This window comes from Sphingomonas phyllosphaerae, assembly GCF_029623345.1.
GTDB lineage: Bacteria > Pseudomonadota > Alphaproteobacteria > Sphingomonadales > Sphingomonadaceae > Sphingomonas > Sphingomonas phyllosphaerae_C.
In genome coordinates this window covers 112,270-169,940 of sequence record NZ_JAPYKH010000008.1, presented here as the reverse complement: position 1 = coordinate 169,940, position 57,671 = coordinate 112,270, and the positions used below count along the sequence as shown (strand labels likewise).

45 protein-coding genes and 1 tRNA gene (2 of these 46 only partly in view) are annotated in these 57,671 nt (G+C 69.3%); 19 read left to right on the top strand and 27 right to left on the bottom strand.

Translation table 11 applies throughout. From position 1 onward, the window contains the following. The 3 genes from dcd to QBJ89_RS10420 all read left to right on the top strand — a co-directional run. On the top strand, positions 1–316 hold the 3' portion of the coding sequence (dcd, locus tag QBJ89_RS10430; RefSeq protein WP_183920730.1) for a dCTP deaminase. Its footprint begins 239 nt before the window's first position; only the last 316 of its 555 coding nucleotides appear in the window; the start codon falls outside the window, past its left edge; the stop codon is at positions 314–316. Positions 317–607: 291 nt separating this feature from the next. Then, entirely contained in the window at positions 608–2,260 is a 1,653-nt protein-coding gene (locus QBJ89_RS10425) for a Na+/H+ antiporter (RefSeq protein WP_277980440.1), read from the top strand. A 7-nt stretch (positions 2,261–2,267) separates the two neighbouring features. Continuing rightward, the gene (locus QBJ89_RS10420) at positions 2,268–2,546 is read left to right on the top strand and encodes a UvrB/UvrC motif-containing protein (protein WP_277980439.1); all 279 of its coding nucleotides are present in this window, start codon (positions 2,268–2,270) and stop codon (positions 2,544–2,546) included. 70 nt (positions 2,547–2,616) lie between these two features. Here the strand turns inward: QBJ89_RS10420 and QBJ89_RS10415 are convergent, their stop codons facing one another. Together QBJ89_RS10415 and QBJ89_RS10410 are read right to left on the bottom strand one after the other, a co-directional pair. Continuing rightward, positions 2,617–2,958: a hypothetical protein gene (locus tag QBJ89_RS10415; RefSeq protein WP_277980438.1), complete on the bottom strand. Its 342-nt coding sequence runs from the start codon at positions 2,956–2,958 to the stop codon at positions 2,617–2,619. Positions 2,959–2,968: 10 nt separating this feature from the next. After that, entirely contained in the window at positions 2,969–4,840 is a 1,872-nt protein-coding gene (locus tag QBJ89_RS10410; RefSeq protein WP_277980437.1) for a PQQ-binding-like beta-propeller repeat protein, read from the bottom strand. 204 nt (positions 4,841–5,044) lie between these two features. Between QBJ89_RS10410 and QBJ89_RS10405 the strand changes: the two genes are divergently transcribed. Together QBJ89_RS10405 and QBJ89_RS10400 are read left to right on the top strand one after the other, a co-directional pair. Then, entirely contained in the window at positions 5,045–6,232 is a 1,188-nt protein-coding gene (locus QBJ89_RS10405; RefSeq protein ID WP_277980436.1) for a CaiB/BaiF CoA transferase family protein, read from the top strand. After that, positions 6,229–7,005, top strand: coding sequence for an enoyl-CoA hydratase (locus tag QBJ89_RS10400; RefSeq protein ID WP_277980435.1), 777 nt, complete (start codon positions 6,229–6,231; stop codon positions 7,003–7,005). The genes QBJ89_RS10405 and QBJ89_RS10400 overlap by 4 nt, the downstream gene beginning before the upstream one ends. A gap of 150 nt (positions 7,006–7,155) precedes the next feature. On the opposite strand, the gene QBJ89_RS10395 is transcribed toward QBJ89_RS10400, so the two are convergent. From QBJ89_RS10395 to QBJ89_RS10355, 9 genes are all read right to left on the bottom strand, one after another. Beyond that, positions 7,156–7,593: a c-type cytochrome gene (locus tag QBJ89_RS10395; RefSeq protein ID WP_277980434.1), complete on the bottom strand. Its 438-nt coding sequence runs from the start codon at positions 7,591–7,593 to the stop codon at positions 7,156–7,158. Between the two features lie 11 nt (positions 7,594–7,604). Beyond that, entirely contained in the window at positions 7,605–9,716 is a 2,112-nt protein-coding gene (locus QBJ89_RS10390) for a PQQ-binding-like beta-propeller repeat protein (RefSeq protein ID WP_277980433.1), read from the bottom strand. Beyond that, positions 9,713–11,179, bottom strand: a complete 1,467-nt coding sequence (locus QBJ89_RS10385; protein WP_277980432.1) for an NAD-dependent succinate-semialdehyde dehydrogenase — start codon at positions 11,177–11,179, stop codon at positions 9,713–9,715. The genes QBJ89_RS10390 and QBJ89_RS10385 overlap by 4 nt, the downstream gene beginning before the upstream one ends. Positions 11,180–11,196: 17 nt before the next feature. Beyond that, positions 11,197–12,441 carry an iron-containing alcohol dehydrogenase gene (locus QBJ89_RS10380; RefSeq protein ID WP_277980431.1) on the bottom strand — a complete coding sequence of 415 codons (1,245 nt, stop codon included), beginning with the start codon at positions 12,439–12,441 and terminating at the stop codon, positions 11,197–11,199. 17 nt (positions 12,442–12,458) lie between these two features. After that, a complete protein-coding gene (locus QBJ89_RS10375; protein ID WP_277980430.1) occupies positions 12,459–13,793 on the bottom strand; it encodes an MFS transporter in 1,335 nt (444 codons plus the stop codon). Next, the gene (locus QBJ89_RS10370; protein WP_277980429.1) at positions 13,790–15,190 is read right to left on the bottom strand and encodes an amidohydrolase family protein; all 1,401 of its coding nucleotides are present in this window, start codon (positions 15,188–15,190) and stop codon (positions 13,790–13,792) included. Before QBJ89_RS10370 ends, QBJ89_RS10375 begins: the two co-directional genes overlap by 4 nt. Before the next feature lie 92 nt (positions 15,191–15,282). Beyond that, on the bottom strand, positions 15,283–15,999 hold the full coding sequence (locus tag QBJ89_RS10365) for a GntR family transcriptional regulator (protein WP_277980428.1): 717 nt from the start codon (positions 15,997–15,999) through the stop codon (positions 15,283–15,285). Positions 16,000–16,113: 114 nt separating this feature from the next. After that, a complete protein-coding gene (locus tag QBJ89_RS10360; protein WP_277980450.1) occupies positions 16,114–19,134 on the bottom strand; it encodes a TonB-dependent receptor plug domain-containing protein in 3,021 nt (1,006 codons plus the stop codon). A gap of 457 nt (positions 19,135–19,591) precedes the next feature. Then, the gene (locus QBJ89_RS10355) at positions 19,592–20,782 is read right to left on the bottom strand and encodes an alpha/beta hydrolase-fold protein (protein WP_277980427.1); all 1,191 of its coding nucleotides are present in this window, start codon (positions 20,780–20,782) and stop codon (positions 19,592–19,594) included. A gap of 308 nt (positions 20,783–21,090) precedes the next feature. Between QBJ89_RS10355 and QBJ89_RS10350 the strand changes: the two genes are divergently transcribed. Beyond that, positions 21,091–22,749 carry a glycoside hydrolase family 43 protein gene (locus QBJ89_RS10350; protein WP_277980426.1) on the top strand — a complete coding sequence of 553 codons (1,659 nt, stop codon included), beginning with the start codon at positions 21,091–21,093 and terminating at the stop codon, positions 22,747–22,749. 203 nt (positions 22,750–22,952) lie between these two features. Here QBJ89_RS10350 and QBJ89_RS10345 read toward each other — a convergent pair whose 3' ends face one another. Genes QBJ89_RS10345 through QBJ89_RS10335 form a run of 3 tightly spaced genes read right to left on the bottom strand, consistent with a single transcriptional unit; the run spans position 22,953 to position 26,996 of the window. Beyond that, entirely contained in the window at positions 22,953–25,295 is a 2,343-nt protein-coding gene (locus QBJ89_RS10345) for a glycoside hydrolase family 95 protein (protein ID WP_277980425.1), read from the bottom strand. Positions 25,296–25,311: 16 nt separating this feature from the next. After that, entirely contained in the window at positions 25,312–26,313 is a 1,002-nt protein-coding gene (locus QBJ89_RS10340; RefSeq protein ID WP_431522527.1) for a cupin-like domain-containing protein, read from the bottom strand. Next, entirely contained in the window at positions 26,310–26,996 is a 687-nt protein-coding gene (locus QBJ89_RS10335; protein WP_277980424.1) for a SapC family protein, read from the bottom strand. Before QBJ89_RS10335 ends, QBJ89_RS10340 begins: the two co-directional genes overlap by 4 nt. 276 nt (positions 26,997–27,272) lie before the next feature. On the opposite strand from QBJ89_RS10335, the gene QBJ89_RS10330 reads away from it, so the two are divergent. From QBJ89_RS10330 to QBJ89_RS10315, 4 genes are all read left to right on the top strand, one after another. Next, positions 27,273–30,320, top strand: coding sequence for a TonB-dependent receptor (locus QBJ89_RS10330; RefSeq protein WP_277980423.1), 3,048 nt, complete (start codon positions 27,273–27,275; stop codon positions 30,318–30,320). A gap of 114 nt (positions 30,321–30,434) precedes the next feature. Further along, positions 30,435–30,950 carry a dUTP diphosphatase gene (gene dut / locus QBJ89_RS10325; protein ID WP_277980422.1) on the top strand — a complete coding sequence of 172 codons (516 nt, stop codon included), beginning with the start codon at positions 30,435–30,437 and terminating at the stop codon, positions 30,948–30,950. Between the two features lie 121 nt (positions 30,951–31,071). Continuing rightward, a complete protein-coding gene (locus QBJ89_RS10320; RefSeq protein ID WP_277980421.1) occupies positions 31,072–31,434 on the top strand; it encodes a hypothetical protein in 363 nt (120 codons plus the stop codon). Beyond that, positions 31,431–32,192, top strand: a complete 762-nt coding sequence (locus QBJ89_RS10315) for a HesA/MoeB/ThiF family protein (protein WP_277980448.1) — start codon at positions 31,431–31,433, stop codon at positions 32,190–32,192. Before QBJ89_RS10320 ends, QBJ89_RS10315 begins: the two co-directional genes overlap by 4 nt. 81 nt (positions 32,193–32,273) lie before the next feature. On the opposite strand, the gene galU is transcribed toward QBJ89_RS10315, so the two are convergent. Beyond that, positions 32,274–33,143, bottom strand: coding sequence for a UTP--glucose-1-phosphate uridylyltransferase GalU (galU, locus tag QBJ89_RS10310; protein WP_219747336.1), 870 nt, complete (start codon positions 33,141–33,143; stop codon positions 32,274–32,276). A 202-nt stretch (positions 33,144–33,345) separates the two neighbouring features. On the opposite strand from galU, the gene QBJ89_RS10305 reads away from it, so the two are divergent. After that, complete coding sequence (locus QBJ89_RS10305) at positions 33,346–34,104, top strand: metallophosphoesterase family protein (RefSeq protein ID WP_277980420.1); 759 nt, start codon at positions 33,346–33,348, stop codon at positions 34,102–34,104. 108 nt (positions 34,105–34,212) lie between these two features. Continuing rightward, positions 34,213–34,458 (top strand): hypothetical protein, encoded by a 246-nt coding sequence (locus tag QBJ89_RS10300; protein WP_277980419.1) that lies wholly within the window; start codon positions 34,213–34,215, stop codon positions 34,456–34,458. A 395-nt stretch (positions 34,459–34,853) separates the two neighbouring features. Here the strand turns inward: QBJ89_RS10300 and QBJ89_RS10295 are convergent, their stop codons facing one another. From QBJ89_RS10295 to QBJ89_RS10285, 3 genes are all read right to left on the bottom strand, one after another. Next, positions 34,854–35,429 carry an FKBP-type peptidyl-prolyl cis-trans isomerase gene (locus QBJ89_RS10295; protein ID WP_277980418.1) on the bottom strand — a complete coding sequence of 192 codons (576 nt, stop codon included), beginning with the start codon at positions 35,427–35,429 and terminating at the stop codon, positions 34,854–34,856. A 125-nt stretch (positions 35,430–35,554) separates the two neighbouring features. Continuing rightward, positions 35,555–35,761 (bottom strand): 30S ribosomal protein S21, encoded by a 207-nt coding sequence (gene rpsU / locus QBJ89_RS10290; protein WP_007404630.1) that lies wholly within the window; start codon positions 35,759–35,761, stop codon positions 35,555–35,557. A 105-nt stretch (positions 35,762–35,866) separates the two neighbouring features. Then, on the bottom strand, positions 35,867–36,694 hold the full coding sequence (locus QBJ89_RS10285) for a carbon-nitrogen hydrolase family protein (protein WP_277980417.1): 828 nt from the start codon (positions 36,692–36,694) through the stop codon (positions 35,867–35,869). A gap of 138 nt (positions 36,695–36,832) precedes the next feature. On the opposite strand from QBJ89_RS10285, the gene QBJ89_RS10280 reads away from it, so the two are divergent. The 7 genes from QBJ89_RS10280 to QBJ89_RS10250 all read left to right on the top strand — a co-directional run bounded on the left by QBJ89_RS10280 (position 36,833) and on the right by QBJ89_RS10250 (position 44,128). Next, a complete protein-coding gene (locus QBJ89_RS10280) occupies positions 36,833–37,597 on the top strand; it encodes a response regulator (protein WP_277980447.1) in 765 nt (254 codons plus the stop codon). Between the two features lie 10 nt (positions 37,598–37,607). Next, positions 37,608–38,945: a sensor histidine kinase gene (locus QBJ89_RS10275; protein ID WP_277980416.1), complete on the top strand. Its 1,338-nt coding sequence runs from the start codon at positions 37,608–37,610 to the stop codon at positions 38,943–38,945. A gap of 241 nt (positions 38,946–39,186) precedes the next feature. Further along, positions 39,187–40,092 carry an intradiol ring-cleavage dioxygenase gene (locus QBJ89_RS10270; protein ID WP_277980415.1) on the top strand — a complete coding sequence of 302 codons (906 nt, stop codon included), beginning with the start codon at positions 39,187–39,189 and terminating at the stop codon, positions 40,090–40,092. Between the two features lie 24 nt (positions 40,093–40,116). After that, positions 40,117–41,547: a cysteine--tRNA ligase gene (gene cysS, locus QBJ89_RS10265; protein WP_277980414.1), complete on the top strand. Its 1,431-nt coding sequence runs from the start codon at positions 40,117–40,119 to the stop codon at positions 41,545–41,547. 157 nt (positions 41,548–41,704) lie between these two features. Then, on the top strand, positions 41,705–42,487 hold the full coding sequence (locus tag QBJ89_RS10260; RefSeq protein ID WP_277980413.1) for an SDR family oxidoreductase: 783 nt from the start codon (positions 41,705–41,707) through the stop codon (positions 42,485–42,487). A gap of 80 nt (positions 42,488–42,567) precedes the next feature. Next, the gene (locus tag QBJ89_RS10255) at positions 42,568–43,938 is read left to right on the top strand and encodes a class II 3-deoxy-7-phosphoheptulonate synthase (RefSeq protein ID WP_277980412.1); all 1,371 of its coding nucleotides are present in this window, start codon (positions 42,568–42,570) and stop codon (positions 43,936–43,938) included. A gap of 115 nt (positions 43,939–44,053) precedes the next feature. Beyond that, positions 44,054–44,128 (top strand) — tRNA-Glu (locus tag QBJ89_RS10250). Positions 44,129–44,394: 266 nt separating this feature from the next. Here QBJ89_RS10250 and QBJ89_RS10245 read toward each other — a convergent pair. The 9 genes from QBJ89_RS10245 to QBJ89_RS10205 all read right to left on the bottom strand — a co-directional run. After that, positions 44,395–46,074 (bottom strand): chloride channel protein, encoded by a 1,680-nt coding sequence (locus QBJ89_RS10245; RefSeq protein WP_277980446.1) that lies wholly within the window; start codon positions 46,072–46,074, stop codon positions 44,395–44,397. A 160-nt stretch (positions 46,075–46,234) separates the two neighbouring features. Further along, entirely contained in the window at positions 46,235–47,740 is a 1,506-nt protein-coding gene (locus QBJ89_RS10240; RefSeq protein ID WP_277980411.1) for a tryptophan halogenase family protein, read from the bottom strand. After that, entirely contained in the window at positions 47,737–48,762 is a 1,026-nt protein-coding gene (locus tag QBJ89_RS10235; RefSeq protein ID WP_277980410.1) for a cupin-like domain-containing protein, read from the bottom strand. The genes QBJ89_RS10240 and QBJ89_RS10235 overlap by 4 nt, the downstream gene beginning before the upstream one ends. Further along, positions 48,759–49,478 carry a SapC family protein gene (locus QBJ89_RS10230; protein WP_277980409.1) on the bottom strand — a complete coding sequence of 240 codons (720 nt, stop codon included), beginning with the start codon at positions 49,476–49,478 and terminating at the stop codon, positions 48,759–48,761. Before QBJ89_RS10230 ends, QBJ89_RS10235 begins: the two co-directional genes overlap by 4 nt. A 269-nt stretch (positions 49,479–49,747) precedes the next feature. Beyond that, complete coding sequence (locus QBJ89_RS10225) at positions 49,748–52,945, bottom strand: TonB-dependent receptor (RefSeq protein WP_277980408.1); 3,198 nt, start codon at positions 52,943–52,945, stop codon at positions 49,748–49,750. A gap of 342 nt (positions 52,946–53,287) precedes the next feature. Continuing rightward, positions 53,288–55,507, bottom strand: coding sequence for an aldehyde oxidoreductase molybdenum-binding subunit PaoC (paoC, locus tag QBJ89_RS10220; RefSeq protein ID WP_277980407.1), 2,220 nt, complete (start codon positions 55,505–55,507; stop codon positions 53,288–53,290). A 4-nt stretch (positions 55,508–55,511) separates the two neighbouring features. Continuing rightward, positions 55,512–56,480 carry an FAD binding domain-containing protein gene (locus tag QBJ89_RS10215; RefSeq protein WP_277980406.1) on the bottom strand — a complete coding sequence of 323 codons (969 nt, stop codon included), beginning with the start codon at positions 56,478–56,480 and terminating at the stop codon, positions 55,512–55,514. Next, a complete protein-coding gene (gene paoA, locus QBJ89_RS10210; RefSeq protein ID WP_277980405.1) occupies positions 56,477–57,112 on the bottom strand; it encodes an aldehyde dehydrogenase iron-sulfur subunit PaoA in 636 nt (211 codons plus the stop codon). Before paoA ends, QBJ89_RS10215 begins: the two co-directional genes overlap by 4 nt. Before the next feature lie 142 nt (positions 57,113–57,254). After that, positions 57,255–57,671: the final stretch of an ABC transporter permease gene (locus QBJ89_RS10205; RefSeq protein ID WP_277980404.1), read on the bottom strand. Its footprint extends 2,082 nt past the window's final position; only the last 417 of its 2,499 coding nucleotides appear in the window; the start codon falls outside the window, past its right edge; the stop codon is at positions 57,255–57,257.

Sequence of the window (57,671 nt, the reverse complement as noted above, 5' to 3'; positions counted from 1 at the left end):
TCCTCCCAACAGCTTCGCGCTGGCGCGGACGGTGGAATATTTCCGCGTACCGCGCGACGTGCTGGTGATCTGTCTCGGCAAGTCGACCTACGCGCGCTGCGGCATCATCGTGAACGTCACTCCGCTCGAACCGGGCTGGGAGGGCCACGTCACGCTCGAGTTCTCGAACACCACGCCGCTGCCCGCCAAGATCTACGCCAACGAGGGCGCGTGCCAGTTCCTGTTCCTCCAGGGCAACGAGCCATGCGAGATCAGCTACGCCGACCGCGCGGGCAAATATATGGGACAGCGCGGGGTGACGCTGCCGCGGTTGTGAGCGTGCCGGTGGCGGAGCGTGCCGTGATGTTCTGCGCTGCCGCTCCACCTCCGACCCTGTTCCCCGGCGGAAGCCGGGGCCCAGTTGGGGGACGCTCATGGGTCTCACCACGGCCTTCCCACCTGGGCCCCGGCCTTCGCCGGGGAACAAGTCACGCTCGCGGCGAAGTCTGCCACGCCATCAAGGCGTCGAGGGAGCGCGCGGGCGGGGTGCGTCCCATCTTCTACACCGCGCCCGGAACCCCATCGCCGCGCGCGTCTTAGAAAAGAGCATCTGCGGGAGAAGCTGAAGTTGGACGTCGTCACCTTGTGCCTGTTCCTGCTGCTGGCGGTGGTCGTCAGCGGCACCGTCTCGCGACTTCTGCCTTCCGCTCTCCCCCGCCCGCTGGTCCAGATCGCGCTCGGCGCGCTGATCGGCGCCTTCGCCGGCATCCGGGTGGAGCTCGATCCCGAGCTGTTCTTCCTGCTGCTCGTGCCGCCGCTGCTCTTCCTCGACGGCTGGCGCATCCCCAAGGACGAGCTGCTGCGCGACCGCGGCGCGGTGCTCGGGCTCGCGCTCGGGCTGGTGTTCCTCACCGTGCTGGGGCTGGGCTTCTTCGTCCACTGGCTGATCCCGGCGATGCCGCTGGCGGTCGCCTTCGCACTCGCCGCGGTGGTGTCGCCGACTGACCCGATCGCGGTCGGCGCGATCGCACAGAAGGTGCCGATCCCCAAGCGCATGATGCACATCCTGGAGGGCGAGTCGTTGCTCAACGACGCCTCGGGGCTGGTGTGCCTGCGCTTTGCCATCGCCGCCGCGCTCAGCGGCACCTTCTCGCTGAGCGAGGCGCTCGGCACCTTCGCCTGGATGGCGCTCGCCGGGGTGGCGATCGGCGCCGGCGTCACCTGGCTGGCGATCGGCGGCAAGACGCTGGTCGCGCGCCGCACCGGCGGCGACGACGCGGGCTCGAACATCCTCGTCAGCCTGCTGATCCCGTTCGGCGCGTATCTCGCCGCCGAGCATGTCCACGCCTCCGGCGTGCTCGCCGCCGCCGCCGCGGGCATCGCGATGACCTTCGTCGGCAGCGGCGTCGCGGTGAGCGCGGCGACACGGATCCGGCGCCGCGCTGTCTGGGACATGCTGCAGTTCACGCTCAACGGCGTGATCTTCGTCCTGCTCGGCGAGCAATTGCCCGCGCTGTTCGCCGGCGCCCGCGCCGCGGTCGCGGGCACGGGGCACGCCAACGCCTGGTGGCTGCTCGGCTATGTCGCCGCGATCGTCGCGGTACTCGCGGCGCTGCGCTTCTCCTGGGTGTGGGTGTCCCTCCAGTTCACGCTCTATCGCGCCAAGCAGCGCGGCGACGGTGCGAAGGGGAGTCCGCCGCGGCGCGTGATCGCGGCCATGTCGGTGGCGGGCGCGCGCGGTGCGATCACGCTGGCGGGTGCGCTGACGCTGCCGCTGGCGCTACCGAGCGGCGCCGACTTCCCCGCGCGCGATCTCGTCATCCTGCTCGCCTCGGGCGTGATCCTGGCCTCGCTCGCGATCGCCGCGGGCGGGCTGCCGCTGCTGCTGCGCGGGCTGACCTTCCCCGCCGAGGAAGGCGCTGCGGGCGAGCGCGACCGCGCCCGCGTGGTCACCGCCGAGGCTGCGATCGCTGAGATCGAGCGTGTCCAGCACGCCATGGCGCAGGACCGCGGCGACGCCGATCGCTACACCGACGTGGCGGCGCGGCTGATGGCGCAGTATCGCGACCGCATCGCGCACCTCGACGAGGACAGCGGCGCGCGCGACGAGCGCTCGCAGGACGCCGAGATCGAGCGCGAGCTTCGCCTCGCCGCGGTGCGCGCCGAGCGCCGGGCGCTGTTCGCGCTGGGCCGCCGCCGCGAGATCGGACTGACGTTGGCAGAGCAGCTCGGACGCGAGCTCGATCTCGCCGACGCGCGTCTGACGCGAAAGGGATTGTGATCACGACATGAGCGAGACCCTCGCCGAGCTGCATGCCGCGATGGACGCGGCCGCCGCGGCACTCGACTTCGAGGAGGCGCGCCGGCTGCGCGACCGCATCAACCTCCTGCGCGGCGGTGCGAGCGCGGAAGAGGCCGCCGCCGCCGATCTCAGCGGGCTCGAGCGCCAGCGACCCGGCGCGATGGGGCTGGGCACGAGCCAGCAGCGGGTCACGCCGCCGCCGGACTGGACGCCCCCGCCCCGGCCCGATCCGATGACGCGCGGCCGCGGCATGCGTCGCCGCTGAGCAAGGATCGATCAGGTGAAGCATGTGGCGTCAGCCGCCAGCGCCGCCTGTTCCCGATGACGTTCCCGCGTCAATGCCCCGTCGCGCCGGCTTTCTTGTCCGTCGCCAGGTTGGCGACGAGATAGTCGCTCATCACCTTCTGCTCCTCGGGCGAGAGCTCGGCGCCGCGGTCGATCATCGACTGAACCAGCGCCGGCCACTCGGCGGCGGTCTTGTGCGCGGTAAACACCTGGTTGGTGGTGTGGCAGAAGCCGCAGCGCTCGTTGATCAGGTCCAGCCCCGGACCCGGCGCGGGCGCGGCGGTCGGCGTGGCGGGCTGCTGCGCGGCCAGCGCCACCGCGCCGAGCAGCGCGGTACCGGCGAAGGCGGCGCAGCCGGCGGCGAGGCGGACGATCGGGTCGATACGCGTCATGGCAGGCACCTCAGCGGACGGCGAAGGCGACCACCTGGTCGCTGGTCGCGGGTTGGAAGGCGAAACCGCCGGTCGCCACCGCGGCGAGCATCTGACGGCCGTCGGCGGCGCGATAGGTCATCGGCGTACCATAATTGGAGGCGGGCAGCGGCGCCGACCACAACAGCGCGCCGCTCTTCGTCTCGAAGGCGCGGATCGTCGCGTCGCGCGTCGCGCCGATGAAGGTCAGCCCGCTCGCGGTGGTGATCGGCCCGCCCGCGCTGACCACGCCGTTCGCGGCGAAGGCAGGATCGTCGTTCTTGCCCAGCACCTTGCGCCACGCCACCGCGCCGGTGTCGACGTTCACCGCAACCAGCTCACCCCACGGCCCCTTCTGGCACGGATTGCCGGTCTCGGAATTCTGGAAGTAGGCGTAGCCCGCCTTCATCCCCCAGCTGCCGTCGGGCTGCTTCGCGAGCTGCTGCGGGCTGGCGAGATTGTTGACGTTGATCACGTACAATCCGCTCCTCGGATCGAACGCGCCCCCGCCCCAATCGACTCCGCCGAGACTGCCGGGGAAGAAGTTTACCGCGCTGTCGGCACGTAGCGGCTGGAACGGTCGGCTGGGCGCGATGGTCAGGTCCGCGACCAGCTTCTCGCAGGCCGCGCGGTGCGCGGGCGGACCGTCGATCAGGTCGGAAGCGGCGTAGCTGGTGCGCGCCAGCGGCGGAGGCGTGACCGGCATCGGCTGGGTCGGCCAGGGCTGCTCGCCGGGCACGTCGGTGTCGGTCGGCACCGGCACCTCGCGCACGTCGTACAGCGGCTTGCCGGTGACGCGATCGAGGATGAACATCGTCGCGGTCTTGTTCATCACCGCGATCGCCGGGATCGTGCGACCGCCGCGGCGCACCTCGATCAGGGTCGCCGTGGGCAGGTCGACGTCCCAGATGTCATGGTGGACCGTCTGGAAGTGCCAGAGATACTTGCCCGTCGCCGCCTCTACCGCGACGATCGAGTTGCCGTAGAGATTCTGTCCCTTGCGATCGCCGCCCCAGCGATCGAACGTCGGGGCGCCGATGGGCAGGTAGGCGATGCCGCGCTTGTCGTCGACGAGCACGAAGGTCCAGACGTTCACGCCCGAGCGCTTCTGCCAGCTGTCGCCCTCCCAGGTGCCGAAGTTCGGCTCGCCCGGCTGCGGGATCGTGTGGAAGGTCCACAGCAGCTTGCCGGTGCGCGCGTCCCAGCCGCGCACGTCGCCGGCGGCGCCCTTCACGGGCATCTCCTGCACGCGCGAGCCGGTGATGATGATGTCGCGGTAGATGGCGGGCGGGCTGCTCATGCCGAGCGGTGCGCGCGTGCCGTTCATCACCTCAGGTGTCTTCATGTCGACCGCACCGGCGTTACCGAAGCCGGCCGCGGGCTGGCCGGTCGCCGCGTCGAGCGCGATCAGCTTGCCGCTGCGCGTGCCGAAGACGATCCGCGCACCCGTTCCCTTGCCACCCGGCCAATAGGCGACGCCGCGGGTCGAGGCCTGGTCGTTGCCGGGCAGCTGGAACACCCAGCGCTCTGCCCCGGTCGCGGCGTCGAGCGCGACCACGCGCTTGTACGGGGTGGCGAGGTACATCACCCCCTTGACCACCAGCGGTGTCGCCTCCGAGGCGGAGAAGCCGGTGCGGAACTTGGCGGGGACGCTGTCGGGCATCGGGATCGCCTCGCCGGCCGTGCCGGCGGGTCGCATGTGATAGCTCCAGACCTGCCGCAGCTTGGTGACGTTCGCCGGATTGATCTCGGTCAGTGGCGAGTAGCGCGCGTGGCTCTCGTCGCGGCCATAGCCCTGCCAGTCGCCCTTCGCCTGCGCGGCGGACGGTGATGGCGCGAGTACGACCGCGGCGGTCACCATCATGCCTGCGTGCGCGACGCGCCACCTCTGTTGCCTGGTCCTGCTCGCCACGCGTCACTCTCCTGCCGGCAACGTTGCGTTTCACCCGCGGTGGCCGCAACGTTGTCCTGTCATTTCAACGGTGCTAGCAAGCCGCACGATCCTATACAATATGATCCGTGACATAGGCTGCTTTACGGCCTGCGTGCGACACGAGAGGAGACAGACATGCCGGACCTGCCGCTGAAGGGCATGAGAGTGCTCGATATCTCGCAGGTGATGGCGGGGCCGTTCTGCTGCATGCTGCTGGGCGACATGGGCGCCGACGTGATCAAGATCGAGCCGCCACGCACCGGCGATTCGACCCGCCACTCGATGGGCTTCCGGCTCAAGGGCGAGGACAGTCCGGGCTTCCTCGCGCTGAACCGCAACAAGCGCAGCATCACGCTCGACCTCAAGGACGACGCCGATCGCGCGGTGCTCTACGCCTTGGTGCAGACCGCCGACATCGTGGTGGAGAACGCACGCCCCGGCGTCGCGAAGCGGCTCGGCATCGATTATGATACGCTCGCCGCGCTCAACCCGCGCCTGATCTACGCCAGCATCTCGGGCTTCGGCCAGACCGGGCCATGGGCGCAGCGCCCCGGCTTCGACCTGATCGCCCAGGCGATGTCGGGCGTGCTCAGCTCCAACGGTTTTCCCGGCATGGAGCCGGCCAAGAATTCGATCGCGGTGGCGGACCTCGGCGCCGGGCTGTTCTCGGTCTACGGCATCCTTAGCGCGGTGATCGGGCGGCAGGCGTCGGGCCAGGGACAATATATCGACGCGTCGCTGCTTGAGGCCGCGATGGGTCTGTCGATCTGGGAGACGACCGAATATTGGGGCACCGGCCGCGCGCCCACGCCGATCGGCTCGGCCAACCGCATGTCCGCCCCCTACCAGGCGGTGCGCGCGTCGGACGATTGGTTCGTGATCGGAGCGGCGAACCAGGGCCTGTGGCTCAAGCTGCTGCAGGTGATCGGCCGCCCCGAGCTGCAGGACGACGAGCGCTACGCCACCAACGCCGCGCGCGTGGCGAACCGCGAAGTGCTGATCGACGACCTCGCGCCGACCTTCGTGACTCGCACCAGCCAGGAGTGGATCGACGCGCTGCTCGCCGCCGGCGTTCCCGCCGCGCCGATCCTGGACTATGGCGAGGCGGTGGCGAGTGAACAGGCGATCGCGCGCGACATGGTGATGCAGGTGCCGCACCCGGTCGAGGGCGAGTTCCGCGCGCTCGGCTTCCCCGTGAAGATGCGCGGCACGCCACAGGAGGTGCGCCTGCCCCCGCCCCTGCTGAACGAGCATGACACTGAGATCCGCCGCGAACTGGCCGAGCGCGGGCTGCTGCCCGCCGCGACTGAGGCGGTGGCGTGAGCGGCGTCGTCGTCACGCGCGACGGTGCCGCGCTGCACATCCGCTTCGACAACCCGGCCGCGCACAATGCGCTGACCGGGGCGATGTGGCTCGCGCTGCGCGACGCCGCGCGCGCGGTCGCCGCCGATCCGGGCGTGCGCGTGGTCACGTTCCGCGGCACCGGCGGGAAGGCGTTCATCTCGGGCACCGACATCACCAAATTCGCCGATTATGCCGAGGGCGTGCAGGGCGTCGCCTATGAGCGCGAAATCGACGAGTGTATGGGCGCGATCGACGCCATTCCTTGCGCGACGATCGCGGTCGTTGAAGGCTGGGCCGTCGGCGGCGGACTCAACGTCAGTTCGGCGTGCGACTTCCGCGTCGCAACTCCGGACGCGCGTTTCGGCTCACCGATCGGGCGCACGATCGGCAACTGCCTCTCCGCGGCGAGCGTGGCGCGGATCGGCGCCGCGGTGGGCGTGGGGGTGGCGCGGCGGATGGTGCTGCTCGGCGAGATCGTCGGCGCGGAGGAGCTGCACGCGAGCGGCTTCCTGCTCAAGGTGGTGGAGCGCGAGGCGCTCGACGCCGAGGTGGCGGCACTGTGCGCGCGCGCCGCGGAGAACGCGCCGCTGACGACTCGCGCGACCAAGGAGACGCTGCGGCGGATGACCTTCGACGGCCTGCCCGACATCGAGCCGCTGATCGCGAAGGTATACGGCAGCGCCGATTTCCGGCGCGGCGTGGCGGACTTCCTGGCCAAGACCAAGCGCGTGCCGGAGTGGTCGGGGGAGTGAGGTCGACCTGAGATCCTCCCGGCTGGCGAAGAGGGGGACCGTTACGCAGCGATGGGGGAGGTGTCCCGCCACGAGCGAGTCGCGCGCGAAGAGCCCCCTCCACCAGCCTTCGGCTGGTCCCCGTCCCCGTGCCGGGGAGGATCTAGCCCCCTACCCCATCGGCTTGGGCGCGATCATGATACCGGCCGCCATCGGCTGGCTCGGCGGCAGCGGCAGCTTGCCCGCGGGGAAGCCGTTGACCTCGAAGATATAGGCCTGGATGTCGGCGACGGTCTTCCCGGGCAGGCTGCCGGGCGCGCTCAGCGGCATCGTCGTCTTGATCCGCGAGAACAGATCGCCCGCCGAGGTGCCGTTCCAGTTGTTGAGAAAGCCGCCCCCGACCAAGGCGGGCGCGACGTCGATGCCGGCGAGCGTGTCGCCGTGGCAGGCGGCGCAATTCTCGGCATAGGCCACCTTGCCCCGCGCCGCCTGCTCGGCGGTGTAGACGCCGTTCCACACGTCCCGCTGCCCGCCTTGCGCGCGCACCACCACCGCGCTGCCGAGCGTCAGTGCCGCCGCGCCGAGCGCCCAGAGGCCATATCGCGTCATCCGCTCCATCATCACGCTACTCCCGGTAGTCGGTAGGCAACCAGCTCCGCGCTGGCGTTGCCGCCGCCCGTGGCGACGACGATATACTGGCGACCCTTGAGACGATAGGTCATCGGCGAGCCGCTCTGCGGCGCGGTCATGTATACCGCGCCTTTCTCCTCGCCGGTGGCCTTGTCATAGGCGCGCAGCATCGCGCCGCGGATGCCATATTCGTTGGTGTAGAAACCCGCCTCGCCGCAGATCACCAGCGTCTTGGTCACCAGCGGGCCGAGATTGCCGGCGCGGCCAGTGCGCGGGATCTTGAGCCCCTTGAGCGCGGGATGATTGCGCACGTTGTCGGGCGTCTCGCCGTGCGCGACCTGCCAGGCGAGATCGCCCTTGCTGAGATCGATCGCGGTGATCCGGCCGTAGGGCGGCTTGAGCAACGGCAGGCCGTCGACGGCGAGAAAGCCGGGCGGCGGCCCCTTGGACGCGCCGGCGGGCTTGCCGCCAGCGGGAGCTCCTGCGGGCGGCGCCTCCAGGTTGCGCATCCTCGGTCCGCCAGCACCCATCGCCGGCATCGCGCGCGCCTCTCGCCCGGCGACGCCGTGCACCTGCGGAAATTCCGAGACCTTCGCATCGTCGTTGGGCACGATTCCCATCAGCGAGGGCTGCGTCTTGGAATAGACGTAGACCATGTGAGTCTCGGGATCGTAGCAGCCACCGGGCCAGTTGGTGCCGCCCTGAACGCCTGGCGCCGAGATCGTACCCCAGCGCCCCGGCTTGCTCACGGTCGGCGGAGTGAAGAGCGGGCCGATCTTGTACGACTTGACGAACTCGACCGCCTTGGCGCGCAGCGCCGGGGTGAAGTCGATCAGGTCGTTCTCGCTCACGCCCTGGACGTCATAGGCGGGCGGCTTGGACGGTACCGGTTGGGTCGGGCTGTACCATTCGCCGGGCACGTCGCCGCGCTCGACCTTGCGCTCGACAATCGGCCAGATCGGCTTTCCCGTCTCGCGGTCGAGCACGTACAGGAACGCCTGCTTGGTCGGCTGGGCGAGCGCCTTGACGGTGCGGCCGCCGACCGGAATGTCGCACAGGATCGGCGCGCACGGTACGTCGCGGTCCCACAGCCCGTGGTGGACGAACTGATAGTGCCAGCGGCGCAGCCCGGTCTCGAGGTCGAGCGCCACCAGCGACTCGCCGAACAATGCGTTGCCGCGGCGGAACATGCCCATCTCGTCGCCGGTCGGCAGCTCGACCGGGACATAGACCAGCCCGAGCTCCTCGTCCGCGGACATCTCGGCCCAGGCGCCGCCGTTGCCCGCCTCGTCGGCGTCGCCGTTGAGCCAGGTGCCGTAGCCGAACTCACCCTTCTTCGGGATGGTGTGGAAGATCCACTTGCGCTTGCCGGTGCGCACATCGAACCCGCGGATATAGCCCTTCACGTTCTTGCGCACCGCCGGAACGTCGCCCGCGGTATGCGCGGCGCCGACCACCACCGTGTCGCGCGCGACCATCGGCGTGGCATGGAGGCCGACGTCGGCGGTCTCGACGTCGAGCTCCTGGTCGAAGTCCTTCTTCAGGTCGACGATGCCGTTGGTGCCGAAGTTCGGATCGGGGATGCCCGTGTTGGCGTCGAGCGAGACCAGCTGATAGCCGATCGTGACATAGAGGATCCGCTCGACCTTGCCGTCCGTCCAATAGGACACGCCGTGGCCGGAAAGCTGGCGCGGCGAGTTGAGCGCGCGCTGGCCCTCGTCGACGCGGTGGACCCACAGCAGCTCGCCCGTCGCCGCGTCGAGCGCGACGCAATCACGGCGCGAACCGGCGGGGAGGAACAGGCGCCCCTTCACCAGCAACGGCGTGGGCTCGAACTGATATTCCTTGCGCGCGCCGAACACGTCGGTCTTGACGCTCCAGGCGATCTCGAGGTCGTTGAAATTCTCGGCGTTGATCTGGTCAAGCGGCGAGTAGCGCGTGTTCGCCTTGTCGGCGGCGTAGCTGCGCCACTCGGTGTCGGGCGCCGGCGCGTCCGCGTCCAGCATCGGCGCCGCCAGCGCCGCGGGGTCGATCGCAAGGATCAACGCCGAGGCGGCGGTGCCCGCCAGCAGGTGGCGGCGGGTGAGACCGGGCGCGCTCACCACGTCACCGCGATGTACTTCGCCTCGCAATATTCGAGCAGACCATGGTGCGACCCTTCGCGCCCGAGACCGCTCTGCTTCATGCCGCCGAACGGCGCCGCGGCGTCCGACACCAGCCCGCGGTTGACCGCGACCATGCCGCACTCGATCCGCTCGGCCACCGCCAGCGCGCGCTTGAGGTCGGCCGAATAAACATAGGCGGCGAGCCCGTATTCGGTGTCGTTGGCGAGCGCGACCGCTTCGTCGGCGGTGTCGAACGCGGTCACCGCGGCGACCGGGCCAAACACCTCTTCGCGCAGGATCTCGGAGCCGGGCTTGACGTCCGCGATCACCGAGGGCGGGTAGAAATAGCCGTCGCCGGCGGGGGTCTCGCCGCCAAGCTCGACACGGGCACCCTTGGCTACCGCATCGGCGACGAGCCGCTCGATCTTGTCCACCGCCTTGCGGTTGATCATCGCGCCGCACTGGGTGGCCGGATCGTTTCCTGCGCCGACCTTCAGCGCGCCCATCCGCTCGACCAGCTTCGCGACGAACGCGTCATGGATGCCGCGCTGGACGTACAAGCGATTGGCCGCGGTGCAGGCCTCGCCGGCGTTGCGCATCTTGGCGATCATCGCGCCCTCGATCGCGGCGTCGAGGTCGGCGTCGTCGAACACCACGAAGGGCGCGTTGCCGCCGAGTTCCATCGACGAGCTGATCACTTGGTCCGCCGCCTCGCGCAGCAGCACGCGGCCGACCTGGGTCGAGCCGGTGAAGGAGAGCTTGCGCACGCGCGGGTCGTGCAGGATGGCGCTGCACACCGGGCCGGGCCGGCTGGTGGTGACGACGTTGACCACGCCCGCGGGCACGCCGGCGCGGCGCATGATCTCGGCCACTGCCAGCGCGGTCAGCGGCGTTTCCGACGCAGGCTTGAGGATGCAGGTGCAGCCCGCCGCCAACGCGGGCGCGATCTTGCGCGTGGCCATCGCCGCGGGGAAGTTCCACGGCGTGATCAGCAGCGCGATCCCGATCGGCTGGTACTGCACCATGATGCGGTTGCCACCGGCGGGCGAGGTGGCGAGCTCGCCGGGAATGCGCACCGCCTCCTCGGCGTACCAGCGGAAGAACTCGGCGGCATAGGCCACCTCGCCGCGGGCGTCGGACAGCGCCTTGCCGTTCTCCAGCGAGATCAGCTGCGCGAGCCACTCCTGCTGCGCCATCATCGCGTGGAAGCAGGCGAGCAGCACGTCGGCGCGCTTGCGCGGCGCCGTTGCGGCCCAGTCCGCCGCGGCGGCGGCGGCGGCGTCGACCGCGGCGATCCCCTCCTCCACCGCGGCGTCGGCGACCTCGGTCAGCGTCGCGCCGGTGGCGGGATCGTCGACCGCGATGGTGGCGCCGCTCGCCGCGGCGGTCCAGCGCTCGCCGATCAGCAGGCCGGTGGGGATGGCGAACGGGCCGTCGCCCGGCGGAGTGTAGCTGGTCATCGGAGGCGTCCCGTGCATCAGGCGTGGAGGAGCGTGGCGCGGTCGCCGGCGAAGGCGGCGCGCGTGATGGTCTGCATCGCGGCGAGATCGAGCGGCCGCGGGTTGTTCTTGATCAGCCGCGCCGCGTTGAGCGAATATTCGGCGACATGATCCTGCTGATCGGCGCGCAAACCCAGGTCCGCGAGCGAGCGCGGGATGGCGATCCGCTGGAACAGCGCATCGACCGCATCGATAAACGCCTGCGCGCGCTCGGCCGGCGTGGCGCCCGCGATCCCGACCAACTCGGCGAGCTCGGCGAAACCGTCGGCGCAGGCGGGGCGGTTGAACTGCATGACATAAGGCAGCAGCGTCGCCACTCCCTGCCCGTGCGCCGTGTGCGTGAGGTTGCCGACCGGATATTGCAGCGCGTGCGCCGCCGCGGTGCCGGCCGTCCCGAAGGCGCAACCCGCCGCGAGCGACGCGAGCATCACGCCCTCGCGCGCCTCGATGTCGCTGCCGTCAACCACGGCGCGCTCGAGATAGCGGAACACATTCGTCACCGCGAGCTTGGCGAAATGATCCGACAGCACGTTCTTGCCGACGAAGACGTGCTGCTCGGTCAGCATCGCGTCGATCGGGCGCGCCAGCGTGGTATAGGCCTCCACCGCGTGGGTCAGCGCGTCCGCGCCCGAGAAAGCGGTGAGCGCGGGCGGACAGGTCACGGTCAGTTCGGGGTCGCAGATCGCCACCTGCGCGATCAGGTGCGGGCTGGCGATGCCGACCTTGGCGCCGCGCTCCTCGTCCGCCACCACCGCCACCGGGGTCGCCTCCGAGCCCGTGCCCGAGGTGGTCGGCACGGCGACCAGCGGCATCACCGGGCCGGGCACCGCGAACTCGCCGTAATAGTCGCGTACGCTGCCGCCATGGGTGAGCAGCACCGCCGCCACCTTGGCGAGGTCGAGCGAGCTGCCCCCGCCGACGCCGATCACCACGTCGGCGTCGAAGCCGCTCGCCGCGGCAACGCAGGCATCGATCGAGCGCAGCGGCAGATCCGGCACGGTGCCGTCGAACACGCGCGTCTCGACGCCGTGCGCGGCGAGGTCGGCGAGCATCGCGGTGAACTCGGGCTGCGCAGCCTGGCGCTCGTCGGTGCAGAGCAAAGCGCGCTTGCCGAGCCGCGCGCTGGCCGAGCCGAGCGCAGCGCGCTGGCCGCGCCCGAACAGGATGGAGCGCGGCAGGCGCGCCGCGCCGAACAATGCGGGCGCGGTCGGGTCGGACGTCATCGAAGTGTCTCCAGAAGTCATGCCGCGGTGACCTCGTCGGCGGTGGCGAGCCGCTTCGACGCGTCGATCCGCAGGAACAGAAGAGCGGCGATCGCGCACAGCACCGCGAGCACCATGAAGGCGGGGAACCAGCCGCTGACCGTGACGATATAGCCTGTCACCGCGGCAGCGATCGCCGCGCCGAGGTTGCCGAGCGTGTTCATCACCGCGGAGACCGAGCCGGCGAACTCGCCGCCGATGTCGAGCGTGACGGCCCAGGACACGCCGACGGTCAGCTCGAGCCCGAACACCGCGACGCAGAAGCAGATGATGCTCGCGATCGGCGCATCGATCGCGGCGGCGAGCGGCATCATCACCGCGGCGGTGACGAAACCGACCACCGCGACCGAGCGCCGCGCCATCTTCAGCCCCGCGCCGCGCTTCACCAGCAGGTCCGAGGTCCAGCCGCCGGCGAGATCGCCCACCACGCCCGCCATCAGCGGCAGGCTCGCGAACAGCCCCATCACCGCGAGGTCGTAGCCGCGCGCGTCGTGCAGGTACTTCGGGAACCAGGTCAGGAAGATGTTGATGCAATAGGCGTAGCAGAAATACATCGCCGACAGCGTCCACAGCTGCGGCTGCGCCAGCAGCCGGCGCCACGGCACCTTGGCACGCGCCGGCCCAGTGCCCAGGGCGCCCTCGATCATCGCGCGCTCGGCCGCGTTGACGCCGCGATGCTCGCGCGGGGTGTCGCGGTAGTAAGCGAACCAGAACACCGCCCAGACGAGCCCGACGCCGGCGAACAGCAGGAACGGCATGCGCCAGCCGAAATCGAGGATCAGCAACGCCACGAACACCGGGGTCACCGCGCCGCCCAGCCGCGCGCCGGCGTGGGTGAGGCCCTGCGCCCAGCCGCGCTCGGCGGGCAGCATCCAGCGCGACAGCGAGCGCGTCGCGATCGGGAAAGCGCCCGCCTCGCCCAGGCCGAAGAGGAAACGGCACACCATCATCGAGCCCGCCGACCAGGTCAGCGCGGTCGCCGCCGTGAAGGTCGACCACCACACCACCACGCCGGTCAGCGCGCGGCGCGGCCCGAAGCGGTCGCCGAGCCAGCCGCCCGGGATCTGGAACAGCGCATAGGCGAATTGGAACGCTGCGAAGATCCAGCCCATCGTGACGAGCGAGAAGTCAAATTCCTTCTGGATCGACGGCGCCGCGGTGGCGATCACCACGCGATCCATATAGGTGATCAGATAGGCCAGAACGGTCAGCCACAGCACCGCGTGGCGCACGCGCGTTGGACGAGCGGCGTGCTCGCCCGCTTCCCCGGCGACGGGCGCCACGGGCTCGGCCAAGGCGCCCGAGGCGCTCACGGGCGCGCCGTGCCGCACGCCTCGGCGGCGCGGCCGGTGCAGGTCTGCCAGATCGTCGGCACCTTGCGGCCGGCGACATAGACCGCGTTGATCGCGCGCGTGTTGCGGATGTCGCGCGTCGGATCGCGGTCGAGCACGAGCAGGTCGGCCCATTTGCCAGGCTTGAGCACGCCGCTCTCGTTCTCGCGCAGGAAGCTGGCGTTGGTGCCGGTCGCGGCGGTGAGCGCCTGGAGCGGTGTCAGGCCCGCCTTGACCATCAGCTCCAGCTCCCAATGCGCGAAATAGCCCGGGAAACGCGCGGTCGGGCCGCTGTCGGTCCCCATGCCGTAGCGCACCCCGCCCTTCACCTCGGCGGCGAGGCTGGCCATCGCGTTGCGCAGCACCGGCGGATACTTCGGGAACAGCGGCGAGGCCGCAAGCTTTTGCTGGCGCTCCTGGCTCTTCAGCGTGGCGATCGTCGACGGCGCGACCCCGCGCGAGAAGAACGGATCGTCGACGAACGGCAGCAGCGTGTAGGTGAAGCTCGCCTCGCGGCTGAGCGTCGAGGCGAGCTGCCACGTACCGCGCGCCTTCATCGCGCCGACGAGCGCCGGATCGGCGACGCGGTCACGCACCTGATGCATGAAGACGTCGACGCCCTCGCGCGTCAGCTCGGCGGCGTTGTCGTAGTAGAAGATATGCGCCGCGGACTGCTTGCCCGCCGCGTGCGCCGCGTCGATCACCGCCTGGCTGACCGGATAGGGCATGCGCTTGGCGACCGTGCCGAACTCGTCGTCCATCCACAATTTGACGAAGTCGTCACCCTTGGCGGTCTCGCGCTGGACCATCGCGGTCGCCTCGGCCGGCGTGGCCACCGACTGATCGAGACCCGGCACCCCGCCGTAGCTGCCCTTGTACACCACGCCGCGGCCGGCGGTGTAGGCGCGTGCCATATCGATTCGTCCGGCGCGGCGCTGGTCCGCGATCACCTGGTGGATCAGGTCGCCGTCGGTGCCGAGCGTGTAGACCGAGGTGACGCCGTACGCCGCATAGAGCTTCAGCTGCGCGTCGATGTTGGCGCGGTCGTAGTATTTGGTGAAGTTCTGATCGACCCCGTTGACCAGCCCGAGATGGACGTGGCTGTCGATCAGCCCGGGCATCAGGAACTTGCCGCGTAGATCGGTAACGGTGGCGCCCTTGGCCGCGGGGCGCCGCTTGGCCGGACCGACCCAGCTGATCCGCCCGTCAGTCATCACCAGCGCCTGGTCGGGGCGCGGCGCGCTGCCGGTGCCGTCAAACAGCGTGACATGGTCGAGCACGACCGTCTCCGCCGTCACTGGCACGGCAAGGCACATCGCCGCCAGCGCGACGCCGACGCGGGCTAGACCCCGCGTGCGACTTGGGCGAATCCGCCGCATCGCTTTCCCCTCCATGTCATATCCTATATGATCTGACTAAGTAGGGGCCGGAAGGCTGTCAAGCGCCGTAGCGGCGCTCAACACGAATGATCTCAGTCGGTTGCCGTGCCCTGCGCGAGCACGTGATCCATCCGCTGCTGTGAGCATTGCAGGTGGTGACGCACCGCGGTCTCGGCGGCTGCGGCATCATGCGCGACCAGCGCGTCGATGATGGCCCGATGCTCGCGCGCGGCCTCGTGCGGCGCGTTGGTGGCGTAGAGCGCGCGGAAGATGTGCAGGTGCGCGTGGAGCCGCTCGATCGTGTCCGCGATCAGGCGGTTTCCGCTGGCTGTCGCGATCAATCGGTGGAGCGCGGCATCGGCCTCGGCGAAGCGCGAGTAGGCGCGCGCGTCGCCGTCGGCCACGCCCGACATGTCGCGGTCGATCGCGCGCAGCGTCGCGATCGCCTCATCGGTCATGGCCTCCGCGGCGCGCGCGGCGGCATAAGGCTCGATCAGCTGCCGCAGCGTATAGAGATCGCGCACCTCGTGGCGCGTCATCTGCGGGCTGGCGCGATAGCCGACGTTCGGCATCTTGTAGACCAGCTTCTCCGCCTCGAGCTGGCTCATCGCCTCGCGAACGGGGGTCTGCGAGATGCCGAGCTGACGGGCGACGGTGTCGATCGCGATCCGCTCGCCCGGCGCGATCTTGAGGCTCATCAGCATGTCGAGCAGGTGATCGTAGGCGCGCTCCACCATCGTCGGCCCGGGCGCCGGCCGCGCGGCACGGGAGGAGACGGGAACGGAGCTCTTCGTGTCGATCTGCCGCAAGTGGGGTTCGCCGGTCCGAGAGGGAAACGAACGCGATCCTATAGGTTTTATACGATGAAGGTAAGTAGCAGACGACAGCGGCCCGCGCGCGTGACGCGCGGGCCGCCGGCCGGATCAGAAGCTGAAGCGGACGCCCAGCCGGTAGGTCCGCCCGAGCACGTCGTACAACGCCGGATTGACGAAGGACGGCGACTTGGCCGGGTCGCGGTTGAAGAGGTTGTCCACCTTGGCATAGGCGGTGACCGCCTCGGTGATGTTGAACGTCCCGCCCACGTCCATGTAGAAGGCGCCGGGCATGAAGTTCTGGTCGATCGTGGGATGCTGGTTGGTCGACACCGGGCAGGTGCCGGGCGCGCAGACGACATATTGGTTGCCGAGCGTGCCGTCGCTGAACCAGCGCTCCTGCAGCAGCAGCGAGAAGTCGTCGCCCTCGTAGGTCTGCACCGCCAGCCACTTCCAGTCGGGCGTGTTGCCGTTGTTGTTCCCTGCGGTGTCGTTGGGGATCGTGCCGGCGAGCCCGGTGTCGGTGACGAACTTGCTGATGTGCGTCGCCAGCGCGCGGACGGTGAGCCGTCCGGGCAGGCCCAGCGGCCGCTGCCAGCGATAGCTCGCCTCGATGTCGAAGCCGGAGGTGTCGATCGACGCCAGGTTGAAGGCCTGGACGTTGATGAAGTTCGGTCCCGCCTGGTTGTTCAGGTTAAAGGCGCTGCAGGTGCTGGGCAGGATGTTGCGATAGCACAGGTCGACGATGTCGCCCGCGCCCAGGCTCGAGATCACGTCGGTGATCTTGAGCTTGTACCAGTCGAACGACAGGCTCAGACCCGGCGCCCAGCTCGATCCGGAGAAGGCGATGCCCGCGGTGGTGTTGCGCGCGATCTCCGGCGTCAGGTTCGGGTTGCCGATCGTGTTCTGGATCGCGAGCACGTTGACGTTGCGGAACGGGTCGAAGAAGTTCGGCTGCGTCGTCGTGACGGGAGCGGCGAACAGCTCCGACAGGTTGGGCGCGCGCACGTCGCGCGAGGTCACGCCGCGCAGGCGGAAGCCGTCGATCGGCAGGTCCCAGGTACCGCCGACCTTCCACGCCCAGACCGTGCCTGAGGTGCTGTAATCGGTCACGCGCGCAGCGCCACTGACGCTGGCGCGACCCACCGAATCCCCGTCGAGCAATGGCACGGCGACCTCGACGAAGGCCTCCTTCACGCTGTAGGCGCCGGTGCCGTTCTTGTAATTGCCGGCATACCAATTGTTGCCCGCGGGCAGCTGAAGCGGATCGAACGGGTAGATCGAATCGTACGGCTGATTGTCAACGCCCGCGCCGTAAGGATCGGCGGTGACCTTGTAGAATTCGTGCCGGAACTCGCCGCCGAACGCGACCGATATCGGTCCTGCCCAGGAGCTGAACGGCGAGCCCGAGAAGTTGAGGCTGGCGACGTCCTGCGTCTGGCGCGTGCGCTGGCGCGGGCCGTTGGCGGGCATGACGTAGTCGAGCGCCTGCTGCGATGGGTTGCCGCCGAAGACGTTGAGCGGCTGACAGCCCGCCGCGCGCGCGACCGGGTTGGCGCAGACGATCGCGCCGTCCAAGGTGGTCGCGTTGATGGCGTTGTTATAACGCTGCGTCAGCAGGATGTTGTCAACGTCGATCTTGGTCTTGTTGGTACCGTGCTCGACGTAGATGTCGTAGCTCCAGTCCGAGCCGAACACCGGCTGCCGGCCCTTGGCGCCGACGACGAAGCGGTATTGCCGCCGGTCGGTGTGGACCTGGGTGTTGCCGAGCGCGGCGTTGCTGGTGCCGAACTGGAAGCTGGTGATCCCCGCCGTCGCGCACGCCGCCTTGACCTGGGTCGGCACATAGGGATTGGCGCATTGGATCGTCAGCGCGGGGCGGTTCTGCCCGCCGACCGGCTGGTTGTTGGTCTTCACCTGCGCGATGTTCGAGCTGACGTAGATCTCGTTGTTGGGCGCGAAGTCGAAGCCGATCCGACCATAGCTATTGATCCGCTCCAGCCCCGACAGCAGTGAACGGCCGGCGTCGACGTTGCCGGACAGGTCACCGCCCTGGCAGAAACCGGCGAAGCAGCCGATCACCGCGCCCGATGACGTGCGCGACGGCACGCCGCCCGAACCATATTGGAACTGGAACGGATTACCCGACTGGTCGAACGCGGTGCCCTGAAGCGGCCCGGCGGTGATCAGGCCGTATTTGGTGAAGGTGATCGACTGCGCATAGTCGCGCAGCACATATTGCGGCGAGCCGTCGTTGGTGACGTTGCGGTTGACCAGCGTGGTCTGCTTGAACCAGTCGCGCCCGCCGGCGAGACCGATACCGAACTCGCCACCGCCGACGCCCTCGTCGCGCGCATATTCGGTGCTGCCGACGATATGCAGGCGATCCTCGAGCAGGCTGGTACCGGCGGCGAGCTGGACCAGCACCTGCTCGTTGTCGCCGTAATCGGTGATGCCGCCCTGGACGTTACCCTTCACGCCCTTGAAGCGCGTGTCGGTGATGAAGTTGACCACGCCGCCGACCGCGTCCGACCCATAGGACGCCGAGGCGCCGCCGTTGACGACGTCGACGCGCTTGATCAACAGCTGCGGGAACTGGCTGACGTCGGGCACGCCGGTGACGTTGGCGCCGACGACGCGCTGACCGTCGATCAGCGTCAGCGTCCGGATCGCACCCACGCCGCGCAGCGAGAAGGAGCTCAGCCCCTGCGCGCCGCTCGAGGTGCTGAAGGTGTTGACGCTGGTGCCGGACGAGCCCTGCAGCGAGGGCAGCTGCGAGATGGTGGTGAAGACGTTGGGCTGCGCATTGGCCGCGATCGCGCCGGAGTCGATCACGGTCGTCGGCGTCGGCGCGGTGAAGCCGCCCGTGGTGATGCGCGATCCCGTGACGATGATGTCCTGCGCGGCGGCATCGCGCGCGCCCGCGCCGTCCTGTTCGGGCTGCGCGGTGGAACCCGCGGTGGTGTCGAGCTGTGGCGGCACCTCGGGCGGCGTCGTCGCGGCCCCCGCTTCCTGCCCGGCCGGTGCCGACTGTGCCCAGGCGGCTGCCGGCAGCGCGGTCGCGGCGACCAGCGCGGCGAAGGCCACGCCGCCCCGCATCCCGGCGCGGCGTGCGCTCGTGGTGGCTCTCATCATCGTCCCCTCCTCCAAGAGTTTGTGTCGTTTATCTCTGATCGGCAGCAGTGTGCGGCAGTCGGCTCCGCCATGAGCCGCACTTCTTCTAAACGTCGCGGTGCAAGTCGGGCGCTTGTGACAAGTCATTGTCCCAGCGATCGTCGTTGACCCCGGTACGGTGCTCGTCCGCGCTTCGTAGCAAAAGCTTCTCCCATCGCCGCGGCGATGGTGCGTCACCCTCCTCCTCTCGCACGCTCTCCGGTCGCTTGCGGACATGCCCCTTCGATCAACGGATCGATTCGATCGCTAGCCGCTTACGGTAACGTTACCATCGAAGCGTAATCATGCTTCTTTCGGTGTCAACACTCTCTCGTTAATAAAAACGCGCAGTGACTATTCGGTCGGTGGGCGCTGGCGGCGCTTCGCCGCCAAGAGATTGTCGCTTGCAAAACAACAGGTAAGATCGAGGCTGCCGCTACCGGTCGCGAAACAGCAACGGCGCCATCTGGTACAGGCTGCGCCGCCACGACAGGAACTCGTGCCCGGTATCCGGCGACACGTAGAAGACGCTGTTAAGTCCCGCCCGCTTCAACGCCTCCGCGTTGGCACGCGGATCGGTGCTCGGCCGCCCCGGACCGCCGCGGGTCCGCCCGTCCTCGAGCTCGCGGCTGCCGTAGCTGACGAAGGTGAGCCGCACCTTGTCCTTGTAGCCCGGTGCCGCGGCGACGTCCTCGGGTGCGATGGTACCGCCGCTCAGCAGCCCGATCGCGCCGAACGTGTCGAGGCTCTTGGGCGCGATCAGCTTGGTCTCGAAGCCGCCCATCGACAGCCCCGCCAGCGCGCGGTGCGGGGCGTCTGCAAGGGTGCGATAGTGGCGGTCGACATAGGGGATGAGCTCGTCGACCAGCACGGTGCGGAATGGCGTGATGTCGAAGCTGGCGAGCCCACCCGGGCTGCCGGGTCGGACGTCGTTGGTCATGCCATAGGTCATGACGATGAGGAACGGCGTCGCCTTCCCGGCGGAAAGCAGGTTGTCCATGATGAGATTGGCATGGCCCTGGTTGGACCAGGCGGTCTCGTCTTCGCCCCAGCCGTGCTGGAGGTAGAGGACCGGGTAGCGCTTGCCATCCGCCGCGTCATAGCCGGGCGGCGTATAGACGAAGGCGCGGCGATGCGTGCGCGTGCTCGGCGAGGCGAACAGGATCTGCTCGACGCGGCCGTGCGGCACGTCCTTCACCGCATAGAAGTCGGCGTCGCGCGCGGGGATCTCGATCCCGCTCTCCCACCGCGTCGAGCCGTAGAAATTGAGCGTGCCCGGATCGTTGAAGGTGCCGCCGTCGACAGTGAGGTGGTAATAATGGAAGCCCTCATCGAGCGGCCCCTCCGACGTGCCCGTCCAGCTGCCGTCCGCCGCCTTCGTCAGCACGGTGCCGCCGCGGCCGCCGAGACCGAGGCTGACGCGCACCGCCTTCGCCTCCGGCGCGGTGACACGGAAGCGGACGTACCCCTGCGAGTTGACCTGCGGATAGGCTTGGCCGGGTTGGTTGAGCGACGAAGGCTTGAAGTCCTCCGCCACCGAAGCGGGTGGAGCGGGCGCGGTCGTCTGCGCCATCGTCGGTGCACCGGCGACGAGGCACGCGATCATGGTGGCACGAGCTAGTCTCATCACCCTCTCCCCTCCTGGTTCGCGCTGCTCTACACGGCTCGACGAATCCTATCTGATATGTTCTACAGCATTCCGGAAGGGGTGCAAGCCGCCGAGATTAGTGGTGCCAGTAGCCACCGGCACGCCCCTTCTCACCCTTGCGTCATGCTGCACTCGTTCGAGGATCCACCCGTCCAAAATCGCCGCGTCCGCTGCTGGTGCGGCATCGTGGATCCTGAAGCGAGTTGAGGATGATGCGGAACGTTGGCCCGCGCTTGTCATGATAGCGGTAACTCGTACGGTGCGGCTGCAAAAGAAGGAGAGGCGAGATGCGTCGGGTCGTAATGCGGATGGGCATGGGTGCGGCCACGCTGCTGACGGTCGTCAGTGCCCCCACCGCCGCCCAGGTCGCGCGCTTCGAACGCTTCACCTATCAGGGCCGCACGCAGGAACAGGCGCCGCTGCGCGCCGGCCAGTACCGCAACCCCGTTGTAAGCGGCTATTATCCGGACCCTTCGGTCACGCGCGTCGGCGACGATTACTACCTCGTCAACTCGTCGTTCGCGCACTTCCCCGGCCTGCCCGTGTTCCACTCCAAGAACCTCGTCGACTGGACCCAGATCGGCAACGCGATCGACCGGCCTGACCAGCTCGACTTTACCGGTCGACGCGTCTCGGAGGCGGTGTTCGCGCCCGACATCTCGTACCACGCCGGCGTCTTCTACATCGCCAACACCTGCGTCTCCTGCGGCGGCAACTTCGTCATCACCGCGCGCGATCCGGCTGGCCCCTGGTCCAAGCCGATCTGGCTGCCGTTCGAAGGCATCGACCCGTCCATCTTCTGGGAGGGCGATCGGGCCTACATCATCAACAACCGCGCGCCGAACGAACCACCGCGCTACGACGGCCACCGCGCGCTGTGGGTGCAGGAGTACGACTGGCGCGCGGGCAAGATGGTCGGGGAGAGCACGCAGCTCGTCAACGGCGGCGTCGATCTCGCCACCAAGCCGGTGTGGATCGAGGGGCCTCACCTCCTCAAGAAAGACGGCTTCTACTATCTCACCGCGGCGGAGGGCGGCACCGGCGACAACCATTCGCAGGTAGTGTTCCGCTCGCGCGCGCTGCGGGGACCCTTCACGCCCTATGCCGGCAATCCGATCCTGACCCAGCGCGATCTGCCGTCCGACCGCGCGCATCCGGTCACATCGGCAGGACACGCCAAGCTGGTGCAGACGCAGAGCGGCGACTGGTGGGCGACCTTCCTGGCGACGCGGCCCTATGCGGACGGACATTACAATATCGGACGCGAGACCTTCCTGCTGCCAGTGACGTGGCGAGACGGCTGGCCGCACATCCTGGAGCGTGGCCGCGCGATCCCCTTCACCGCCACGCGGCCGCGGCTTCCCGCCGGCCCGGCTCCGGCGCTGCCGACCAGCGGCGACTTCGGCTATGTCGACGAGTTCGACGGCGGCGAGCTCGGCATGCAATGGATCGGCATCCGCACGCCGCGCCAGCGCTTCTACCGGCTCGCCGGGGGGGCGCTCGAGCTGCGCCCGGCCGCACGCTTCGGCGACCTGAGCGGCACGCCCGCCTTTCTCGGTCGGCGCCAGCAGCACCATGTCGCCACGGTGTCGACGGTGCTGCGCTTCATGCCCGAGCGCGACGGCGCGCGCGCCGGGCTGGCGGCGGTGCAGAACGACCGCTCGTTGCTCGAGTTCGCCGTCACGCGCCTCGGCGGCAAGACGGTCGTAGCGTTGTACAAGCGTGATTTGGCGCACAACGATACGCTGGTCGCCTCGGCGCCGGTCGATGCTGGCGGCGCGGTGACGCTGACGATCCGCGCCGACGGCGGGACGATGGCGTTCGACTATGCGATCGGCGGCAGGAAACAAACGCTGACCGACCGGCTCGACACGACGTTCCTCAGCACGCAGCGCGCGGGTGGTTTCGTCGGCACCGTCATCGGGCCGTTCGTCGAGGCGCCGTGACAGGGAGCGGGTGCAGCAGCGGCGGCGTGGCACGCCAGCATCGGGCATGTCGCTCGTCGTCACCGCGGACTTGTTGCGGGGTCCATCCATCCGCTCGTGCGCCGGCCCGAGGCGCTCGCGGCACGGTGGATCCCGGACCAAGTCCGGGATGACGCCTGGGCGCAGATGAAGGACTCGCCCTTACCCGAACACGAAGGCGCGGGTTAGCCGCGCCGCAAGTCCGGCCCGCGCAGCCGCAGCACCTCGCCCGCGCCCAGTCGCGCGTTGACGCGGGCCGTGCCGGCGCGCACCGTCACCGACCCCGCCGCGTCGGCAGTGACCACCACACGCTCGACCACCCCCGCACGCCATGTCAGGTCGACCCGCCGCGCGCCGCGGGCGCGCAGCCCGCGCAATGCGCCGCTCGGCCAAGCGCGGGGCAACGCCGGGAGCAGCAGGATCTCGTCGCCGTCGCTCTGCATCAGCATTTCCGCGATCGCGCGCGCGCCGCCGAAATTGCCGTCGATCTGGAACGGCGGGTGCGAGTCGAACAGATTGGGGTAGGTCCGCTCGGGGCCGAGCAGATAGGCAAGGATGCGGTGCGCGCGCTCGCCGTCGCGCAACCGCGCCCACAGATTGGCACGCCAGGCGGTGGCCCAGCCGGTCGACTCGTCGCCGCGCAGCTCGAGCGAGCGCCGCGCCGCCACGGCCAGCGCGGGCGTGCGCTCGACGTCGATCTGCGTGCTCGGGAACAGGCCGTACAGGTGCGAGACATGGCGATGGTGCGGCTCGGGCGCGGCAGCGTCCCAGTCCTCCTGCCACTCCTGCAATTGGCCCTGCGCACCGATCTTGTCCGGAGCGAGCCGCGCGCGCGCCGCGACGAGCTCCCCCGCGAACGCCGCGTCGGTGCCGAGCAGCGAAGCAGCGCGCGCGGTCTGCTCGAACAGGTCGCGCAGGATCTGCTGGTCCATCGCCGGGCCGGCACAGATCGCAGCGCCGCGCGGGTGGACGTTCTCGGGCGAGAGCGACGGGCTGGTCACCAGCCTGCCGCTCGTCGCGTCGACCTGTAGCGTATCGAGGAAGAACAGCGCGGCGCCGCGCATCAGCGGGTAGACCGAGCGAAGATAATCGAGGTCGCGGCCGTAGTCGTAGCGGTCCCACAAATGCGTGCAGAGCCACGCGCCGCCGGTCGGCCACAGGCCATATTGCGCCCCGTCGATCGGCGCGGTGGCGCGCCAGCCGTCGGTATTGTGATGCGCCACCCAGCCGCGCGCCCCGTACATCGCACGCGCGGTGCGCTCGCCCGTCTCCGCCAGCTCGCGCACCATCTGCACCAGCGGAGCGGTGCACTCGGCCAGCCCGGTCGCCTCGGCCGGCCAGTAATTCATCTCGGTGTTGATGTTGATCGTGTACTTCGAGCCCCATGGCGGCTTGACGCTCTCGTTCCACAAGCCCTGCAGATTGGCGGGCTGGCCGCCGGAGCGCGACGAGCAGATCAGCAGATAACGGCCGTAATCGAAGTAGAGCTGCGCCAGCGCGGGGTCGTCGCTTTGCTGGCTGGCACGCACGCGCTCGTCGGTCGGCCGCTCGGCCGCGGCGGTGCGGCCGAGGTCGAGCGTGACGCGGCGGAAGAGCCGGCGGTGCTCGCGCGCGGTGTCGGCGGCGAGCCGTGCGAACGGCGTCGTCGCCGCGCGCGCGAGCTGCGCCGCCGCGATCGCGCCGGCGTCGCCGCCGACGTCATCGAAGCGACGGTAGCTTGTCGCCAGCGCGACCAGCACGGTCACCGCGGCGGCGCCGCGGATCGTCAGACGTCCCTCGCGCGCGCTCAGGGTGCCGCCACGCACCAGTACCCGCACGCGCGCCGCCAGCCGCGTGGCGCCTGCGACGCCGTGCTCGTCGGGCGCGCGCGCGTCGAGCGCAAGCGTGTCACCGGCGGCGGTCACAGCGCCGCGCTGCGGCGTGGTGAGCGCGACGTCGAGGTCGATCGCGCCGGGGCGATCGGTGGCGAGCTCCACCGCGATGACCTGATCGACCGGCGATGCCAGCACGCGTCGGCGGTATCGCACCCCGCCCGCGGTGAAGGCGGTGGTGGCCAGTGCCGCGTCGAGATCGAGCTCGCGGTGATAGTCGCTCGTCGCACCGAGACCTGGCAGCTCCAGGATCAGGTCGCCGATCGGCTGGTACGACATCTGGCTGAGCGGCTGCGCCATCACCTTGGCGTTGGCGAGCGCCTGCGCCTCGGCGTAGCGCCCCGCCGCGATCAGCCGGCGCACCTCGGGCAGGGCCGCACGCGCCGCAGGGTTCACCGGATCATACGGCCCCCCGCCCCACAGGCTGCTCTCGTTGAGCTGGATCCGCTCGCGCGCGGTGCCGCCGAACACCATCGCGCCGAGCCGGCCGTTACCGACCGGCAGCGCCTCGGTCCACACGGTCGCGGGCTGGCGGTACCAGAGCCGCTGGCGGTCGGCCGCTCCGTCCTCGCCATGCGCGGGCAGCGCGCCGAGCGCCGCTGTTCCCGCCGCCGCGCCGATCGCGCCGCGTCGCGTCATCCCTTTTCGCTGAGTCATGATCGTTCTTCCCCGCTCAGCCGCGCAACAACCGCATCACCATGGCGCGGATCCGCCCGCTCTGCCCGCGCGCGAGCAATCCGTGCTGCGCCTCGGGCAGATGCGCAAGCGGGTGGCCGTCGGGGCGGAACACGTAATGGTCGAAGAAGGCGCGCCATGCCGCGCGCTCGCGCTCGGGCCGTTCGGCGATCGCCGCGACCGCGAGCAGCATCGCCGTATAGGGTGCATCGGGGCCGGCAGCGGCCGCGTCCCACCAATAGTTCACCAGCACGTTGACCGGGCTGAGCGCCTCGACCTGGTGCCACCACAGCTTGGGCAGATAGAGCGCGTCGCCGGGTGCAAGCTCGACCGTCATCGCGCGCGCCCGCGCGGCGGCGAAGCGCGGGTAGCGCGGGTCACCCGCGGGCGCGCCGACCGCGAGCCCGACCGGCTGCCCCGCCATATTGTGGTCGATCGGGCCGACGTAGAGGTCGCCGATCGCCTCAGGTGGGAACAAGGTGAAGCGCCGCTGCCCGGCGACGACGCAGGCGAGATTGTCCGAATTGTCGTGATGACACGCTACCGTCGAGGCATGGCCGAGCCAGATGCGGGGGCGCACCGCGGCCGGAAGCAGCGGCATCGCATTGTCCTCCACGAAGCGCGGCAGATAAGCGGCAGTGGGGAGCGAGCCGAGGTAGAGCGTCGTCGCCCCCTCGACCTCGGCGGTGTCGATCACGCGCCGCAGCGCCGCGGTCACGCCGATCGTCTCGCGCTCGAAATTGAAGCCGTCGAGCGCCTCCTCGTAATAATACCGGCCGCCGATTGCGGGTGCACCGACAAACGCCTCCGCCGACTTGCCGGCGTCGAGCGCGGCGACATAGTCGAGCAGCACCGCAGGCGACTGGCGCGCCGCGCGGGTGATCGGCCAGTCGGCGCACAGCCCGCGCACCACGAACGGCTCGCACGCCGCGACCAGTTCTCCGAATTGATCCGGCGCGCCGACCTCAGCGACCGTATAGTCCGCTGCGGTAGCGCTCACGCCACCGCCAACCGCTCGTTGCGCCGATGCGCGAGCACCGCGATCTGCGCGAGCGAGTCCACCAGCGTGTGGGCGTGATGGAGGTGGCCGGCGCGATACAGGCCCACCACCGTCGCGTCGTCGAGCTCGGCCAGCGCGTCGCGGCTGACGGTGTACAGGCCGTCGAGCCGCAGCTTCTCGCCGTCGTCAAACGAGAGCGAGACGTCGATCGGTTCGATCAGCCGAGCGTCGAGCAGCGACGCCATCAGCGCCTCGCTCTCGGCCAGTCCGGCATGGACCAGTCCGAGCGCGCGCTGGACCCGGCGGAGGTGCGCGGAAGGCGCTCCCTCCGCGTCGAACAGCGCCAGCTCCGCCTCCTCCGCGGCGAACCTGGCGTGGTCGAGGTCGATCGCGATATCCTGCTCGACCACGAAGAACCCCTCGCGCTCGAGATCGAGCGGCATGATGCCGTCCATCGCGCCGACGGCGTCGGCCAGGAGGTTCTCGCCCGGTACAAGGCCGAGCAGCGCACCGGCGTAGAAGCGCCCGGTCTCGGGATGTTTGGTCAGCACGATCGGGCAACGCGTCGCCACCTTGGCGAATTCGCTCGGCATGACCTGGACGAAGTGTCGCCCCGAGGCGCTGGCGCGGCGCATTGCAAGCGCGGCGTGTCGCTCGCTCGCCAACAGCTCCCAGACCGCCATGTCCCCTCCTTCTCGCCGGGCGCTCGCCTCGGCTCGCACGAAGGATCAGCGGGCGCACGGCCAGCGTCAAGTCGTTAGCGCTAAACTGATCCTATATGATCACTTGCCAGACCCGATCGGGCAGGTATGTTAGCGCTACATCGGGATGACAGGCCGGCCGTTCGAGTCGGACGCACGCGATGATCGATCATGCCGGCGTCGCCGGCACAGAGGAGGAGAGGGGCCATGAGAGAGCCTGAGAGCGTACGTCCTGTCGGTCGTGGCGGGTACACCACCATGCGAAGCAGCCTGATCGCCGCATGCAGCGGCGCGGCGCTCACTGCCGCGCTGATCGCGCCGGCACCCGCGATGGCCCAACAGGCCAATCCCGGCAGCGTGCAGAACAGCCAGGCGCAGCCGCCCGCGGGCGTGCAGCCGGCAGTGCCCTCCTCCGCCAACACCACCAGCGCCAGCGAGGCCGGCCGACCGCAGGATGAGGCCACCGCGCCCGACACCAACGGCGCCAACACCGCCGGCGACCAGACCGGCGTGGATGGCGACCCCTCGCGCGACATCATCGTCACCGGCCTGCGCGGCTCGCTCCAGCGCAATCTCGACATCAAGCGCACCGCCACCGGCGTGGTCGACGCGATCTCGGCCGAGGACATCGGCAAGTTCCCCGACACCAACGTCGCCGCGTCGCTGCAGCGCCTGCCCGGCGTGTCGATCCAGCGTTCGGGCACGCGCGGCGAGGCGACCGGCATCACCGTCCGCGGCTTCGGCGGCGACTTCAACACCACGCTGTACGACGGCCGCCGCATCTCCACCGGCACCGGCAACCGCCAGATCGACTTCTCGACCGTGGGCTCCGACTTCATCGGCCAGCTCAGCGTGCTCAAGACGCCCGACGTCACGCTGGCGTCGAGCTCGATCGGCGCGACCGTCGACATCCAGTTCCCCAAGCCGTTCGATCACCCCGGCCTGCGCGTCGCGGCAAGCGCCGCGGGATCGATCCAGGACCGCTCGGGCAAGATCGTCCCGACCGCGGGCGTGCTCGTCAGCAACACCTTCGCGGGCGACACGTTGGGTGTGCTGGCCGACGTGATCTACACGCGGCGCGACACCAAGACCAACCGCGTCTCGGTCTCGGGCTGGGCCGGCGGCTTCTACGCGCCGTGCCAGCTGCAGGGCAGCACCGCGGCGAGCTGCAACCCGACCGGCAACGCCACCGCCGAGGCGGCGCAGCGCCAGACCGTGGTCGGCTGGTTCCCGCAGCAATATGTCATCGACCAGCAGAGCACCAAGGACGAGCGCGTCGACGCGCGCCTCGCGCTGCAATGGCATCCGTCCGAGGACGTGATGGTCACGCTTGACGACAATTTCTCGCGCCAGGAGATCGTCACGCGCTCGTCGGCGCTGGGCGTGTGGTTCAACCAGGGCGCGCTGCGCAACGTCGAGCTCGACGACAACGGCACCGCGATCGACTTCACCCAGGCGGGATCGCCGACCGACTTTACGGCCGCGCTCAACACGCAGATCCTGCGCACCAACCAGATCGGCGGCAACGTCAAGTGGGACGTCAGCGAGAACTTCACGCTGGAGGGTGACCTCTCCTACGCGAAGAGCTGGCTCAACCCCGACGATGACACGATCGGCAGCCAGAACGGCGACATCGGCTACGGCGGCAACCTCGCCAACAACACCGGGCTGCAGATCAACGGCAAGAGCACCAACAGCTTCCCCTCGCTGACGGTCGTCGGGCCGAACGGCAATGCCGCGGCCTTCGCCGATCCGACGCTGATCGGCTCGCACGTCACGGTGAACCAGACCCAGCAGAACACCGACGAGCTCAAGCAGGCGCGCTTCACCGCGACGTGGAAGCAGGACGATCTGACCATCCGCGCCGGCGGTCAGTATGTCGATGACCAGTTCCGCCTGTCGAACAAGAGCACCTTCACCAACAATTACTGGCAGGCCTATTCGGGCTACGGCACCCCCTCCGGCCAGGGCAGCGGGATCGCGCCGCTGCCGGCGTCGCTCTACCAGGGCAGTGTCTCGCTCGGGCGCAACTTCATCCCCGGCTTCAAGGGCTCGCTGCCGCCGTCGCTGATCGTGTTCAGCCCGGTGGCGTATCAGCAGTTCCTCAGCGGGCTCGGCAATCCGCAGACGCAGAACATCCCCGGCTTCAACTATGCGCAGACCAGCACCACCGGCCTGAGCGGCTTCACCGGCAGCTTCGACCAGCTGGTCGATCCCAACAGCCTCCAGACCATCAACGAGAAGACCTGGTCGCTCTACCTCAACGTCGCCTACACCGCCGACATCGCGGGCATGCCGTTCCACTTCGCGGCGGGCGTGCGCAACGAGAACACGCACCTGACCTCGACCGGCCAGGGCCGCCTGCCCGTCTCGATCTCGACCAGCGCCGCCGACCCGACGTTGCTGAGCGTGGCGTTCGGCGAGGTGACGCCAATCAGCGCGAAGAGCAACTATTCGTACCTGCTGCCGACGGTCGACATGCGGCTCGAGGTCACGCCGGAGTTGCAGCTGCGCTTCGACGCGTCGCGCACGCTGACCCGGCCGGGGCTCTCCACGCTTAACCCGGTGCTGGCCGTCGGCATCGGGCAGCGCGTCGGCGCGCTCACCGCGAGCGGCGGCAATCCCACGTTGCAACCCTATCTCGCGGACAATTTCGACGTTGCCGCGGAATGGTATTACAAGCGCAACTCGTACCTGTCGGTCGACTTCTTCTTGAAGAACGTCAGCAACTTCATCGTGCAGGGCGTGACGCGCCAGGCGATCAACGGCGTGGTCGACCCGACCACGGGCAACGCCGCCAACTTTGCGGTGTCGCAGCAGGTCAATGGCCCGGACGCGACCGTGCGCGGCGTCGAGCTGGCGTGGCAGCAGGTGTTCGGCGACACCGGCTTCGGCTTCCAGGCCAACGCCACCTTGGTCGACACCAACAAGCCATACGATTCGAGCGACATCTCGCAGACGGGCTTCGCGGTGACTGGGCTGGCGAACTCGGCCAATTTCGTCGGCTTCTATGACAAGAATGGCTTCCAGTTCCGTGCCGCGCTCAACTGGCGTGATGAGTACCTGCTCCAGTTCGGGCAGAATCAGAACACCAGCCAATTCGGTGCCGAGCCGACCTTCGTGAACTCGAGCCTTCAGCTCGATCTCTCGACCAGCTATGACATCAACAAGAACTTCAGCATCTTCGCCGCGGCGGAGAATGTGAACAACAACCAGCAGAGCACGCACGGCCGCTTCAGCAACCAGCTGCTCGACGTGTTCGACTATGGACGCCGCTTCGTCGTCGGCGGGCACGTCCGCTTCTGAGCCGGTGCGGCGCCGCGTTCGACGGCGCCGCACCGCCTCCCGGCACGGCCGCGGTGGCAGCACCGCGGCCGACGCGCTAAGGCCCCACGCGACAAACGAAGGATCTTGGGGCCGATGACGGAACGGGATGCGACGCGCGCGGTCGAGCTGCGCGTCATTGACGAGCGGCTGCACGACTGGGGGCTGCCGCGCTACCAGACCGAGATGGCGGCGGGCATCGATCTGCACGCCTGTATCGACGCGCCGCTGACGCTCCTGCCGCAGGCGCCGGCGGTGCTGATCCCCTCGGGCATCGCACTGCTGATGAACGATCCTTATATGGCGGCGGTGCTGCTCGCCCGATCCGGCCTGGGTCATAAGAAGGGCCTGATCCTCGGCCAATCGGTCGGATTGATCGACGCCGATTACACCGATCAAATCTACATCAGCGCGTGGCTGCGCACCCCTCCGGGCTCCGCGCCGCTGGTAATCGAGCCGGGTGACCGGGTCGCACAGCTCGTCTTCGTGCCGATCCTCCGGCCGGCGCTGCGCGTGGTCGAGGCCTTCTCGTCCGCAACGGGTCGTGGCCTTGGCGGGTTCGGCTCGACCGGTTACGGTACCGCCGGCACGCGGTCGCCCGCGAGCGAGTGAAGGGAGCCCGGACGGACTTGTCGATGATCGATGGCGACTCGTCCCAGCGCTCCGCTCGCGACGTCCTCCGGCCGAGCGGCGTCAAGAACGTTGCGCTGCCGTGGCGTGCGGTGACCGACCAATGATCGTCGCGCTCGCGCTGCTGCTCCAGGCGTCGCCGCTGGCGCCGCCGACCGACTGGGGTGCGCTCCAGCAGGTGCCGCTGCTGCGCCGCTGGGAGCCGGGCGAGCAGGTCGCCACCTTCGTCCGCGACGAGGTGCGCGCGGGGCGCTGCGCCACGCCTGAGACCAAGCGGATCACGGTCGATCTCGTCGTCTTCCTCGGTGCCGAAGGCCAGGTCCGCCGGATCGTCCCGCGCGCGATCGATTGCCCGACGGTGGAGCAATATGCCTCGGGGCTGACGCTGCGTGCGATGCGCGGCAACGTCGCCGACGTGCCCGCTGCCGGTTGGTATCGCAATTCGATCACCTTCGAATGGCCATGATGCTCAGCGCCGACGAACTCGCGCGCTACGCACGCCATATCGTCCTGCCTGAGGTCGGCGGTGCCGGGCAGCTGCGGCTGCGGCGCGCGCGCGTGGTGGTCATCGGCGCGGGAGGGATCGGCTCGCCGGTGCTCCACTATCTCGGCGCCGCGGGTGTGGGGCAGCTCGACGTCGTCGACGACGACCGTGTCGACGCCAGCAACCTCCAGCGCCAGACGCTCTACACCACCGCTGATCTGGGCCACGCCAAGGCGGAGGCGGCCGCGGCGGCGGTGGCGCGGCTCAATCCGCACGTGACCGTGCGCGCGCTGGTGTCGCGCATCGACGCCGCCAACGCCGCGGCGCTGCTCGACGGCGCCGACGCAGTGATCGACGGCAGCGACAATTTCGAGACGCGGCTCGCCGTCGCCGACGCGGCGCTGGGGCTGCGCGTGCCCCTGATCTCCGCCGCGGTCGGCCGGTTCGAGGGACAGATCGGCGTTTTCCGCGGTTGGGAGCCCGACCGGCCGTGCTATCGCTGCTTCGTCGGCGGCGCGCCGCAGCGCGACGGCCTCACCTGCGCCGAGGAAGGCGTGCTCGGCCCGGTGACGGGCGTGGTCGGCAGTCTCGCCGCGCTCGAGGTGATCCGCCAGCTGGCGCCGTTCGGTGACGACAGCGCGGGCAAGCTGGTGCTGATCGACCTGCTCGCCCTGCGCTTCCGCACCTTGTCACTGCCCAAGGACCCGGGCTGCCCCGCCTGTGGGACCGGCGCCGGCTGAGCAAGCCACCCCGCCGCGGCGGAGGCGGTGCAGCGAACGCCTCCGCTCGCTGCACCGGCCCCCTTGATCGATGTCGCCCTGTTACCCCAGCCGCTGCTGCGCGAAGGCGCGCACCGCCGGGCCGATGTCGTCGCGCGCGAGCGCCAGCGCGAGGTTCGCCATGATGAAGCCGGTCTTGTCGCCGCAGTCGAAGCGCTCGCCGTTGAAGGTGAAGCCATGGAACGGCTGGCGGCCGATCAGCTTGGCCATCGCGTCGGTCAGCTGAATCTCGCCGCCGGCGCCTGTCTCCTTCGCGTCGAGGATCTGCATCACCTCGGGCTGGAGGATGTAGCGCCCCGGGATCATCAGGTTGGACGGGGCCGAGCCAGCGGCGGGCTTCTCGACCAGCGCGGTCACCTCGGTCAGCGCGCCGTCGCGCTGACCCGGCGAGATGATGCCATATTTGTTGGTCTCCTCCGGAGCGACCTCGAGCGCGCCGATGACGTTGCCGCCGACCTGCTGATAGGCGTCGACCATCTGCTTGAGGAAGTTGGGCGAACCCACCATCAGCTCGTCGGGGAGCAGCACCGCGAACGGCTCGTCGCCGACGATCTCGCGCGCGCACCACACCGCATGGCCCAGCCCGAGCGGCTCCTGCTGGCGGACATAGACCGGCGAGCCCGGCTGTTGGCGGATCGTCTCGATTACCGCCAGGCTCTTGCCGCGCGCGCGCATCGTCGTCTCGAGTTCGAACGAGACGTCGAAATGGTCTTCCAGCGCGCCCTTGCCGCGCCCGGTGACGAAGATCAGCTGCTCGATGCCGGCCTCAAGCGCTTCCTCGACGGCATATTGGATCAGCGGCTTGTCGACGACCGTCAGCATCTCCTTCGGCATCGCCTTGGTCGCGGGGAGGAAGCGCGTCCCCAGTCCGGCGACGGGGAAGATGGCCTTACGCACGGGCTTGATGGTCATTCGGTCCTCCTGATGGCGCCGGCTGTGTACCGGCCGCCGCGGTTCGCGGCAAACCGTTAGCGCGCGCGTAACGACGCCGCGAGCCGATTCGTGTTGCGCTGCACCAAATCCGGGCCGTATGGGACGTGCAAGCGCGGTTGCCCCGTGCCGGCGCCGCGCTTATGCCGACGCGTTTCCGCTCCCGTGCCGGCCGTCCGCGACCATGCTGTCCAAATTCCTTCGCTCCCCCCGTCCGGCTCTGGCCGCGAGTTTCTCCGTCGCGCCCGGAGAGCGGCTGTACGCGATCGGCGACGTCCATGGCTGCCGCGACGAGCTGGAGCGACTGCTGTCGTTGATCGACGCCGATGACGCCGCCCGTGGTCCCGCCGCGACGTCGCTGATCTTCCTCGGGGATCTGGTCGACCGTGGGCCCGACTCCGCCGGCGTCGTGGCACGGCTGCTTGAGCTCGCCCGGCAGCGCCCGACCACGCGCTTCCTGAAGGGCAACCACGAGGAAGTGTTCCTGCTTGCGTTGACCGGTGATCGCGAGGCGCTGCGGCTGTTCTGCCGGGTCGGCGGTCGCGAGACGCTGATGAGCTACGGCTTGTCGCGTGAGGAGTACGACGCGCTCGACTATGACAATCTGGCGGAGCGGCTGCCCGACCTCGTACCGGCGCCGCATCGCGACTTCCTCGATGGCTTCGAGGATCTCGTGATCTCCGGCGATTATGCCTTCGTCCACGCCGGCATCCGGCCCGAGGTGCCGATCGAGGAGCAGGTGCCAGCGGACCTTCGCTGGATACGCGGCAGCTTCCTCGATCACCGTCGTCCGCATCCCAAGATGATCGTCCACGGCCACACCATCACCGATGACGTCGACCGCCGCGCTAATCGCATCGGCATCGACACGGGCGCCTATGCCAGCGGGAAGCTGAGCGCCCTGGGGCTAGAGGGCACAGACACTTGGGCACTGCAAACCTGATCCGCAGCGTGGCGGATATACAATAGGATCGCCATAATCGCGCACTCTCCCCCTTGCTTTTCGCCTCCGCCTCGGTAAGTGACAGGCGGAATGCAAAGGGAGTTTGACATGCGTCTTGCCAAGTACATGCTCGCTGCTGCCGCCGCCACGATGGCGGTTGCTCCGGCAGTTGCCGCTCCGGCCAACCCGGCGGCGAGCCTGTCGGTCGCCAAGTCGGCTCGCGCCGGCTCGGCCTCGGCGAAGAAGAGCGACGTCGCTGGCGGCGGCATCATCGTTGCGGTCCTGGCGGCCGCCGCGGTGGTTGCGGGCATCGTCGTCGTCGCTGACGAGGACGACAGCTCGGACAGCAACTGAGCTGATCCAGCTTCCTCGGGAGTAAGAGATAGCGGCCTTCGGGCCGCTATTTTTTTGCCTGCTCGCGGGGTAATGACCCAGCGTCTGGCTGTGCTCGCCGGCGATGAGGTTGCGTCCACGCACGCGCCGGTGGTCAGCCGGCGAGCGCGATCCAGGTCGTATCCCCGTTCAGCTGATCGTTCCCGGCAAGAGGAACATTGAAGGGCCTCTTCTCGAACGTCGATCCGACCCGTCATCTAGCCTGTTTTGTGCGCGGGAGGACGCGAGCGTGGCTGGTCCGTCAACCCGCCACTCGTGCTGGACACAGAGCCGAACGCCACCCGTAAGGATCTTCAACGAGAAAGGGCGGCCTCTCGGCCGCCCTTACCCATCTCACCTCACGACCAACGGCGCGCTCAGCGGCCGCCCGGTGCTCCACCCGGCATACCGCCGGGTGCTCCACCCGGCATACCGGGCATGCCGCCGCCGGGCATACCGCCCATCATCTGCTGCTGCATCTGCAGCTGCCGCAGCGTCGCCTCGGGGATGAAGTCCTGCAGCTCGACATCGAAGACCAAGGTCGAATTGGGCGGGATCGGCCCCGTGGAGCGCTCGCCGTAGCCCAGCTCGGGCTTGATCCAAAGGCGGTATTTGGCGCCCTTGTGCATCAGCTTGAGCCCCTCGGAGAAGCCCGGCACCACGCCCGAGACCGGCAGCGGGGTCGGCTGCTGCGACTTGTCGAACACCGTGCCGTCAAGCAACCGGCCCTCGTAATTCACCAGCGTCACGTCGGCGTTGGTCGGGCTCGGGCCCTTGGCGTCGCCAGCCTTGAGCACCTTGTAGCGCAGCCCCGAGGGAGTGGTGATGATCCCGGTGTCACCCGCGCGCGCCAGGGCGACGCCGGCGACGAGCGCGATCAGCAGGCCGGCGACCAGCCACAGCACATAAGCGCGTTTGACCGGCTGGAGCGGAACGGCGGTGACGGTCGACATCGGTTCAGGACACCCCGGTTGCGCCGCCACCGGCGGCGATCACGTACGGCAGGCACATTCAACGGCATGGTGGGCGACGAGCGCCCGCGCCTTGTCCCCGCGCCCGAGAACGCGGGGGCTGCCGCTTACCGCGCGCCGTCGCGCTCGGCGCGCTTGCGCTCCAGCTTGCGCGCACGACGAACCGCCGCGGCGCGCTCGCGCGCGCGCTTCTCCGACGGCTTCTCATAGTGGCGACGCAGCTTCATCTCGCGATAAACGCCCTCGCGCTGCAGCTTCTTCTTGAGCGCGCGAAGGGCCTGGTCGACGTTGTTGTCGCGAACGATGATCTGCATAAAACCGATAAGCTCCGGATCAAACGGCTAAAGCGGCAGCGGACGAGGTCCGCGCCGAACACGCCGCCTCTAGCAGCATGGGTGCCCCCCCGCAAGCACCGCGGCTCAGCCGATCACCATCGGCGCGGGAATGACGCGACGGTGCTGCAATGCGGGCACGCGCGCGCGGACCTCGCGCTGCGTCTCCGGGTCGATCTCGGCATAGCCGATGCCGGCGGCCTCACCCATGTCGAGCAGCACCTCGCCCCAGGGATCGACCACCAGCGAGTGGCCGTAGGTGGCGCGCCCATCCTCGTGGACCCCGCTCTGCGCCGCCGCGACGACATAGCACGCCGCCTCGATCGCGCGGGCGCGCAGCAGCACGTGCCAGTGCGCCGCGCCGGTCGGCCGTGTGAAGGAGGCGGGCACCGCCAGGATCGCGGCGCCATTGTCCGACAGCGCGCGGTAGAGATCGGGGAAGCGCATGTCGTAGCAGATCGACAGGCCCATCCGCCCCAGCGGCGTCGCCGCCAGCACCGGGCGGTCGCCGGCGGCATAGGCGGCTGATTCGCGCCAGCTCTCACCGCTGGGCAGGTCGACGTCGAACAGGTGCATCTTGTCGTAGCGCGCGCGGATGTTGCCCTGCGAGTCGATGACGAAGCTGCGGTTGGCGTAGCGGGCGTCGTGGCGTCGCAGCGCCAGCGAGCCGAGCTGCACCCACACACCCGCGCGCGTCGCCGCCTCGCGTACCGCGACCAGCACCTGGTCCTCGCCCTCGCGCACGATCGACCGCGCCGCACGCGCACGATCGCGGTCGAGCACACCCGACATCTCGGGCGTGAACACCATTTCCGCGCCGTTCGCGCCCGCCTCCTCGATCGCCGCGGCCAGCGCCGCCGCGTTGCGCGCGGGGTCGATCCCGCTGGTGGTCTGGACAACCGCGATCTTGGTCAAACCTTACTCCTCGCCCGCTCACCAAGAGCAACGCAGTTCGTCGCGCAAGTGTTGCACGCGCGCCACACGAGGCCGGTCAGCGCGCTTTGTTGCAGCGGCGTCATCCGCGCGATACGCATGGTCATCAGTCAGGTCGCCATGCCCGACGCCTCGCTCGCTCTCGCCCCGGACCTCGCCGTGGACCTCGCCACCCGTATCCTCATCGTCGACGACGATCCCGGCATCCGCGAGCTCACCGCCGCCTTCCTCGTTGGCCACGGCTATGTCGTCGACGTCGCGGCCGATGGCGTCGAGATGCGCGCGCGGCTCGAGCAGGAGAGCTATGCGCTGATCGTGCTCGACGTGATGATGCCCGGCGAGGACGGTCTCTCGATCCTGCGCTCGCTCGACCGCTCGACCAGTCCGGCGGTGATCATCATGTCGGTGATCAGCGAGGAGGTCGATCGCATCGTCGGGCTAGAGATGGGCGCGGACGATTATGTCGCCAAGCCCGCCAATCCGCGCGAGCTGCTGGCGCGGATCCGCTCGGTGCTGCGGCGCAACCAGGCCCCCGCCAGCGCGGCGCCGAGCCCTGGGCGCCCCTACCTGCGCTTCGCTGGATGGCGGCTCGACCCGGTCGGACGCCAGCTGTTCGACCCCGACCAAGTCGTCATCAACCTCTCCGACGGTGAGTTCCGCCTGCTGCTCGCCTTCGCCGAGCACCCGCGGCGCGTGCTCACCCGCGACCAGTTGCTCGACCTGTCGCGCGGCCTCAACGCCGAGCATTTCGATCGCGCGATCGATGTCCAGGTCAGCCGGCTGCGGCGCAAGCTGACGCGTGACGACGCGCCCGGCGGCGACGAGCTGATCCGTACCGTGCGCAACGAAGGCTATATGTTCACCAGCGACGTCGAGCGGCGCTGAGGCGCCGACGATGACGCGCCCGATCCGGCGAGCCCATTCGATCGCGCAGCCGATCTTCGCGCTCGTGATCGCCTCGGTGGTCGCCGCCACCGCGATCCTCTTCTTCGTCACGTTCAGCGGCCCGCCGCCGCGCGTGCCGCCGCGCCCGCTCGAGGCGATCACCGCGGCGCTGCGCGGGTTGCCGCCGCCGCCGCTACCGCCCGAGTTCCGGCGCTTCCGCCCGCCCGGGGGCAGGTTCCGTGCGTGGCGGATCGAGCCGCTGGAGACGCTCACCGCCGCTGCCCCGCCCGCGCCGCGCTGGCGCGAGAAGCCCGACGCGCTGACCCAGGCGCGCATCGCCGCGCTGCTCCACGTCGATCCGCGTGTTGTGCTCGCGTTCACCGAGCTGAGCCCGCGCGGCGGCGGGCGTGAGCTGTTCGGCTCCTTCACCGTCGCCTGGCGCCTGCCGCAGGGCTGGCGCGTGGTGCGCAGCCCCGCGCTGCCGCTGTTCACGCGCTGGCACCTCAACACGCTCATCGCAATGCTGGTCGCGATCGTGGCGCTGTCGATCCCGGCGTGGATGCTGTCGCGCGCGATCTCGCGCCCGCTCGCCCGGCTCGCCGCCGCCGCCGATCGCGCCGGCACCGGTGCGCCGCTGCCGCCGCTGCCCGAGGGCGGGCGCGAGGTGCGCGAGCTGGCGCACGCAGTCTCCACCATGCACGCGCGGCTTGCCAGCCATGCCGAGTCGCGCACCGCCATGCTGGCCGCGATCGCGCACGATCTCGGTACACCGCTGTCGCGCTTGGCGTTCTGGGTGGAGCAATTGCCCGAGGGCGCGCGCGACCGCGCGGTCGCCGATATCGACGAGATGCGCGCGATGATCGCCGAGGTGCTCCGCTTCGCGCGCCACGATGTCGGGAGGCGCGAGGAGACGCTGGTCGAGCTGTCGAGCCTGCTCGACAGTCTCGCGGAGGACATGGCGATCGGAGGTGCGGCGGTAGAGGTCGCGGCGGGACCACGCGCAGTGGTGAGCGGCGACCCGAGCGGGCTGCGCCGCCTCTTCGCGAACCTGATCGGCAACGCGCTGCGCTACGGTGACTCCGCCGAACTCGCCTGGCGGATCGAGGACGGGCGTGTCACCATCACCGTCACCGACCACGGCCCCGGCATCGATCCGGCGCAGGCGGAGCGGTTGTTCGAGCCGTTCGTGCGCGGCGACCCGTCGCGCAACCGCTCGACTGGCGGGACCGGGCTGGGACTGGCGATCGTGCGCTCGATCGCGGCGCGCCATGGCGGCACCGCCGTGCTCGCCAACCGGGAAGACGCGGCGGGCGCGGTCGCGACCGTGACGCTACCCCTGGCGCGCTGACACAATCGGCAACGCCGCGGTCGCCAGGCGACATCGCCGCGTACGGTGGGGGCGGCAGATGTGGGGGGCAACCCAGCCCTTATCGTGCTCTCCCTTTCGTCACCCCGGACTTGCTCCGGAGTCTGGCAGTCGACGCTCCTCGCGGCGGCCGACCATGCGGCCCCGGTGGATCCCGAACCAGGTCCGGGATGGCGGCGGGAAGGAAGCGTCGGTCAGGGCTTCGACAGCGACAGGGACCCCGATGTACCACGACCACGACCACGACCACGACCACGCCCTCGGCCTGGCACACGATCTCCACGTCATGGAGCGGATGGTGCAGCGCCGCCGCGCGCTGAAATGGTTCGCCGGCGCGGGCACGCTCGCGCTCGTGGCCGGCTGCGGCAGCGGTTCGGGCGAGGCCGAGACCGACACCGTAACCGCCACCACCACGCCTACACCAACGCCCACGCCGACCCCGACCGCGAGCAGCAGCGGGAGCGCGACCACCGGCTGCGTCCTCAACGCGGGCGAGACGGCTGGCCCCTACCCCGGCGACGGCACCAATTCATCGAGCGGATCGACCTCGAACGTGCTCACCGCCACCGGGATTGTGCGCAGCGACATTCGCGCCAGCTTCCTCAGCAGCACGACCGTCGCCGCGGGGGTGGAGGTGACGCTCACACTGACGTTGGTCGACGTCAATCAATCCTGCGCGCCGCTCGCGGGCTATGCCATCTACCTGTGGCATTGCGATCGCCAGGGCCTCTACTCGCTCTACACCGCCCCTGCCGAGAGCTACCTGCGCGGCGTGCAGGTGACCGACGGCAACGGTCAGGTGACCTTCACCACGATCTTCCCCGGCTGCTACGACGGACGCTGGCCGCACCTCCACTTCGAGGTCTTCTCCAGCCTCGCCAACGCGCTCGGCGGCCGCTACGCGACGCTCACCTCGCAGCTGGCGCTTCCCTCGCCGACCTGCGCGACCGTCTACGCCGACACCGCCACCTATCCGTCGAGCGCGAGCAACTTCGCCCGCGTCGCACTCTCGAGCGACAATGTCTTTGGCGACAACACCTCCGCGCAGAACACGCAGATGACGCCGGCCTTCACCGGCACGCCGACCGCCGGCTATGCCGCCACCGCCGTGATCGGCTTGGCGCGCTGAGGCGGTACAGCTAAGAGGCGCGCCATGACCGGCGCGCCCCTGATCCTCTACAATAGCCTGACCCGCGAGCCGGAGACCTTCCGTCCGCTCGATCCGTCGAACGTGCGCGTCTATTCGTGCGGGCCGACGGTCTATCACTATGCGCATATCGGCAACCTGCGCGCCTATGTCTTCACCGACACGCTCGCGCGCGTGATCCGCTGGAAGGGTTGGCCGCTCACCCACGTCATCAACATCACCGATGTCGGCCATCTCACCTCCGACGCCGACGCCGGTGACGACAAGATGGAGGCCGCCGCGCGCGCCTCCGGCCGCGACATCTGGGCGATCGCGCGCCATTATACCGAGGCGTTCGAGCGCAACCTCGCCGAGCTCAACATCGTGCCGCCGACGCATCTGCCGCGCGCCACCGATCATGTCGCCGAGATGATCGCCTGGGGCGAGGCCATCGCCGAGCGTCACTGCTACCTGCTCGACGACGGCCTCTATTTCGACACCGGCACGGTGCCCGATTACGGTCGGCTCGCCGGCGGGCAGGACGATGCCGCGCACGCGCGGATTGAGGCGGTGGCGGGCAAGCGCCACCCGCAGGATTTCGCGATCTGGCGCCGCACCCCGCCGGGCGAGACCCGCCAGATGGAATGGGACTCGCCCTGGGGCCGCGGTGCGCCGGGCTGGCATCTCGAATGCTCGGTGATGAGCCGCCGCTATCTCGGCGCGGCCTTTGACATCCACACCGGCGGGATCGACCATCGCGAGATCCACCATCCCAACGAGATCGCGCAGAACCAGGCCTATTGCGACTGCGCCGACACCGGCGCGCAGGTCTGGATGCACAACAATTTCGTCGTCAATCGCGGCGGCAAGATGAGCAAATCGTCGGGTGAGTTCATGACGCTCGACCGGCTGGTCGAGCGCGGCTTCCACCCGCTCGCCTATCGGCTGATGTGCCTCCAGGCGCATTATCGCAGCGAGCTCGACTTCTCCTGGGAGAATCTGGCAGCGGCGCAGGTGCGGCTGAAGCGGCTGGTCCACGCGGTCACGGCGCTGCGCGCGCGCGATCCCGGGGTCGCCAAGGGGGCGCCCTCGACCTATCGCGACCAGCTCGACGCGGCGCTGAGCGACGATCTCAACACGCCGCGCGCGCTGCCGGTGCTGGACGCGCTGCTCGCCGACAAGCGGGTCTCCGCGGCGGACCGGCTCGCGCTGCTCGACGAGGTCGACGCGCTGCTCGGCCTGGAGCTGGCGACGCTCACCCGCGAGGCGCTGCGCGTCCGCCCCGCGCATGTGACGATCGCCGAGGCCGATATCGCCGCCGCGCTGGAGCAGCGCCGCGCGGCGCGGGCGGAGAAGGATTTCGGCCGCTCGGACTCGATCCGCGACGAGCTCACCGCGGCGGGGGTGGAGGTGATGGACGGCGACCCGCTGGGATGGGACTGGAAGGTGACGGCGTAGAGGACGCGCGCACCGCTTGTACCCAGGCGAAGGCCGGGGCCCAGGTGGAGGACGTTCGTGGCTCCCAAGACGGCCTTCCCAACCGGGCCCCGGTCTCTGCCGGGGAACAGCAGGAGGTACGAGACCAATTTTGCAACCGACCTAGGAGGAACCGCACATGCAGCTCGGGATCGAGGGACGTCGCGCCATTGTCTGCGCGTCGAGCCAGGGGCTCGGCCGCGCCTGCGCCGAGGCGCTCGCCGCCGCCGGCTGCGCGCTGGTGCTCAACGGCCGCGACGCCGTCGCGCTCGCCGCCACCGCCGACGCGATCCGCGCGGCGCACGGCGTCGGCATCGAGACGGTCGCCGGTGACGTCGCCGACGAGCAGGTTCAGGCCGCGCTGGTCGACGCCGCGGGCGGCGCGCCCGACATCCTCGTCAACAACAACGGCGGGCCACCGCTGCGCGACTTCCGCGCGATCGACCGCGACGCGCTGCGTGCCGGAGTCGAGGCGAACATGATCACGCCGATCCGGCTCACTCAGCGCGTCGTCGACGGCATGGTCGAGCGCGGCTTCGGCCGGATCGTCTGCATCACCTCCGCCTCGGTGAAGGCGCCGCTCGCCGGGCTCGACCTGTCGAGCGGCGCACGCGCGGGGCTGACCGGCTTCCTCGCCGGCGTGGCGCGGCAGGTGGCGCACGCGGACGTCACGATCAACTTCCTGCTCCCCGGCCAGTTCGCGACGCGGCGGCTCGACAGCGTCCACGCCGCCGCGGCGAAGAAGCAGGGCGTGGACGTCGTCGAGGCGGCGCGCCGCGGTGCCGAGCGGATCCCCGCGCACCGCTACGGCGATCCCGCCGAGTTCGGCGCCGCCTGCGCCTTCCTCTGCTCCACCAAGGCGGGCTATATCACGGGGCAGAGCCTCTTGATCGACGGCGGCGCCTATCCTGGTATCCTCTAGGGCCGGTTCGATCCGGGTAAGCGTTGCGAGTCGCGCATGTTTCGTTCAAGGCGCGCGGCGAAACGGAAGGAAGATTACCGATGGCCATGTCATGGGCCCCCGACAGCTGGACCAAGGCCGAGGCGCGCCAGCTTCCTGACTATCCCGACGCCGCCGCACTCGACGCCGCGACCCATCGGCTCGCCACCTTCCCGCCGCTCGTCTTCGCGGGCGAGGCGCGCAACCTTACCGCCGATCTCGCGAAGGTCACCGAGGGCAAGGCCTTCCTGCTCCAGGGCGGCGATTGCGCCGAGAGCTTCGCCGAGTTCCACGCGAACAACATCCGCGACACGTTCCGCGTCATCCTGCAGATGGCGGTGGTGCTCACCTTCGCGTCGAAGCTGCCGGTGGTGAAGGTCGGGCGGATGGCGGGCCAGTTCGCCAAGCCGCGCTCGACCCCGACCGAGGTGATCGACGGCGTCGAGCTGCCGAGCTACCGCGGTGACAACGTCAACGACATCGCCTTCACGCCCGGTTCGCGCCTGCCCGACCCCGAGCGGATGGTTCGCGCCTACGCCCAGTCGGCGGCGACGCTCAACCTGCTGCGCGCCTTCGCGCAGGGCGGCTATGCCAACCTCCACCAGGTGCATCGCTGGACCCACGACTTCATGGGCCGCAGCCCTTGGGCGAAGAAATATGCCGAGACCGCCGATCGCATCGGCGAGGCGCTCGACTTCATGGAGGCCTGCGGGATCAGCCCCGACACGGTGCCGCAGCTGTCGCAGACCACCTTCTATACCAGCCACGAGGCGCTGCTGCTCCCGTTCGAGCAAGCGCTCACGCGACAGGATTCGCTCACCGGCGACTGGTACGACACCTCGGCCCATTTTCTCTGGATCGGTGATCGCACGCGCTTCGAGGGCTCGGCGCACGTCGAGTTCCTGCGCGGCATCGGCAACCCGATCGGCGTGAAGTGCGGACCGTCGCTCGAGCCCGACGCGCTGCTGCGCATGCTCGACACGCTCAATCCCGGCCGCGTGCCGGGCCGAATGACGCTGATCACGCGCTACGGCTATGACAAGATCGAGGCGCATCTGCCGCGGCTGGTGCGCGCGGTCACGCGCGAAGGCCATCCGGTGGTATGGAGCTGCGACCCGATGCACGGCAACACCGTCAAGGCGGCGACCGGCTACAAGACCCGCCCGTTCGACCGCATCCTCGCCGAGGTGCGCGGCTTCTTCGCGGTCCACCGCGCCGAGGGCACGCACGCGGGTGGCATCCACGCCGAGATGACGGGGCAGAACGTCACCGAGTGCACCGGCGGCGCGATCGACGTGACCGAGCAGAGCTTGGCGGATCGTTACCACACGCACTGCGACCCGCGGCTCAACGCCGGGCAGAGCCTCGAGCTGGCGTTCCTGCTGGCCGAGATGCTCAACGCCGAGATGGCGGAGCGGCGCAAGGCGGCGTGATCGGCATCGTACCCGGGGTAGCGCGAGAAAAGCGCGTGACGCTGGGTGCGGCGCGGCGAAAGTCGCTTGACGGCGCGCTCACCGCCTCCTAACAGCGCGCCTCCACACCGCGCACGGCCCCTTCGTCTAGCGGTTAGGACGTCGCCCTCTCACGGCGAAAACACGGGTTCGATTCCCGTAGGGGTCACCAGCTGCACAGCGGTGTGGTTGTTGGGTCGGTAGCTGCCGGGTGTGCGCCTCCAGGCCCCGACCTACTAGCCAGCTGATCGGGTCGCGCCGATTGACGAGCGCGGGCGCGTTAGGCGAATGCCACAATCCCGAAATCCGGCAGAACACCTCAGCCCAGGCAGGCGTTGGCGTCAGGAACGGCCTCGGCCCGATCCGTTGCCCGATTGCCTCGGTCATGCCTCACACGGCGTCTTGCGAACGTAGTGCAGTGCCTCAGCGGACGCGGCCTCACACCTCCCCGAACAGCTCGCGCTGGCTCTTCTCCAGCTCCTCGCCGTAGCGCCGCCGCACGTGCGCCTCGGTGAGCAGGCCGAGCACCCTGCCCGCGACGTCGACGACCGCCAGCTCCTCCCGCTGCGCCGCGTCGAAGCTCGCCATCACCGCGCGGATGTCCATCTCCGGCCGCAGCATCTCGCCCCGTCCCTGCGCCAGCGCGAGCACCGGCGTGTCGTCGCCCACCGCGCCGTCATGCGCCGCGACAGGGTCGACGATCCCGGCATAGCGGCCGGCCTCGTCGAGCACGATCACGCGCTTGGTCGAGCCGAGCGGGTAGCGCCGGCGGAACTCGGCGGCGCCGGTGCTGCCCGCGACCATGTTGGGCTGGCGCCGCATCATGCGCCCGGCGGTCAGCGCCTTGACCCAGCCGACATCGCGCGCGCTGCGGATCGTCTCGCCGCGCAGGTGGAGCCGCCACGTCGAGAAGGAATAGCCGAAGAACTGGCGCACGATCGTCGACGAGACCAGGCTCGCCGCCAGCACCGCGCCGCTCAGGCTGAAATTGCCCGTCGCCTCGAGCACCAGCATCGTCATGGTGAAGGGTGCGCCGATCACCGCCACCGCCAGCGCCGCCATCCCCACCATTGCCGCATTGCCGGGGTTGAGGATCGACTCCCGTGCGATCCAGCCCAACGCGCCGGCGTAGAGATGGCCCACCAGCGTACCGAGGAACAGCGAGGCGAAGAACAATCCGCCGCGAAAGCCGAAACCGAGCGAGACGATCGAGGCGGCCGCCTTGGTCAGCAGGATCGTCGCCACGAAGGCGAGCGGCACCGTTTCGGTGATGTCGAGGTGAAGCGCTTTGTGCCCGGCGGAGAGCACCTGCGGCGACACCGCCGCCAGCCCTGCCAACAGCGCGCCGCCGATGATCGGGCGGCTCCACGCCGGCAGGCGCGCGCGCGTCTGCGCCTCCACCGCGCCGACCGAGCGCATGATCGCGATACCGATCAGCGCGCACAGCACGCCGAGGAGGCCGTAGATGAGGTAACCAAGCGTATGGATGGTCGGCCCGCGCTCGACCGCGACGATATAGGGAACGGTACCCAGCCGCTGCGCGACCTGCGATCCTGCCAACGCAGCGGCGACGACCGGCGCGATCGCGGCCGGCGTATAGGCCCCGATCACCACCTCGAAGGCGTAGAAGGCACCCGCCAGCGGCGCGCCGAAGGCGGCGGCGATCGCCGCCCCCGCGCCCGCCCCTACCAGGGTCCGGACATCGACGCGGCGCAGCGCCAGCCAACGCCCGCTCGCCGAGGCGATCAGCCCGCCGAGCTGCGCATAGGCCGCCTCCAGCCCGACCGAGGCGCCGCAGCCGTTCGACAGGATCGTCTGGCCCGAGACGATCGCGCTGTCGCGCGCGGAGAGCTGCCCGCCGTGCAGCGCATTGGCCTCGACCGCGTCGACCAGCGAGCGGCGCCGCGCGCCCACCAGCCGGTTGAACGCGACCAGCACCGCGCCGCCGAGCGGCAGAATGAGCAGCTGTTGCCAGCCGAGCGCGGGCGCGCCGCTGAGCCGCAGGTCATCAGGCAGGCGGTACAGCAGGTGCTGCAGCGCCCGCGCCAGCGCACCCTGCACCACCGTGAGCAGCCCCGCGCCCATGCCGACGAGCACCGCGACCAGCACGAACAGCATCTCGACCGAGCGCACGCGCGCGCCGAGCCAGCGCGACCAGGCAGGCCAGCGGCGCAGCGCGCGCGGGATCACGCGCGATGGGGGGCGAGGCGCGACATGCCACCGCTGTGCCCGCGCGCGCCGCGTCTGTCACCTGCCCGTTAAAGTGGACTCGCTTCGATCAGCGCGCGCCGCCGACGCGCGCGCTGATCCCCGATGGGGGTACGGCGAGACGATCGAGATACTGCTGATGCGTCGGCAACGCAGCCACCTGGCGCGTGACGTCGCGCCCAAGATCGGCGAGCGTCGCGGCGAGCCGCCCCGGCGGCATCAGCCGCGCAACCCGGTTGTGCGCTTCCGGCATGAGCCGCTGACCGAGTAGCACCTGTACCCAGGAGGTGACGGTGAACAGTTCGTCGCTCGCCTGAAAGGCCTGCGCGCCCTCGCGGAACAGCGCCAGCCGCGCCGAGAGGCTGTCGGGCAGCGGCATGTCGCGGAGCCGCTGCCAGAACGGCTCGTCGCGCTGGTTGACGTGATAATGGAGGATGATGAAGTCGCGCACCCCCTCGATCTCGCGACGCGCCATGTCGTTGAAGCGCGCTGCCAGCGACTCGGTCACCCCGTCATACGGGAAAAGCTGGAGCAACCGCGTCAGCGCGATCATGATCAGATGGATGCTGGTCGACTCGAGCGGCTCGACGAAGCCCCCGGCGAGACTCAGCGCGACACAGTTGCGCTCCCACGCACGCTCGCGCCGGCCGGTGCGGAAGCGGATCAGCCGCGGCTCGATCAGCACCTCGCCCTCGACCGTGTCGAGCAGCCTTGCGCGCGCCGCGTCGTCCGAGAGGTAGGCGCTGCTGTAGACGATGCCGTTGCCGAGGCGGTGCTGCAGCGGGATGCGCCACTGCCAGCCGGCGTCGTGCGCGATGGCGCGCGTGTAGGGAACCGCCGGCCCGGTCGCGGCGGTCTGCACCGCGACGGCGCGGTCGCATGGCAACCACTCGGTCCAGTCCTCATAACCGACGCCGAGCGTCTCGCCGATCAGCAGCGCGCGGAAGCCAGTGCAGTCGAGGAAAAAGTCTCCCTCCACCCGGCGCCCGTCGGCCATCACCAAGGCGGCGAGATCCCCGCTGGCATCACGCTCGGCGCGCTCAATCCGCCCCTCGATACGAACGAGGCCGTCGCTCTCGCAACGCTCGCGCAGGTAGCGGGCGTAGCGCGCGGCGTCGAAGTGGAAGGCGTAATTGAGCGAGGCCGCAGGCGGTCCGGCGAAGCGTCCCGCGCGCGCCGCCTCATGCTCGACGCAATAGGCACCGATCTCCTCGGCGACGCCCTGCGCGCGCGCCTCCAGCCAGAAATGGTGGAAGTCCGCCATCCAGGTCGATCGGCCCAGCGTGCCGAACGAGTGGAGGTAGCGCTCGTCGGGACGCGACCAGCCCTCAAACGAGATGCCGAGCTTGTAGCTGGCGCCGGTGGCGCGGACGAACTCCTGCTCGTCGATGCCGATCAGCTGGTGGAAGGCGCGCACCGTCGGGATCGTCGACTCACCGACGCCGACGGTGCCGATCTCCTCCGATTCGACCAACGTCACCTTGATCAGCGCGCCGAGCTGGCGCGTCAGGATCGCGGCGGCGAGCCAGCCCGCGGTGCCGCCCCCGGCGATGACGACACGGCGCACCGGCCTCACCGGTTGAGCTTCCGCAACAGCTCGGCGCGCAACCGCCGCGCGCCAAGCTCGTCGAGCCGCGCCAGCGCGCCGCGGGCGTGCGGGGGCAGATGCGCGGCGGGCCGCTCGGCATCGCCGAAGACATAATAGTCGAACATCGCGCGCCACGCCGCCTTCTCGCCCGCGGGGCGGTCGCGCAGGCTGAGCAACGCGTGGAGCAGCGTGTTCATCGGGGTGTCCATGAAGGCCGGCGCCTCGTTCCACCAATAATTGACGAGCACATTGAACGAGTCGAGCGCCTCGACCTGGTGCCACCACAGCGCGGGATAGACCACGGCGTCACCCGGCTCGAGCTCGGCCACCTGCGCCGCCGCGATCGCCCCTTCGAAGCGGGGGTAACGATCGAGGTCAACGTCGCGGAAATCGACCATCGACACCACCTGCCCGCCCGGCGTGGGCGCGAGCGGGCCGGGATAGAGGTTGGCGACCTGGTCGGGCGGAAACAGCGTGAAGCGGCGGCGCCCGGCACCGACCACCGCGACGTTGTTCGACATGTCGTGGTGCGCCACCGCGGTGGTGCGGTTGCCGATCCAGATGCTCCGCAGCGCGCGGTCGAACCCCGCCTCGGGCAGCGGGTTGGCGTCGGCGAGACCGGGAAAGAACAGGTCGAGGTCGGTCGAGCCGACGTAGAAGGACTCGGCATCGTCGCGGTCACCCGCGGCGAGCAGGCGCGCGAGATAGTCGTCGAGGCGGACGCGTTCGCCCTCGAAGTCGAGCCGGGTCAGTTCGGCATCGTAGAAATAGCGGCCGCCCAGCTCAGCGCGAGCGGTATAGCCCACCACCGGGTGGCCGTTGTAGAAGTCGAGAAGATAGTCGGCGAGCGCATTCGGTCCGCTTCGTCCCGCCGCGACCAACGGCCAGTCGGCGACAATGCCACGCACGACCACCGGCTCTCCCGCGGCGACCAGCGCGGCGAGGTCGCGAGCGGCAGGATCGTCCGCCGCGATCTCTCGCACGCGCCGGCCGGTAATCGGCGCGGTCACGCCGCCGCCCGTCGCTTGTTCTTGAGCTCGATCAGACGCGAGACGTTCGCCAGCGACGCCGCCGCCATCGTCGCGAGCCGCAACAACCCGGTGCGGTGGAGCCGCACCACGTCCGTGTCGGACAGTGCGGCGAGCGCGCCCTCGTCGACCGCGAGCACGCCGGGCACGTTGTAGCCGCCCTCGTCGCCGAGATCGATCTCGAGCACCACATCACGCAGCAGCCCCGCCGCGGCGAGCTGGGCGTTGATCGCGCGCGCCTGCTGCGCGCCTTCGTAGATCGTGCGCAGCGCCGCCGAGACATGCTGGAGATAAGGCGCGTCGCCGCCGTGCGGCAGGAAGAGCGGCAGGCCCGCGTCGTCGCCGACGCGCGGGTCGTTGAGGTCGATGTGGACCATCGGCTCGCCCGTCTCGCCGGCGCCGGCGTCACGCGCCAGTGCGATCGAGAAGGGACCGCGGCGCTGCATCGCGGGGACGTAGCGGCTGGTCCAGCCTTGCTCGCCGAGAAAGAGGTTCTCGTTCGAGTCGAGGCCGAGCAGCACGATCGCGTCGATCGAGTCACCGTCGCGGCGGAACAGGATCGCGAAGTCGCGCTGTGCCTGTTCGAACTCGGCCGGATAGATCGGAAGTTGGTTGGCGTGGTCACCGAACTCGGCACCGACGCGCGGCGCGACCCGCAGCTCGGCATGGTCGACGTTGTTAAGCAGGACTCGGTTCATGCAACTCTCTCGACGCGGCGGCGCCGCCCTACCGGGCCGTTGTGCACCAGAGCATTTCAGCACGGAAGCGCCGATTTGCTCCGTTGTGCTGACGTAAAACGACCGTCATCCCGACCTCGCTTGCAGATCCACCGTGCCGCCCCTTCGAATGGTGAGGCTCTTGCGGCACGGTGGATCCTCAAACAAGTTCAGGATGACGGCAATAGAGGAAGGCCGTTGTTCGCCACGCAGAAAAGGGAACCGCCACCGGCGGCCCCCTTCCCTCATCCTCAGAACTTGTAACGCGCGCCCAGCAGGAAGCGGGGCTTCAGCTCCTGCGCCAGCACCAGGTTCCGCTCGGTACGGCCGTAGGTCTTGACGCTCTCGCTGGTCAGATTGATCCCCTCCAGCGTCACCGCGATCGTGTCGTTGACATCGTAGCTGATGTTGACATCGACCGTGCCGAAGGGCGCGACGAACAGCGGGTTGCGGTTGCCACCCTGGTTGGTCGCGACGAGGTACTTGTCACGCCAGTTGTACGCCACGCGCGCCGAGATACCATTCTTGTCGTAGATCGCGGTAGCGTTGGCGCTGTTGCCGAGGCCGGTCAGTGCGAAGATGTTGACCGTCGGGTCGGCATAGGGGTCGACGTTCACGTCGCCGCTCACCTTCGTGAACGAACCGGCGAAGCCGAAGCCCGTGTTGCCGAAGAAGTTGGTCCAGGCCAGCTCGAAGCCGTGGATCTTGCCCTCGCGGTTGTTGATCGGCTGCGACACCGAGAAGTTGAACAGCGGATCGTTGGCGTCGGACGAAACGTCGATCTGCGACAGCACCTGATCGACGAAGGTCTGTTGCAGGCCGCGGCCAGCGACGTAGTTCGCGTTGAACTGCGAGGTGGCCGCCGCCTGGTTCCCACCGTTCTGCACGAGCAGCGCGGTATAGGTGAACAGGTTGACGTCGCTCAGGTCATAGCCGCTCGAGCGGAGGAACGCCGCCGCGGTGCCGGAGCGCGAGCCCGCCGCACCCGAGCTCGGATCGCGCAGACCGAACAGGTTCTGGTTGATCACACCGGTGCCGAGGAAGTTGGCGACGCGCTTGTCGAAGAAACCGACCGACACGAAGCTCGACGGCTTGTAATACCATTCCAGCGAGACGTCGAAGTTATCCGACAGCAGCGGCAGCAGGTTGGCGTTGCCGGTGCTGCCGGTCGGAATGCCGCCGAGCAGCGTCGGACGGCCCGGCGCGCCGGCCGAGGCGGTGGCGAACAGGTTGCCATAGTCGGGCCGAGCCAGCGTGCGGCTGAACGAGACGCGCGCCTTGACGTTGGTGATCGGCTCGATGCTGAAGTCGACCGCGGGCAGCAGGTTCTCGTATTTGCCGCGCTGGCGGATCGCGGTGAATACGCCGCTGGCGTCGCCGCGGAAGTCGTTGTCGGCGGTCCAGACGATGTTGTTGTACGTCTGCACCGCGTCCGAGACGACGCGGGTCTGCTCGTAGCGCGCACCGATCACGAGGTTGGCGGGACGATTGGCGACCTCGCCGTTCCAGGTGAACTGGCCGAACACCGCCCAGATCTTCTCTTGCACCGTGTCGTCCGCGGGTGCCGAGGGCGCTGGCGGCTGGCCCAGCCCGGTGTAATAGGGGCTCAGCACGTTGTAGAGGTCGATGGCGTTGCCGCGGAAGGCGATGAGGGACGATCCCTCCGACGCCGGGTTGAAGTGGTCGAACTTGCAGGTCAGGCAATATTGCTGGACCAGGTCGGGTGCCAGCTGCTGGATGATGCCCGGGTTCTGCAGGCCCCAGTCGCCCAGCGTCTGCTGGGTCTGGGTCTGGGTCGAGTGCATCTTCGAGTCGGTGTACGAACCGCCCGCGTCGAAGCGGCTGCCGCCGCCGAGATCCCAGCCGAGCCGCGCCTGGATCTGGTCGATCCGCTGCGTCTGGCGGGAGATGATCGTACGCGCCGGCGCGGCACCCAGATCACCGATGTCGAGCACGCCGTTGCAGTTGCCCTTCGGCGAGGACGTCGGCGTGGCGCGATAGCAGTCGTTGATGATCTGCGCCTGCTGCGGGAAGCCCGTGCTGAAGTCGAGCGAGTGGCCCGCGATCACCGGCGCGCCGAGCGCAACCGTGGTCGCGGTGGTGCCGTTGGGATTGTCGGGGGACGACTTGGACTCGGAGTGATGGCCGTCGAGCGTCAGCGTGAAGTTGGGCGCGAAATCCCACTTCACGTTGAGGCCGACCGAGGCGAGCCGCGCCTTGGTGGCAGCCTGCTGCTGCTCGAAACCCTCGTCCTTCGGGCTGGTCGGCAGATAGTCGCGCAGGAAGATCGCGGTCGCCATGTTGGGGTTGTCGTCGAAGCGAACTTCGCTGAACGGGCGGTTGAACCAATTGGTCTGCTCGCTGCGCTGCTCACGCAGGCGATTCTGCGCGAACAGGCTGTCGACCGTGAACTCGAGCGTGTCCGTCGGACGGAATTGCAGCACGCCCTGGAAGTTGATGCGCTCGCGGCGGTTCTCGGAGAACTGGTAGCGGCTGTCGTTCGGCACCAGAACATAGGGCGCGGTCGGCTTGTTGCCGTCCAGCACCGTGGTCGAGTTGATGAACGTGCCCGGGTTGAAGAAGTCGGCGGTGGGGATGACGTTCCAATAGTTCGGGTTGGACTGTGCCGACGCGGAGTAGCGCAGCTGGTAGCTGCCGAACACCGCGGCGCCGAACGTGCCCTCCTCGTTCTTGTAGTTGAGCAGGCCCGAGACCTCGGGCGTGACGCGGTGCTTGTCGCCGACCGCCTTCTCCACCGACGTGTCGTACAGCGCCTTGGCGCCGATCGAGCCGGTTACGCCGGTCTCGCGCGAGTCGAGCGGCTTGCGCGTGTTGATGTTGATCGTGGCGCCGATGCCGCCGGTCGGCACCGAGGCGCGTCCGGTCTTATAGACTTCCAGGCCGCTGACGCCTTCCGAGGCGATGTTCTGGAAGTCGAACGAGCGCCCCGCGCCGCGCGCGAACAGGTTGCCGCCGCTGGTGTCGATGTTGGTCGCGGGCAGCTGGCGGCCGTTGATGGTGACGAGGTTGAAGCCGCCCGAGAAGCCGCGAACCGAGACCTGCGAGCCCTCACCGTTGACGCGGTTGATCGACACGCCGGTGATACGCTGGAGCGACTCCGCGAGGTTGGTGTCAGGGAACTTGCCGATGTCCTCGGCCGAGATCGCGTCGACGACGCCCGGCGAGTCGCGCTTGATCGCGATGGCGCGATCGAGGCTGGCACGGACGCCGGTGACGACGATGTCGTCGACCGCGCCATTCTCCTGAGCGGCGACGGTGCCCGATCGGGCGGTGTCGCTGTCGACGGCCTGGCCACCGCCGGGCTGGGCGTTGGTTGCCGACGGTTCGCCGCCGGTGGTCTGCGCGAACGCGGGCGTGGCAGCAATCGCCAGCGCCCCGAGCGACGTGGACAGAGCAAGCTTCGACAAGACGTTAAGGCGCTTCATCATCCCCCCCTAGTGCGCTGCTGCGGAACCTTCCGCAGGCACGGCTGGAGCCCCTGTGAGGTCACCAGATGTGATAACGCTATCAAGTAGAACGACGCTGTCAACTAAGCCTGCCGTATAATCTCATCGCCGATTGATCGGACAATAGTCATCGGTTGAGCTATTTAATTCTGCTATTTTCTTTAATCGTCAGCACTGCTGATGAGGGCTTTCATGGCCCCTCCGCCTCAACCTCTAGGTTTTCCAGCAACTTGCGCCCGGAAAACAGGCCGTCGCGCAACTGTATAACGCGAGAACGCGCCCACTCGCTTGAGCGGACGCGTTCCCTGCCGGCGGCGGCGCGGTTCAGACAAGGGCGGGCAGCTGCGACAGATGTTTGTCGAGTGTGACCGGATAGTCACGCACGCGCACGCCGGTTGCGTTGTAGATCGCGTTCGCCACCGCGGCGCCGACGCCACACAGGCCGAGTTCGCCGACTCCCTTGGCCTTCATCGGGTTGGCCTTGTCGTCCGACTCGTCGAGGAAGACGACGTCCTGATGCGGGATGTCGGCGTGGACCGGCACCTCGTAGGTGGCGAGGTCATGATTGATGAACAGGCCGAAGCGCGTGTCGACCGCCAGTTCCTCCATCAAGGCGGAGCCGACCCCCATCGTCATCGCCCCGATCACCTGGCTGCGCGCCGATTTGGGATTGATGATCCGACCCGCTGCACAGACCGCCAGCATGCGCCGCAGCCGCGTCGCGCCGGTGTAGGAGTCGACGCCGACCTCGACGAAATGCGCGCCGAAGGTGGAGAGCTGCCAAGTCTTGTCGAGCTCGCCATATTCGATCTTGTCCTCGCCGATCAGCTCGCCCTGCGCCGCCGCCTTGGCGAGCGGTACGGAGCGGTTGCCTACGACCACCTTGCCATCGGCGAAGCGCGGGTCGGCCGAGTTCACCCCGACGCGCTGCGCCACCGCCTCGCGCAACTTGACGCAGGCGGCATAGACGCCGGCGGTGGCATTGGCCGCGCCGAACTGCCCGCCTGAGCCCGCCGACACCGGGAACGCGGAGTCGCCAAGCTTTACGCTGACCTGCTCCATCGGCACGCCCATCATCTCGGCCGCGGTCTGCGCGATGATGGTGTAGCTGCCGGTGCCGATGTCGGTCATGTCGGTCTCGACCGTCACGCGCCCGTCGCGCCCGAGCCGCACCCGCGCACCCGAGGGATAGTTGATGTGGTTACGGAAGGCCGAGGCCACGCCCATCCCGACCAGCCAGCGCCCGTCGCGCACCTGTGCCGGCGTCGCGTTGCGCCGCGACCAGCCGAAGCGCTGGGCGCCCTCGCGCAGGCAGCGTACCAGCTGGCGCTCGGAGAAGCGTCGGTCAGGCTTCTCGGGATCGACCATCGTATCGTTGCGGATGCGGAAGTCGACGGGATCGAGCTTGAGCTGCTCGGCCATCTCATCGATCGCGATCTCCAGCGCCATCATGCCGGGCGCCTCGCCGGGCGCGCGCATCGCATTGCCCTCAGGCAGGTCGAGCACCGCCAGGCGCATCGCGGTCAGCCGGTTCTTGCCGGCGTACAGCAGCTTGGTCTGGTTGACCGCGGTCTCGGGGCCGCCACCGGGCTGATCGCCCGAGCCGCTCTCGTGCGCGATCGCGGTGATCGTGCCGTCGGGCATGGCACCGATGCGGATGCGCTGGCGCGTCGCGGGGCGGTGGGTCGCGTTATTCGCCATCTGCGGGCGGGTGAGCGCGACCTTGACCGGCCGCCCCGCCGCGCGCGCGCCGAGCGCCGCCAGCACCGCGTCGGCGCGCAGGAACAGCTTTCCGCCGAAACCGCCGCCGACATAAGGCGAGATCAGCCGCACCTTCTCCTTGGGCATGTTGAGCGTGGTCGCGAGATCGCCGCGTCCCCAGTCGATCATCTGGTTGGAGGTCCACACCGTCAGTTCATCGCCCTCCCACGTCGCCAGCGACGCGAACGGCTCCATCATCGCGTGGCTGTGGTCCGGCGTGGTGTAGCGCTGGTCGAGCTTGACCGGTGCCGCGGCGAAGGCCTGCTCGAACGCGCCGGTGCGATCGACCGGCGGGGCGCCGCTGCCCTCGCCGCTGTCGCCGGCGGTGAGCGGTGCCGTCTTGAGCGCGCTGTCGAGATCGAAGCGACCCGACGTGCGCGCGTAATCGACGCGCACCAGCGCCGCGGCGGCGCGCGCCTGCTCGAACGTCTCCGCCACCACCAGCGCGATCGCCTGGTGGTAATGGTCGACCTCGGGGCCGCCGAACAGCTTGACCGTGTTGTACTTGCCCTTTCCGAGCTTGCCCGCGTCGGCGGCGGTGACCACCGCGATCACGCCCGGCGCGGCCTTGGCGGCGGCGGTGTCGAGCGTGCGGATGCGCCCCTTGGCCACTGCTGCACCGACGACATAGCCATAAGCCTGATTGCCGGCGACCTCGTGGTGTTCATAGGCATAGGGCGCGCGGCCGCTGGTCTTGAGCGGTCCGTCGATGCGATCGTGCGCGCGGCCCACCACCTTCATCGCGTCGATCGGGTTGGTGCCGGCTGGCGTGTCGAACTTCATGGCCTCAACCCTTCTTCTGCGCGGGCGTGCCCGCCTGGGCGAGCACCGCGGCGAGCGCGCGCGTCGCCAGCGGCAGCTTGAACGCATTGTCCTTGGTCGGCGTCGCGCCGTGGAACGCGCGCGCGGTCACCGCCTCGGCGCCCTGCGGCAGCAGCGCCTCCGCTTCCTCCACACGCCACGGCTTGGGCGCGACGCCGCCGAACGCGACCCGCCCGCTGCCGTCGCGCTGGATCACCGCCGCGACCGACACAAGCGCGTAAGCGTAGGAGGCGCGGTCACGCACCTTCTCGTAGAAATGCTGACCGCCGAGCGGCTTGGGCAGCACCACCGCGGTGATCAGTTCGCCCGCGCGCAGGCTGGTGTCCTGCTCGGGGTGGTCGCCCCACAGCCGGTGGAAGTCGGCGATCGGGATGCTGCGACGCTGGCCGCCGGCATCGACCGTCTCGATCACCGCGTCGAGCACGCGCATCGCCACCGCCATGTCGCCGGGGAAAGTGGCGATGCACGACGAGCTCACGCCGATGACGCCGAGCTGGCGCGAATAGCCGCCGATCGCGGCGCAGCCGTCGCCGGGCTTGCGCTTGTTGCACGCCATGTTGGTGTCGTAGAAATAGGGGCAGCGCGTGCGCTGGAGCAAATTGCCCGCGGTCGAGGCCTTGTTGCGCAGCTGGCCCGAGGCACCCGCCAGGATCGCGCGGCTGAGCACGCCATAGTCGCGCCGCACGCGCGTGTCGGCGGCGAGGTCGGTGTTGGTCACCAAAGCGCCGATGCGTAGGCCACCGTCGCCGGTCTTCTCGATCTTGTCGAAGCCGAGGTCCTGCACGTCGACGAGGTGCGTCGGCGTCTCGATCTCCAGCTTCATCAGGTCGAGCAGGTTGGTGCCACCCGCCAGGAACTTGGCGCCCGGCCGCTGCGCCACCGCGCGCGCCGCGGCGACCGCGTCGGTGGCGCGCTCGTAGGTGAAGCTCCTCATGCGCGCTCTCCCGCCACGTCGGCCATCGCCTCGGCGATGTTCGAATAAGCACCGCAGCGGCAGATGTTGCCGCTCATCCGCTCGCGCAGCTCCATGTTGCTGAAGCGTGCCTTGGCGGTGAGGTCGCCCTGGACGTGGCTGGGCACGTCGCGCTTGATCTCGTCGAGCACCGCCACCGCCGAACAGATCTGTCCGGGCGTGCAATAGCCGCACTGATAGCCGTCGTGCTTCACGAACGCGGCCTGCATCGGGTGGAGCTTGTCGGGCGTGCCGAGCCCCTCGATCGTGGTGACCGCGTCACCGTCGTGCTGCAGCGCGAGGCTGAGGCAGGAGTTGATCCGCCGCCCCTCGACGATCACGGTACAGGCGCCGCACTGGCCGTGGTCGCAGCCCTTCTTGGTGCCGGTAAGGTGGAGGTGCTCGCGCAGCGCGTCGAGCAGCGTCGTGCGCGGGTCGAGCGCCAGCTCGCGCTTCTCACCGTTAACGGTGAGGCGCACTGGCATGGTCGGGGTGGCACCCGAAGGCGTCCGCTGCGGCATCGCTTCAGCCGGCGCCGCCGCGGCGACCGCGCTGGCGGCGCTCCCGGCGAGCACCCCGCGGCGCGAGAGCGCGAATTCTGCTGTGTCCGACATCGCCGGCCTCCCTCTTCCTGCCCTTCCGGGCGCAGCGTCCAAGTCCCTGTCGACTTGAGATGATCGTAACGCGCGCCAAGCCCATGTGGACCAACCGCTTCGCTCAGGAAGGTGATGAGCCGCGCTCAGCGTCACGCTGGTCTCACAGCTCGCGCAGCGCCGCCGCCGGCCGCGCGCGCAGCACGGGCAGGCTGCCCACGACGCCGATCGCCAAAGTCGCTGCGACGCCGAACAGCAGCGTCGCCACTACCGCGCCCCAGTCGGGCAGCCATTCGAAGCCGAACAGCTGGGTCACGACATACCAGCCGCCCGCCACGCCGAGCAGCAGCGCCACCGCCGCCGCCGCCAGCGCCAACAGCGCATATTCGAGCAGCTGCATCACCAGCACCTGCCTTCGCGTCGCGCCGAGCACCTTGAGCACCACCGCGTCATAGGTCCGCGTCGCGCGCGCCGCGGCGATCGCGCCGACCAGCACCGCCACGCCGGCCAGCACCGCCACGCCCGCCGCGGCGGCGATCGCGGTGGCCATCTGGCGCACCACCGTCTGCACCTGCGCGAG

What these genes read in the sequence shown, in the direction of transcription:
- QBJ89_RS10345 (WP_277980425.1), bottom strand. Translation starts at nt 25,295, where the DNA reads ATGACTCAGCGAAAAGGGATGACGCGACGCGGCGCGATCGGCGCGGCG.
- QBJ89_RS10420 (WP_277980439.1), top strand. Translation starts at nt 2,268, where the DNA reads ATGAGCGAGACCCTCGCCGAGCTGCATGCCGCGATGGACGCGGCCGCC.
- QBJ89_RS10395 (WP_277980434.1), bottom strand. Translation starts at nt 7,593, where the DNA reads ATGACGCGATATGGCCTCTGGGCGCTCGGCGCGGCGGCACTGACGCTC.
- QBJ89_RS10270 (WP_277980415.1), top strand. Translation starts at nt 39,187, where the DNA reads ATGTACCACGACCACGACCACGACCACGACCACGCCCTCGGCCTGGCA.
- QBJ89_RS10355 (WP_277980427.1), bottom strand. Translation starts at nt 20,782, where the DNA reads ATGAGACTAGCTCGTGCCACCATGATCGCGTGCCTCGTCGCCGGTGCA.
- QBJ89_RS10305 (WP_277980420.1), top strand. Translation starts at nt 33,346, where the DNA reads ATGCTGTCCAAATTCCTTCGCTCCCCCCGTCCGGCTCTGGCCGCGAGT.
- QBJ89_RS10260 (WP_277980413.1), top strand. Translation starts at nt 41,705, where the DNA reads ATGCAGCTCGGGATCGAGGGACGTCGCGCCATTGTCTGCGCGTCGAGC.
- dut (WP_277980422.1), top strand. Translation starts at nt 30,435, where the DNA reads ATGACGGAACGGGATGCGACGCGCGCGGTCGAGCTGCGCGTCATTGAC.
- QBJ89_RS10360 (WP_277980450.1), bottom strand. Translation starts at nt 19,134, where the DNA reads ATGAGAGCCACCACGAGCGCACGCCGCGCCGGGATGCGGGGCGGCGTG.
- QBJ89_RS10330 (WP_277980423.1), top strand. Translation starts at nt 27,273, where the DNA reads ATGCGAAGCAGCCTGATCGCCGCATGCAGCGGCGCGGCGCTCACTGCC.
- QBJ89_RS10275 (WP_277980416.1), top strand. Translation starts at nt 37,608, where the DNA reads ATGACGCGCCCGATCCGGCGAGCCCATTCGATCGCGCAGCCGATCTTC.
- QBJ89_RS10245 (WP_277980446.1), bottom strand. Translation starts at nt 46,074, where the DNA reads ATGCTGTTCGTGCTGGTCGCGGTGCTCGTCGGCATGGGCGCGGGGCTG.
- QBJ89_RS10405 (WP_277980436.1), top strand. Translation starts at nt 5,045, where the DNA reads ATGCCGGACCTGCCGCTGAAGGGCATGAGAGTGCTCGATATCTCGCAG.
- QBJ89_RS10385 (WP_277980432.1), bottom strand. Translation starts at nt 11,179, where the DNA reads ATGACCAGCTACACTCCGCCGGGCGACGGCCCGTTCGCCATCCCCACC.
- QBJ89_RS10225 (WP_277980408.1), bottom strand. Translation starts at nt 52,945, where the DNA reads ATGATGAAGCGCCTTAACGTCTTGTCGAAGCTTGCTCTGTCCACGTCG.
- QBJ89_RS10295 (WP_277980418.1), bottom strand. Translation starts at nt 35,429, where the DNA reads ATGTCGACCGTCACCGCCGTTCCGCTCCAGCCGGTCAAACGCGCTTAT.
- QBJ89_RS10230 (WP_277980409.1), bottom strand. Translation starts at nt 49,478, where the DNA reads ATGAACCGAGTCCTGCTTAACAACGTCGACCATGCCGAGCTGCGGGTC.
- QBJ89_RS10280 (WP_277980447.1), top strand. Translation starts at nt 36,833, where the DNA reads ATGCCCGACGCCTCGCTCGCTCTCGCCCCGGACCTCGCCGTGGACCTC.
- QBJ89_RS10415 (WP_277980438.1), bottom strand. Translation starts at nt 2,958, where the DNA reads ATGACGCGTATCGACCCGATCGTCCGCCTCGCCGCCGGCTGCGCCGCC.
- rpsU (WP_007404630.1), bottom strand. Translation starts at nt 35,761, where the DNA reads ATGCAGATCATCGTTCGCGACAACAACGTCGACCAGGCCCTTCGCGCG.
- QBJ89_RS10380 (WP_277980431.1), bottom strand. Translation starts at nt 12,441, where the DNA reads ATGACGTCCGACCCGACCGCGCCCGCATTGTTCGGCGCGGCGCGCCTG.
- QBJ89_RS10215 (WP_277980406.1), bottom strand. Translation starts at nt 56,480, where the DNA reads ATGAGGAGCTTCACCTACGAGCGCGCCACCGACGCGGTCGCCGCGGCG.
- paoC (WP_277980407.1), bottom strand. Translation starts at nt 55,507, where the DNA reads ATGAAGTTCGACACGCCAGCCGGCACCAACCCGATCGACGCGATGAAG.
- QBJ89_RS10350 (WP_277980426.1), top strand. Translation starts at nt 21,091, where the DNA reads ATGCGTCGGGTCGTAATGCGGATGGGCATGGGTGCGGCCACGCTGCTG.
- galU (WP_219747336.1), bottom strand. Translation starts at nt 33,143, where the DNA reads ATGACCATCAAGCCCGTGCGTAAGGCCATCTTCCCCGTCGCCGGACTG.
- QBJ89_RS10370 (WP_277980429.1), bottom strand. Translation starts at nt 15,190, where the DNA reads ATGCGGCGGATTCGCCCAAGTCGCACGCGGGGTCTAGCCCGCGTCGGC.
- QBJ89_RS10320 (WP_277980421.1), top strand. Translation starts at nt 31,072, where the DNA reads ATGATCGTCGCGCTCGCGCTGCTGCTCCAGGCGTCGCCGCTGGCGCCG.
- QBJ89_RS10410 (WP_277980437.1), bottom strand. Translation starts at nt 4,840, where the DNA reads ATGATGGTGACCGCCGCGGTCGTACTCGCGCCATCACCGTCCGCCGCG.
- paoA (WP_277980405.1), bottom strand. Translation starts at nt 57,112, where the DNA reads ATGTCGGACACAGCAGAATTCGCGCTCTCGCGCCGCGGGGTGCTCGCC.
- QBJ89_RS10300 (WP_277980419.1), top strand. Translation starts at nt 34,213, where the DNA reads ATGCGTCTTGCCAAGTACATGCTCGCTGCTGCCGCCGCCACGATGGCG.
- QBJ89_RS10335 (WP_277980424.1), bottom strand. Translation starts at nt 26,996, where the DNA reads ATGGCGGTCTGGGAGCTGTTGGCGAGCGAGCGACACGCCGCGCTTGCA.
- cysS (WP_277980414.1), top strand. Translation starts at nt 40,117, where the DNA reads ATGACCGGCGCGCCCCTGATCCTCTACAATAGCCTGACCCGCGAGCCG.
- QBJ89_RS10315 (WP_277980448.1), top strand. Translation starts at nt 31,431, where the DNA reads ATGATGCTCAGCGCCGACGAACTCGCGCGCTACGCACGCCATATCGTC.
- QBJ89_RS10255 (WP_277980412.1), top strand. Translation starts at nt 42,568, where the DNA reads ATGGCCATGTCATGGGCCCCCGACAGCTGGACCAAGGCCGAGGCGCGC.